This window comes from Acinetobacter sp. 1566109 (assembly GCF_000582255.1).
Lineage (GTDB): Bacteria > Pseudomonadota > Gammaproteobacteria > Pseudomonadales > Moraxellaceae > Acinetobacter > Acinetobacter nosocomialis.
The window spans coordinates 57672-115342 of sequence record NZ_JEYB01000003.1; the positions used below are offsets into that span (position 1 = coordinate 57672).

Here is a 57671-nt window from a genome sequence, read left to right on the forward strand (position 1 = left end):
ATATTCACTAAAACAAAGATGAATAATAAAATCAATAAAAAATCGGACACCAATGCCCGATTTTTATTAAATGATTTTCAATTTATTGCTTATTTTCTAAGTACATCACCAATACTTGGGTCTTTATCAAAAACCGATTTAGCATATGGGCAAAGCGGAATTACTTTTACGTCTTTTTCACGAACAAAAGCTACCAAAGCATCAAGTAATTGGCGACCTACACCTTGTCCACGATAATTTTCGTTTACATCTGTGGCATCAATAATTAGCATGCTTTCGCCTGCCCATGTATAAGTCATTTCACCTGCAACGGTTTCACCATCAAGTAAGCTAAAGCTGCCGTGTTTTGTATCATCTTTTTGTTGAATATTCACAATGAATTCCTCGTATTATGACTCATATTTATTTAGAAATGACTTTGTATAATCTTTATCTATAAGAACAAATTTAACTGTAAAAAAATAGCCTATTTTTAGCAGTGAGTCTGTATGCTTTTTAAATACAATCTTCAATTTACTTAATGAAACTCTTGTACCAAGCTATTAATATGCGCCACCGCAGCAGTTCGGTTTTCAACACAAAGTTTTTCAAAAACATGCTCTAAATGTTTGTTCACCGTCCGTGGACTCAGCTCCAAAATTTCTGCAATATCTTTATTGGTTTTCCCCAGCAACAACCAGTGCATGACTTCTGCCTCACGTTGAGTCAACTGTGGGCAATATTTCAAAATATCAGCCATTTCCAAAGCTGGTGTAGAAGTTTTTATCTGGATAAGATAATTTTTAGCCACACTTGGCTCGGTCTCCCACGGCGTGAGCAATAAAAGCTGTAATTGCTGAGATGGTGTCGAATAAGAACAGCTGGTTAATTTTTTGGGATCTTTTTCTTGCTCTAAGTCTGAAAACCAAGCTTTTAAGCCTGCCTCAAAACCCTCTAATTCAGGTAAATATTGATTCAGTAAATCGCTGGCTTTTTGAGTTTTCCAAACAATTTTACCGTGAACATCTAGCGCGAGAATGGCTGTTTCCGTTGCATCAATCACCTGTTTTTGTTGTTGCAATAGTTTGGCATGTGCCAAATGTGTTTTTACCCTTGCTAATACTTCTTCAATATTTAGAGGCTTGGTTACATAGTCCACCCCACCGACCTGAAAACCACGCACAATATGTTCTGTTTCCGACAAACCTGTCATAAAAATAACTGGAATAAACTGCGTAATTGGACTTGCTTTAAGCTGTATGCAACTTTCAAAACCGTCCATATGTGGCATATTGCCATCGAGCAAAATCATATCTGGTAAGCATCGATGAGCTATTTCAATTGCACTTAACCCATCAGTTGTGACAAGCACGCGATAACCTGCCTGATCCAGACTTTCATGTAGCAAGCCTAAATTTTCCGGCACATCATCCACAATCAGAATAACAGCCTGCTCGTTTGGCGAAGCTTGCTGAAAAGAAACATGTTGCGTACTCATTGCTTATCCTGAATCAATCGTTGCGCGTGTTTTAAATCAAACTTTTGAATAGCCTGTTCAAGCTGTTCCCATAATTCGTTATGATCTGGAAAATTTTGACGGCATTGCATTAAAGTCTGTTGAATTCCTCGAATATAGCCCTGCCCAATTAAATCATTTAATTGTTGCAAGCTTTGCGGTAAATCAAGCAGATCATTATTTTCCGGTTGTGTAATTAATGTATGAACAGTGGCTTGCTCCTGCTTAAACACCTTTACATCAAGTGCTTGAACTTCATCATTTTCAAGGTTTGCATCTGATTTAGAATCAATCCACACCAAGCCTAACTTGTCTCCAATTTTACTCAGCAACAAATTAAGATCGATTGGTTTTAGCATAAAGTCTTCACTTAAGACCGCATCTTGTGGATTGACTTCGCGCTCGCCTGCATTGGCGGAAATAATTAAGATCGGCACATTGGTAATATTATTCTGACGTAATAATCGTGCTGTTTCCCACCCGCCCATCAAAGGCATATTTAAATCCATCAAAATCAGATTAGGTTGGAAAATAGGTACTCGTCTTAAACAGTCAATGCCTGACTCGGCTTCTTCAATTATAAACCCTAATGGTTTTAGAAAATTAGCAACCAAACCTCGGTCCACCGCTTCATTATCGACAACTAAAATTCGTTTTCGCTCGCCTTGATAGCCTGTAATCTGGTTGGAGTAAACATTAGAAATTGGATGAACCACTTCTTTTGAAGGTAAATAAAACTTAATCTTAAACTGAGAACCCTGATTGAGCTGACTAGCCACCGATAACTGCCCGCCGAGTAAATCAACTAATAATTTTACAATTGGTAGTCCGAGTCCTGTTCCGGTAAATCCGCCTTGCACGACATTGCTGCCCCGTTCAAACGGGTTAAAAATTCGTTCTAAATCTGCCTCGGCAATGCCGCAGCCCGTATCTCTAATTTCAAAATAAGCTGTTTGGAAACGGTACTCAACTTTCAAAGTAATTGTGCCGCTCGTCGTAAATTTTAAAGCATTGCCCAGCAAATTGATGAGCACTTGTTCTAAGCGTTTTTTATCGGTACGGACATAGTGCGGTAGGTTCTCTCCAATTTCATAAACAAACTGCAAATTCTTCTGTTCAAACTGTGGCTGAAACATTTGAATAATCTGTTCTATAAAATTAGGGAAATGAACATCCACCACATTTAAAGAAATTTTGCCTGTTTCAATGCGTGCTAAATCTAGTAAACCGTCAATCAGTGAAGTTAAATGCTGCCCACTACGGCTAATCACCCCGAGCGCCATTTTGCCTTGTTCTGAAAGCTGCTCTTGTTTTTGAAGTAATTGGCTATAGCCTAAAATACTATTTAGGGGTGTCCTTAGTTCGTGGCTAATACCAATGACATAACGGCTTTTGGCATCATTGGCCCGTTCTGCTGCTATTCTGGCATCTTGTAAGTCTTTTGAAGTGACTTCATGGGCAGCAATTTCATCAATCAATAATGCTGTTTGTTGATGCGTTTCGATTTCGGCATTACGGCGGCTTTCATCGTTTAACACGAGCCACCATGCAGCAACGCTCATCAATAAAAATAAAATCGTGTAAATTTTGACAAATAGCGTAAATAACTGTGGAACGGCTGCCGCATTAATGGTTTCTAAATAAGTTTTTTCTTGGATATAAACCAGACTTAAACTTACTGCCAGAACAATAGATAACCCCAGAGTCAGTAGTAAATACAAACTGACCCTGCTATTTAAACGGCTAGCCCAACGTTCTGGTAAATAGTGCCAAATGGCTTTTTTGAGTTGTACCGACCAACGTGCATCGGGTTTACATAAATCGTGACAGCGTGCTTCAAGTGAACAGCATAGAGAGCAAATCGTACCGTTATAGGCTGGGCCCCCCGCCATATCGGCAAGCTCATAGTCCCTTTCACATACCACGCAGTTAGCAACCGAAGTTGCCTGAATTTTTTCAGGCTGACGTGCAATGTAATATTTGCCTTTGGTTAGGTAAGCAATAACAGGAACGCATAGCACCGCACTCCCCAAAGCAATAAAACTCGCCAAGCCTTTCGCCATGTGTCCGAAAAAGCCCACGTAACTCAACATCGATAACACTGAAGCGATGAGTAACGCGCCTACACCTACGGGGTTGATGTCATATAAATAAGCACGGCGAAATTCAATTCCTTTCGGGCTTAGACCTAAAGGCTTACAGATAATTAAATCGGCGACAACGGCACCAATCCATGCCAAAGCGATATTGCTATATAGTCCCAAAATGCGTTCAACCGCATGGCTAATGCCCATTTCCATCAAAACAATGGCAATAAACACGTTAAAAAGAAGCCAGACAATTCGTCCCGGATGACTATGAGTTAAACGGGCAAAAAAGTTAGACCATGCCAATGAACCAGCGTAGGCATTGGTCATATTAATTTTAATTTGCGCCAAGCAAACCAGTGCTAGAGTCAATATTAACGCTAGCTGAGGATTTGGAATAAATTGTTGATAGGCAACCCAATACAGATAAGTCGGATTGTCTAGTTCAGATACAGGAATAAATAGCTGAAAAGCTAAAACCATCAGCAGCATGCCCATCAATACTTTTAGAAATCCAAAAATAATCCAAGATGGGCCACCTAAAAAAACGGCAAAACGCCATGCGGTTCTGTTCTTTTCTTTCTGCGGTAAGAAACGTAAATAGTCGGCCTGCTCACCAATTTGGATCACAAATGAAAAAATAAGAGTGCACGCCGCACCAAAGTAATACAGGTTAAAATCGGTTGAGTTTGAAACCGCCCCAACAAAATGCAAGCTGCTACTTAAAATTTGTGGCTGCTTCCAAAGTACAAAAAGCCACGGTAATAACAGCAATAAGAGCCAGATTGGCTGAGTGACTGCCTGAACTTTATTAATAAAACCAATGCCTTTAACCACTAAAGGCAAAATCACTAAGGCAGAAATTAAGTAACCAATAACTTGTGGGATACCTAAAGCAAGCTCAAGTGCCATCGCCATAATGGCGGCTTCAAACGCAAGTAAAATAAAGGTAAAGCTGGCATAAATGAGAGATGTAATGGTCGAGCCAATGTAGCCAAAACCTGCACCACGAGTAAGCAAATCGACGTCTACATTATATTTTGCAGCGTAGTAACTAATCGGCCAACTGGTTAAGAATATGATGGTACATACGACAATTGCTGCCCATAACGCATTGCTAAAGCCATATTGCCAAAGCATGGTCGCCCCAATGGCTTCCATCGCTAAAAAGCTAACGGTCGAGATTGCGGTATTGGTAACAGTCCAAGGTGACCATTTTCTTACTGAGGTAGGTGCATAGCGGAGCGCATAATCTTCGATACTTTCATCTGCTACCCAAATATTATATTCACGGCGTGTTTTGATCACACGTTGTGGCGCTTGTTGGGGGCGTGAAGAATCTGGCATAACACTCATGTTTGGCATATGGCTGCATTAAACCCAGCAATCCTTATGCCAAAAGTCATTTATCATGGCGATTTTTTCTAATACGCACATATACGCAAAATAACGTATTTTCAATTTTTCCCAAAAATCACACACTCAAAACCATCAAAAAGCAATGATCAATATTTGTGTTGATTGACCGAAAATGATTGGGAGATTGATGTTATGAGTGTATCTGAACATCCAAATCTGGACACTGTGCAAGGTACAGATTCACAAAAAGCAGTGAATGAAACCTTAGAAGATTATACTTTACGTTATGCTCCACACAGCTTTCGGCGCTGGAGTCCCAAAGTTGTCGCTATTACTGCACTTGGTGGTATTGCCTATCTTGCTGACTTTTCTATTGGCGCCAGTATTGGTATGTCTTATGGAACAACCAATGCTGTTTTCTCCATTTTATTTGCAGCGATTATTATCTTCTTAACCGGCATTCCTTTAGCCTACTACGCAGCGCGCTATAACATCGACCTTGACTTGATTACCCGCGGTGCAGGTTTTGGTTATATCGGTTCGGTCCTGACCAGTATCATTTTCGCCAGTTTCACCTTTATTTTCTTTGCCCTTGAAGGTTCAATCATGGCGCAAGGGTTATTGCTCGGTTTAGGCATTCCGCTTTGGGCAGGTTATCTCATCTCAACTGTTATGGTCATTCCACTCGTCATTTACGGCATGAAAGCTTTAAGTAAATTACAAGTCTGGACTACCCCACTTTGGCTCGTTCTAATGATTGGTCCTGTGGCCTATCTGATTTACCAAGAACCTACCTTAGTTAGCCAGTTTGCAACGTTTACAGGTCATGAAGGTTTTGCACCTGTAGATATGGCAGCGATCATGCTTGGTGCGGGTATATGCTTATCCCTAATCATGCAAATCGGTGAGCAAATTGACTACCTACGCTTCATGCCTGCAAAAACAAAAGAAAATAGTAAAGCATGGTGGGCTGCAGTTATTTCAGCAGGTCCGGGCTGGGTGATTTTAGGGGCGATTAAACAAATTATTGGGGCATTTTTAGGTTTCTATTTACTCACTAAAATACCGGGCGTAAACAGCACTGAACCTGTTCAACAGTTTAATGCGGCGTTTCATGACATGCTTCCGGGCTGGGCGGCTTTAACACTTGCGGTTATTTTGGTGGTTATTTCTCAAATTAAAATTAATGTGACCAATGCTTACTCTGGTTCCCTTGCATGGACAAGTGCCTATACTCGTATTAGCAAACATTATCCGGGACGTATTGTCTTTGTGATCGTAAACTTGGCAATTGCACTTGCCTTAATGGAAGGCAACATGTTTGCGGTACTAGGTAAAATCTTAGGGTTCTATTCAAACTTTGCGATTGCCTGGGTTGTGGTGGTTGCAACAGATATTTCGATCAACAAATATGTTTTAAAACTTTCACCAAAAGAACCGGAATACCGCCGTGACATGCTCTACAACGTAAATCCTGTTGGTATGGTTGCGTTCCTTGTATCAGCAGGCTTATCAATTGCAGCATTCTTCGGCTTACTGGGTAGTTTCCTAGCGCCTTACTCTCCAATTATTGCGCTTTTACTTGCCTTTGTATTAACACCAATCATGGGCCTACTAACCAAAGGAAAATACTACATCAAGTCACACGATGACGGCGTTAAAGAACCACGTTACGATGCTGAAGGTACACCAGTAGCAACTGTTTATCACTGCCGCGTATGTGAGCAAGGCTATGAGCGTCCAGATATTATGTTCTCTCACAAACATAACGGTACAATTTGTTCTTTGTGTAAAACACTCGATGCTTAACTCCCTTACCAATTAAAAAAAGAAGCTTTAAAGCTTCTTTTTTTATATCTGATGATTCTTAGCCAATCGGAAATAAACGTTCAGGCACTACATCTTTCATCACAATGGTTGAGATGAGCCTTTGCACACTTGGAATAGCAGATAATTTTTCATCGTACAAACGCTGAAAAGCCGGCAAATCTTTAGCGACCACATGTAGCAAATAATCTGGTTCACCAAATAAGCGTTGGGCCTGAATAATTTGCGGGATATCAATTACGGCATTTTCAAACTTCTCTACTGCCTGTTTATCACCTTCTTTAAGCGTAATAAAAACAATCGCTGAAAACTCAAAACCGACTAAGTTTGGGTCGAGTTCTGCCCGATAGCCTTTGATAGCTCCCGACTCTTCTAAAGCCTTCACTCGTCTGTGACAAGGTGAAATGCTCAAACCAACTTTTTCTGCCAATTCAGTGATAGATAATCGGCCATTTAATTGCAATTCAGCAAGAATCTTTTTATCTGTGCGATCCATTTAGAAAAATTTACCCCAAATGTATGTGATATGAGCAAACATTTAAAAGCACATTCTAAATACATGAGCATATTATTTTCAACAAGCTCGAATAAATAGGGATTTTTTCTAAACCACGGGCGAAACCTTTGGAAAATAGTTTGCCGAGATAAGTATATGGCTTTTAATATTTTTATTGCATTTTGGAGTGTCTCTATTCTTTTTATTATTACACCAGGGGCAGACTGGGCCTATGCCATTTCGGCAGGTATTAAGGGTAAAGTCGTCGTACCCGCTGTTGCAGGTATGCTATTTGGGCACTTTATTACGATTTTATTGGTAGCGGCTGGTGTTGGTCTGCTTGTAGCAAATAACCCAACTGCTTTGATGATTCTTACTGTGGCGGGTTCTGCTTATTTGTTATGGATGGGAATAAACTTATTACTTACCCCTCCTACTCCAAATCAGTCTGGTTCTGAAAAGGCTCAGTCATGGTTGAGCTGGGCAACTAAAGGTGTTTATGTGAGTGGCTTAAACCCGAAAGTTTTTTTACTCTTTTTAGCCTTGCTTCCTCAATTCATTGACACCACTGCTTCATGGTCAGTGACAACTCAAATTCTTGCCTTTGGTGTTGTCCACATGATTAGCTGCGCCATTATTTACTTAATGGTGGGTTATGGTTCAGAGGCCATTTTGAAAACCAGACCGCAGGCAGCACAGTTAGTCGGCCGTTTTTCAGGTGGTTTGATGGTCGTTATCGCTACATGTTTATTGATTGGGCAAATTTAAAAAGATATTCAGCAAAAAGTTACTGGCCTCCATTTCAGGTCAGTAACATGAATAATAAAATATAAGAAAAATTTATCTCATACGTTTGAGGTTATAAGTCACTACTCCCCAAATCACCAGTTCTTGCCCCTCTTCAATATAAATATTTTGATAATCAGGATTTTCTGCTTTTAGCCACACTTTAGGAGGTTGAAATTGGGTATCAATCATTAAGCGCTTAACAGTGAAATCATTGTCGATAAGTGCAATCACAATATCGCCCGATTTAGCAGGAATACTACGGTCCACAATAAGCGGATCATCAATATCAATTCCGGCATCTAACATGGACAACGAATTGGCTTTGACAATAAAGGTGGCATTTTCATTTCTAATTAAGTACTCATTTAAGTCGAGTGCTTGTTCAATATCATCTTGTGCTGGCGATGGAAAACCCGCAGCCACGCGTTCTGTCGCCAAAGGGATATGGTAAATTTTATCGTTGTTCGGATGCACCTGCTGTATTTTTAGTTTTGAGGTGAAATCTGTCTGGTTATCGGTTTTGACATTATTCAGTAACCAATTTTTGATAAAGTTGACTTGAGACTCAGGAACACGAATCACTTTGGTGGGTTCATTGAACTGTGCTTTACGGCCGGCGTTTTCCCGTGCACCGCCATGCTCGAATTCTTTCTTCTTTGGCATATCGCCTCCATTTCACCGTTCAAATCCTACACAAACAATGTAACTTGAAAAAGTTACATTTTCAAGTTGACGAAATATTTTTTTTGCATAACAATAAATTTCATGATCAGATTTTAATCCATTTTGCTTTTAACAGGGATGTTAAAACAAAAATGGTAATTTGAAGAGAATCAAAACCTATTGTGAAATAGTCCTTATTACTGACTGTTTTGATTTTTATCAATGAAATTCTGAACACTTAAATATGAGTTAGATTCAGTTTTTGGTATGGAGACATGCGAAATGAAAAATCAACGTGATGCAGTTTTAGGTTATGCGAATGAACAACATGCCTACTATATCCGTCTTATTGAAAATGATGCGGTATTAGGCGAAAGCTATGGAATTTTCTGTGAAAATCCGGAAAGTGAAGCAGCCGAAAGTATTATGACGACATTATTTTTAAAGAAATCTTTTTGGATAAACGGCTCAGAATTTACAGATATTGTAAAAGGCCTACACCCTCTTACTCATTCATAAGTTTAAAAATAATAAAAAATAAAGGAGGCCTAATGCCTCCTTTATTCTCAAAAACTGGTTGCTTAAGACGTAAAGCGTCCATAAGCATCGCGTTTTTGATTACGAGAGTTTTGTCCACGGCCATCTGAACGACCACGGCGATCATCGTCGTCATCGTCATCATAACGGCTACGGCCACGACCTCGGCCACCTGAACGGCCACGATCATCATCTTCATCGTCGTCATCACGGCTGCGACCACGGCCTCGGCCACCTGAACGGCCACGATCATCATCTTCGTCATCGTCATAACGGCTGCGACCACGACCTCGGCCACTTGAACGACCGCGATCATCATCTTCGTCATCATCGTCACGACGACTGCGACCACGACCTCGGCCACCTGAACGGCCACGATCATCATCTTCGTCATCGTCATAACGGCTGCGACCACGACCTCGGCCACTTGAACGACCGCGATCATCATCTTCATCATCATCGTCACGACGGCTGCGACCACGACCTCGGCCACCTGAACGGCCACGTTCATCATCTTCATCGTCGTCATCATAACGGCTGCGACCACGACCTCGGCCACTTGAACGACCGCGATCATCATCTTCGTCATCATCGTCACGACGACTGCGACCACGGCCTCGGCCACCTGAACGGCCACGATCATCGTCTTCATCGTCGTCATCATAACGGCTGCGACCACGACCTCGGCCACTTGAACGACCGCGATCATCATCTTCATCGTCATCATCATAACGGCTACGACCACGGCCTCGGCCACTTGAGCGACCGCGATCATCATCTTCGTCATCGTCATCACGACTGCGACCACGGCCTCGGCCACTCGAACGACCGCCGCGATCATCATCTTCGTCGTCATCGTAACGACTGCGGCTACGGCCTCGGCCACCTGAACGACCGCGATCATCATCTTCGTCATCGTCATAACGGCTGCGACCGCGACCATTGCGATCATCATTCTTATGACTTAAAGCACCAGCTTCACGAGCCTCTTCCGAGGTAAATTCATGTGCATTACCACTAGCGTGTGCAGCTCGACCAGCTTCACGAGCTTCTTCTGAAGTAAATTCATGTGCATTACCACTTGCATGCGCAGCACGCCCACCTTTACTGGCTATTTCTCTTACTCTTTCAGGATCCATACTTGCAAATCCACGATTTGAAGTACCTGAACTATTGTTATCGTGATCTTCATATCTAGTATTAGCCATAGTTATATCTTCCTATATTTAAATTATAGTAGCTACCGCTTTTGTTGAACGGATAAATTTAAGATAAGAGATTTAAAATATTTTTATACCTATGCTATGTTTCAACCTTTTTAAATGTATATAAATTAAAATACGTAAAAAACTCTAAGATGATTATTTAAATAAAGATTTTATCAATTAAAATATTTATAAAATATTCTATAGTTTTACTTTTTAAATACTGGCCATACTTATTATTACTCAATCCTACATAATAATATATTTTTACAAATGCCTTTAAAAGATCAATGTGAATAACATAAACTTTCACAATGTACAAATCAATAATAAACAAAAACATCTTAACAATTGAAGAAACAAATAAAAAATACAATTAAAATTATTTAAAAACAACAACATAATCAATTACTTTTTCAGAAAAAATTTACTTGAGTGAGCAAAATCAAGATTTAAAATTAAAATATAATATTTATGAGAGATGAATCATGCAATTACCTCAAACTCAGTCATCGCTACAATACATTCATATTTCTGTACCTGAAATTTTACTTAGTAATATACAAATTAAAAATATTTGGCAAGATTATAACCAAGAATGGAGCTATAGATTAGATCCACCTCATGCAAGCCATCCTTTCCAAAGAGATTTACATATTATTAAATCAAAAAACATTGAGAAAGAAGATATAAAAGAACCATTTGATAATTTAGTAGCTAAAAATAAACCAGAATTAAAATCTATAGTAGAAGCAGAAACCGTAATAAAAGAAATTTTAGATTTATCGGATTATATACCTATAGAAAATTGGTTAGAGGATACAGGTAATCGATCAATTATTGAGAGCATGATTGATAAAAACAAGGTTAAATTATTGGATATTATTTAATAAAAATTTAGATGTTATATTTTTTTACATCCTTATATATAAAATAACAAAGACAACTTTTTAAAAAAGACTATTTACTTATATTCACGTGCATATTAATCACTATAAAGGGACTGAAATTTAAATAGAGGTAGTCTAGACATGGAAAATACAACAAATGAGTATCCAACAGCAGTTCCAGCACAAGTTCAACCTCATCAGCCAGGCGAACAGGAGAAGATGCATCCTGAACCAGAAATCATTAAAGCATCTCATAAAGGTAGTGAGAAACTAAAAGGCAAAGTTGCCGTCATTAGCGGTGGCGATAGCGGTATTGGCCGTTCGGTTGCCGTATTGTTTGCCCGTGAAGGCGCCGATATTGCGGTACTGTATCTTGAAGAGGATCAAGATGCTGAAATCACCAAACAACTTGTTGAAAAGGAAGGACAGCACTGTCTTCTATTAAAAGGTGATATTTCCGATGCAGACCTTGCAAAACAAAATATTGATAAGGTTTTACAGCATTTTGGAAAAATTAATATTTTAGTAAATAATGCTGGAGTTCAATATCAGCAAAAAGAAATTGAAAGTATCAGTAATGAACAATTAGAAAAAACATTTAAAACAAATATTTTTGCCATGTTTTATTTAACCAAAGAAGCGATTCCTTATATGGAAGAAGGTGATAGTATTATAAACACCACCAGCATTACCAGTTATCAAGGTCATGATGAGCTCATCGATTATGCGAGTACTAAAGGTGCGATTACCTCTTTTACTCGTAGCTTGTCGAACAACTTAATGAAACAGAAAAAAGGTATTCGCGTAAATGGTGTGGCACCAGGGCCAATTTGGACTCCTCTCATTCCAAGCAGTTTCGATGCAGAAACGGTTGAGAAATTTGGTAAAGATACCCCAATGGGTCGCATGGGTCAGCCAAGTGAAGTCGCCCCTGCTTACCTTTTTCTTGCCTCAGATGATGCAAGTTATATTACGGGTCAGGTAATTCATGTAAATGGCGGTCAAATTGTTAATGGCTAAGCGCTAACGTCATTTAGAAAAAGCCCTGAAAGCTTCAACTTTCAGGGCTTTTTTATTTAAGCCGGTACGTGTGCGGCTATTTGTTCTCGTGACCAAACACGATGAGCTTTAATCAGATTTTTAAATTTTTCTGCAATATGCTGGAACTCATCCTCAACCAAAGTTCCTTCATCTGCAACTAAACCGAGTGGTTCAAGCAAATCAGATTTATTGCCTAAAAATGCAATTGGTTTTAAATGCTTATAAGCTTCTAGTACATAATGGCGCGCTACACCATCTTGCATCACTGCATTTAAATTATCGCCATCTGGAACAATTACAGCATCATAAGCAATTGAAGGTTCAGCCATTTGCATACCATCAGCTACAATAATATTGTCTTTATGGTCTTTTACTGGAGCCAAGCTCGGCGCTAGTAAATGAACAACTACACCTTCTTTAATTGCCCAATTTTTAATTGCTTCAAGTGTATCTGACTTCACAAGATTATGAATAAGCACAGCGACTTTTCTACCTTGAATGTCTTCAGGAGGGAAAGCTAAAAAAGACAACTTGGCAGATTTTTCAATTGCTGTTTTCTTATAATCTAAGGTTAAATCCGGCACTTCAATACCTAAATTCGCACCGACTTGACGTGCCAGATCGAGGTCGATATTTGCCAAAATTTGTTGAACTTGGCGCTCACGAATATGTTTTCTTTGAACTTTACTTAACTCAAAAGTATAGGCATCGACCACATGTTTTTGCTCATGCGGCGCAAGGCTTTTGTAATAAAGTCGAGGCTGTGAGAAATAATCAGAGAATGTCTCACTTCTTTGACGAAGTTTATGTCCACTAATTTTTTCAGGATAACTTTCAAAACCACCATTTGATGCTGCTGGCGGTGTCTCAACTGGCCAATTTCCATCGATCGAGTTTGGTTGATATGAAGCTTGACCTTTATGAATGGTATGTTGATGAATGCCATCACGTTGATTGTTATGGAATGGACACACAGGTTTATTAATCGGAATTTGGTGGAAGTTTGGTCCACCTAAACGGCTTAACTGGGTATCTGTATATGAAAATAGACGTGCTTGTAAAAGTGGGTCATCTGTAAAATCAATACCAGGCACTACATGACCCGGACAGAAAGCCACCTGCTCTGTTTCAGCAAAGAAGTTATCTACATTTCTGTTTAAAACAAATCGACCAATTGGCGTAACAGGGACTAATTCTTCAGGAATAATTTTTGTTGGATCAAGTAAATCGAAGTCAAAGTTCATTTCATCTTCTTCTTCGACAATCTGCACGCCGAGTTCCCATTCTGGATAAAAGCCTTGCTCAATCGCTTCATAAAGATCACGACGGTGGAAATCTGGGTCTTTACCAGCAAGTTTTTGAGCTTCGTCCCATACGAGCGCACTTAAACCTTGTTTTGGTGTCCAGTGAAATTTCACAAAGTGTGATTTACCTTCGGCATTAATTAGACGGAAGGTATGCACACCAAACCCTTGAATTGAACGTAAATTACGTGGAATCGCACGGTCTGACATTGCCCAAATTACCGCATGTGCAGATTCAGGTACTAAAGACACAAAATCCCAGAAAGTATCATGTGCAGTTGCACCAGTCGGGATTTCTGTATCTGGTTCAGGTTTTACTGCATGGACAAAGTCCGGAAACTTAATACCGTCTTGCACAAAAAAGACTGGGGCGTTATTACCAACTAAGTCGAAATTACCTTCTTGCGTATAAAACTTAATTGCAAAACCGCGAATATCACGGACAGTGTCAGCTGAACCACGCGGACCTTGCACCGTTGAAAAGCGTACAAAAATTGGAGTTTGAATGGTTGGGTCTGTTAAGAACCCAGCTTTGGTCAAACGTTCATTTCCTTCATAAGCCTGAAAATAACCATGCGCCCCTACACCACGAGCATGCACAATACGCTCAGGTATACGCTCATGGTCAAAGTGGGTGATTTTTTCTCTTAAGATAAAATCTTCCAACAAGGTCGAACCACGAATACCCGCTCTTAAGCTATTTTGGTTATCAGCTATTTTAACACCTTGATTTGTGGTTAATGCCTCATTGGTTGCATCATCTCTTACTGTGTCTAACTGTTCAGTTTTCTGGGTAGTATTGGCTTTATTTGCTGCATCGGCGCCAGCCATTTCACTTGTTTTATTAGTTAATTTAGTTTTGTCGTTCATGTCCATTACCTATGTTTTGAAAGTTAAACTTGGGTTGAAGTTGAAAACGTTTATCAAACTAGTTTTTAAACGTCCCTAAATAAGGAAAAAGAAGTTCTACGTATTTACGAGTACTCCAAAGACCAATACTTTTATGATGAGAATCAGGGGCTAGAAACGGAGTAAGTTTGCATATTTTTATTGCAAGATCGCTTGATTGCAGCACGCGCTCTTGCAGTGCATCAAGCTCGCCATCAGAGATATAGCTAAACAGATAATCTTGAATACGCTGGCTATTCTTTAGTTCTCTACTGTATGCCAAGAAGTTAGAAGAATGATCACTACCAGCGATCCAGTCATGAATAATTTGACGCTCTACAGGGTTAAATACCCCAAACATTTTTCCATTTTCTTCATTAATCATCCGCCAGAACACACTCTGTTCAGGGTCGGTATTAAATTTAATCCATTTCTGTTCAGTTAAATGATTGATCAATCCTGCAATATCATCGGGGTTTGATAACCATTGATTAATAGTTTTGCAGCCAAACTGTCTGGTTTCGTTATGAATTAACTGACCGACAAGTGCTTTTCTTTTCAAAATTTTATGAACAAAGTCTTCAAGACTTAAATTCTTTATAATATTTGAAGAAGATTCACCACGGTTATTCAAGGCAAAACCTTGTTTTAACTTGGTAAAGAAGAGCTCTTTATCCCTATATTTATTGTAAATATCTTCAATAACCTTAATCGCTTTATAAGCATGGCCATTGTCAATATTGTCGATAGTAATGTGTAAATTAAAGTATTTAGAATCGATACCTAATTCAGCAAGCTCATAATTTGAAATTAAAAGATGCAGAGGAAGCTGCTCATAACCTAAGTTAAAACCAACAATTTCTGGAATAAACTCAGGCGGTGCATACCCTAGTGAAAGCTGTACTACGGCTTGATGGTAATAATCATCTTCTAAAAGCAGGTCGAAACTGTCGAGTCCAAGACTGCGTAAAAGATCATCATAGATACACACATGATTCGCTTTCGGTTCACCTAATCCAAGCTCTTCCAGATAAGTAATAATAAGTTCATGAAAGACAGGATCATTCCAGTAATGTACAGAGCTATATAGCCAAGCACCATCTACTTTTTTGGTCGGAGAAACCCTTATTAAAAACTCAAACGCCTGAGCAACATTTTGAAAATACTCTCTACCATGACCATCTTGTCTACGATTTAAATATGCCTGAAATTCCTGACAATTTTTTTTATTATCGTTTTCACACCATTCTTTAATCGAATCGATACTTGAAGGAAAATCTATTTCCGTCATCTCTAGTTTATCTATTTCTTTAATAAGAAAATCTCTTGCCTTTTTCTCTTTCTCAAAACTTGAAACATCAGGGTCAAGAAAAAAAACAAACAATTCATAATAATTTTGTTGATTATCTTGTAATAAGTCTAATAATCTTTTTTTCACTACAACAGGCATTTTCATTCTCCGTTTGTGAGATATCAATTACCATACGTCACCCTAACTATAATCAAGTTTCAACTTTGTTATTTTGCGTTATTAAAAATTAAGATCAAACCTGAAAATTAAAATATTTCAACAACATAGTTACTAACGCAAAATTACATTTAAACTTTTAGAATTATTTAAGCTGCTGTTTTTATATAAAATTTGCAAAACTTAATCTAAACTTACATTAGTTTCACTATCAAAATTATAAACATTAAAAAAATAACAAAGCAAATAGTTATATATTTTTATAACATTTTAAAAACAATTTAAGGGAGAATTAAAATGTTTAATTCATGTTGTAAATTATTAGCTAAGGAAAAAATTAAAATTGCTTTTTTTGAAAGTGCTTCTGCCGGCTATCTGGCTTACCGCTTCTCTTTGAACCCTTATTCGGGGGATATATTGATTGGAAGCCTTGTGAGTTATGATCTTCGTGTCAAAGAAAATACTCTACATATTTCAGAAGAACTTATTGAAAAATATACAGCAGAATCAATGCAAGTAACTGTTGAAATGATTAATAAAGGAAAAGAGCTTTTACATGCAGATATGTATGTTGCATGTACGGGTCTACTCAAAAAAGGGGGTTCCGAAACACAAGAAAAACCAGTAGGAACGTTCTTTTATTCAATATATTATCAAAATAATTTTTATAATTTTAGGCGTGTATTAAAAGGACCAGCTTTTTTAAAGCTTAGAAAGTTGACTTACTACATTACTCAAGATATAAAATTTATTATATTAGATAAAAAAACACCTTAACCTATATAAAATATAACAAATATACATTTAGACATATTTATTATCTTTTTTAAATATTGTGTACTGAAATGTAATTTATTAAACATTCATATTAATAATGTTTATTCTAAAAAATTACTTATATTAAAAATCAGCAATTTATTCAAATTTTAAATTTACAGTTAAATATAGCGTAACACCCCTACCCTACACATTTAAAATCTACATGTTTTAATAAACCTATCTGAAGCTCTCAGATAAAACACATCGTCATAATTGATATGAGGTATTAAAAAATGAGCACTACTAATAATCAAGCAAATCAACGTAATAATCAGCAGCAACAACAACAGCAAAATGACAACCGTAATCAACAGCAACACGGTAACCAACAGCAAAACGATCAACAGCAACAAAATAGTCAGCAGCAACAGCAAAATGATAACCGCGGCCAACAACAAGGATCTAACCAAAAAGATTCTGGCCAACAAAACTCAAATAACAACCAACAACGCTAATCGTTTTTAGTTGTTCTTTGATGCGGTCAATCATTTAGGAAGGTGAAAGCACCTTCCTAAATCAAAATATAAACATAAAATTTAATAAAATATGAGGGAATTCTGATGACAGATCAAAATACAGATCATGCTCAACTGGTAGCTGGCGATCATAACTATTCTGACTCTCGCTGGCGTGAAAGCTATCTTACTCGTCCTTATTATCAAGAAGCGCAATTAACTACACCAGATCTAGATTATGATCGTGATTTTTCTGCAGCTTATGAACTTGGTCATCGGGCTCGTTCTGAATCTAAAGAAGGAACTCAGTTTGAAGATATGGAAGGTAGCTTAAAGCAAAAATGGGAAGAGCTAAAAGCCGAGTCCCGCCTTAAATGGGAACACGCTAAACAAGCGATTAAAGATGCATGGGATGATATGTAACATTCTCAAGTGGTCCAAAGCTGTAAGCTTATTTCCTATTGGCCCTGGGAAATAGGCTTTTTTATTGTTTTAAAAATATGGTGGCATATTAAAATTATGATTAAGGTACTGATTTGCTAAATTTGGATCATCAAAAACTTCTTTCTTAAATTGTACGCTCACGGTTGTAGTGAGTACATGGGTCGGCTTAATAGTCACCTCCACTACATATTTATTTTGCTCGTGCTTAGCTTTTACGCCATAAATTTCAGAATCATTAATGCAAGTTCCATCTGTAAAATATACAAACATACGTACTACCTTAAATATCACTAAACATAAAGGTCCTATCAAACATAAAGCCTGACTCAGTTAATCTGGTCAGGCTTTCCTCAAAATCAACTTTGATTTTTTTTAAAATATTCAATTATTTCTTCCCCATTATTTACAGGCTTTTTCTGCGAGGGGTAAGTTTCTTCGTAGGCATAGGCGGGTAAAGTAATTTTAGCTCGAATTGGGGGTAATTTCTCTTGGCCCCCTGTAGTAATTCGCTCAATAAAACCAGCAAGCCAAAGTACAAATTCTTGAGTATTCTTACTTTTAGGAATAAGACTTAAATCCAATTTAATTTTTGACTCTTGCAAGGGCTTAATAAGTATTTCGGCAAAATCAATATAATTATATAAAAGCTTTAACTTTGTCCCCTTTATTTCTTGTCTGAGTTCGATCATCAAGTTGTTAAGATCTTCCATTGGATCATCTGTAAAACCTTTTTTTTCTTTAACATTTTGATATATTTTCTCAGCTATTTTTAAATATTGGGGCATATCCTTACCTTTATAGTTCATTATTACTAAAATGAATTTTGGATGAATATAAGTAAGCTATTGTGTTTGTTTTATTAACTTTTTGAAAAGATATATTCATTTTACAACAATTCAGTAACACTAAAAATTCCAGTCATTTAAACAACATAAATTATTGATTTATATTTTATTTTAAAATATTTGATTACTTGTTAAGTTATATTCTTTAGATAAAATAACGATAAAAAAAGCCCACTTATAAAGTAGGCTTTTTTAGTAAAAACTAATTTATTACGAGTTTTTATTCATATCATGAGAGGTTGCTGGATCACTTGCTCCATGCATGCCATCATTTCTTGAATTACGGTCTTGGCAAGCACTCATGCCCATAGCAATTGCCAGCACCATACTTACTGCACAAAATATTCTTACCATTTAAATCACCTTTATAAATATTAAAATGTAGGTTTATGAATAACATTATCTTATGTTGGCCTACCGCAGTGGTTCTCTTAACTTTTGTAGATTATGCAAGCTTTTGTAAAAACCCAAAAATATGATTAATAAAATTACATTTCTTGCAATTGAAATTTTGGTTATTTTTTGGCATGCAGTGTTTATACTACATCGTCTAGGTTATAAAAATCGAATTATTAAATAGTTTAGCCAAACGATACATCTAATTAACGACATTGACATACTATACAAATAAACAATTAATAAATATTTGATATATAAGATTAAAAAACAACTCCAAAGGTGAAATAAAAAACAGTTATATACACATTATATTTTTTAATTTTTCTATTTTCTAAATAAAAACAGGCAAATATTTATATCAAATTATATAAATCAATCTTTTATTTTTGCAATTGACCCACCCCAATGCTCAGCTTATGATGCTCGCGCTGACCAATTTTGTCAGTCGGTTTTAGCAGACCGTCTACCTAAGTGCACTAAAAAACACGTTTTTTGGTGTGATGCCCCTCGTGCCTTTGATGGAGGAACGAGAGTGGGACACCTTCGGGTGTGCTGGTTTCTTAGGTATCAGTCTGCTAACCCTCTTTCGTTTCGCCACCATAATGATTAGCAATGAGTGGGCATAACTTCTTTTAATCAAGGAGTCACTCATGACTATTATTCTATATTTTTTACGTACTTTTATTGATTTTACTTACATTCGGCATTTTTTATTTGTTCAAGCATTTTTAGAGATCGTTCCCATTTCTCAAAAATAAAAACTTTCTATAGAGTTCAAAAATCGTTTACTTAAATCTTTTTTCTACCCTTTTTATATAAGTTTGGGTTAAAAGTTTTAAGTATTCAAATACCACATAAAGATTAGAACTTCTATCAACATCACTTAACGATAACAACAACCTATGCAGAGTAACAACAATGTTTTTTCTCTATCGTTTTGTTTTGGTGAGCCTTGTTACACTCAGTGTTTTAAATCTGATGGGCTGCAGACCCATGAGTAAAAATGAATTTAATACACGTTGTGTTGGGGCGGGACATAACCTTTCACAGTGTAATTGTATCTATAGCTCGTTAGAGCAGCACTATTCACCACAATTTGTAGAAAGCTTACCAAAAGTGAGCTTGCAGAATATTGATACTAAAATGAATTTTGTAGAAACAATGAATAAAACTATGCAACAGTGCCAATTTAGTGCAAGGAAACAATGAGTTACTGTATAGGAGCATGCTCTACCAAAAAATCTAAAAATGCGCGAACACGATTTGGAACATATTTATCATGACCAATCCAGACAGCATGGAATTCTTCACAAGCATGAATATTCCAGTCTTCAAGAATCTTGATGAGTTGCTTTTGCTGTATTGCTTTTTGAATTTGAAATTCATTCAGCTGAGCAATACCAACGCCTGCCAGTGCTAACTGTAAAATTGCTTCACCCTGATTTACTTTTAAAACTTTAGATGGCGTTAAGTTAATTTCCTGAGTTGCTTTTTTGAATAACCAGGTTTTGTTCTGGCGTTGATAACTTACATCTAAAAGCCGATGTGCATGTAGCTCATCCGGATGTTTGGGACAACCATACTTTTCAATATATGTAGGTGAACATACATAATATTTATGTGTACTCCCGAGTGAGCGAGCTACCAAATTGGAGCTTTTCAAAGGTCCTGTTCGAATCGCCACATCAATTCTTTGTTCAACTAAGTTAATTACTTCATCACTCAAATGAGCTTCTAATTCAATTTCCGGGTAGCGTTGATTAAACAAACTAATGCAAGGCAATAAAAAGTGAGTCCAATATGAAAAGCTGGTATGGATTCTAATTCGCCCTTGCGGTTTATGGTGAGCAGTAACAGATTGTTCAAGTTCATCTAAATTATTGAGTATTTGAAGGCCTTGCTCATAAAACTGACACCCTTCACTGGTAAGCTGAAACTGACGTGTTGAACGGTTCAATAACCTGACACCAAGTCTTTTTTCTAAACGGGAAATTAACTTACTGACCGCAGACGGCGTCATATCACATGCTCGTGCTACGGCTGAAAAACTTCCAAGCTCGACTACACGTATAAAAATTGCCAACTCACCAGATCGATTAATATCAAAATAAGACATAACAAAATTTATTTATGAATTGTATTCACAAATCTTATTCCGCTTAGCCCGCTATAACAAGGCATCAATTTATTTCAAGATAACTTTAATTCGTTTTAAAGAGTTCACGAGATGAAACTTTCTCAAGCTACCCTATTTTCTCTGGTTTTATTTACGAGCGTTGCACAAGCAGAAGTACCAAAGAACCATTGGATTACCACTTGGGCTGCCAGCCCCCAAAAAGTCTGGAATAAAGATTTCGTTTTTCCGACACTCATTCCAGAGCAAATATCCAACCAAACAATTAGGCAGGTAAGCCAAATTAGTTTAGGTGGTGAAGCTGTTCGGCTCGTTTTTACCAATCAATATGGCGAGCAACCGCTTTATATTGATCAAACAACGATTGGTTTAGCGAACGCAGTAACACCAAAATCTAAGAGCGCCTATCCTGTTTATTTTTCTGGTCAACTTAAAGCAAAAATTTTACCTGGCAAACAACTGGTGAGTGATCCAATCAAGTTAGCTGTTCCCGATCATGCTCAATTGGTGGTGAATAGCTTTATTCAAAAGCCTACAACGTTTAAAACATTTCATTGGGATGCCAAACAAACCAGTTGGCTCATTAGTGGAAATCAGACAACAAATTTAAATGCGCCTACGAATGCAAAAACTACAACAGCACGATTATTACTTTCTGCAATCGAGGTAAAACCCAAACAGAAAGCTCAGGTGGTTGCTGTTATTGGAGACTCAATTACCGATGGGGCAACCGCGACTTTAGACGCTAATAGCAGGTGGACCGATTTTTTGGCTAAGCGTTTATCTCCCCATCAAGTAGCGGTAATTAATAGCGGAATTTCAGGAAATCGACTGCTTACCGATGGTATGGGCGATAGTGTTTTAAAACGTTTAAACAATGAAATATTTCAATATACAGATGTTAAAATTTTAATCGTTTTAATTGGTATAAATGATATTTCATGGCCCAGCACAGCGTTTGCTCCTAAACAGCAAATACCTTCTTTTGAAGCCTTAACTAAAGGTTATCAACGTGTTGTAAATGAAGCTCACAAGCAAGGTATTCAGGTAATTGGTGCAACCTTACTTCCGTTTTCTGGTGCTTTACCCAATACCCCTTTAGATAATTATTATCAACCCAACAAAGATCAATTACGTCAGCGCATTAACCACTGGATAAGAACCAGTCATACATTTGATGGTGTACTTGATCTTGATAAAGGCTTAAAAGATCCAAAGCATCCCAATCGATTAAATCCAATTTATGATTCTGGAGATCATTTACATCCTAATGACCGTGGCAATCAACACATGGCGGAATTGGTAGATTTAGATCAAATTACTAAAAATTAATGATTGCCCCATCAGGTGAACCTTTCATCTGATGGGAATAGCTATTTAGAAATCATAACTTGCTATCATGTTGAAGCGGTTATCCACCCCGTTTCGACCATCGAAAGTTTCTCGTTCGCCATATACATATTCAACACCTAAGGTAATTGGCTTGTATGGGTTATACATCGTATTTACCCAGCCCTGCCAAAGCTGTTTGTTTTGAGTCGTACTATTATGCTGTAATTCGGCAAAACGGTTATCGTCTTTAGCTTTCATATAGCCATAAGCTAAAGTCGAGCGAATTTTTGGCGTGAATTGATGAGTTACCCCCAAAGACACCGTATCAAATTCATTGCTATGCATGTTGTTCTGCTCATCTATTGCATAGCCACTATTGCTCCACAATAAGAAACGTCCATCGCCTTTGACATGGTAATAATCGGCTTTAAGTAAAGTATCGGGTGTCATTTGGTATTTACCGCCGAAACCTACGCCCCAAGCCCATTCACTGTCATTATTGGTTCTTTTTTCTGCAACAAAACTACGGCCTGAAAGCATCGAACCATTGGCAAATTTATGATTTAAACGCCCCACTAAAGCAGGTAAACGCATTTTGTTATCTGGATCTGTTGCCGCAGTATATTTCGGGTCTTCAACTGATACTGCAACACTTGTATTTGCCGTTAAATTATCGCTATAACGAACCATTGGCGATCTAAGTAAAGCACTGCCTACAAATGTTCCTGCATCAATCGTTTCTGGGTAATATTCAGGGGCAATGAATGTCGACCATGTTTGACCAATCAACCATTTATCATAAGTTAAATAAGCATGACGTATACGGAACTGATCACGAGTAGCCGCCCCAAAAAAGTCCATTTCTAACTTTCCACCCACATCACCAGCAGTTGTTGGTGTTTTAAAATTCAATCCGAAACGGGTCACATAAACCGTACTGTGCAATTGGTCCCTCTGGGCAGATTCTTCTGGCGTATGTTCAAGTGGAACCCCACTAATATTGTTATACATCGTAGATGCACCCTTAATTTGGTAAGAAGCATCTGCTCGTATATAACCATATAAGTTAAATTCTGTACCCGATTTAGTTAATACTTGTTGTATGGATTGTGGAGCTTGAGTAGCCACAGGAGCAACTTGTTCTACTTTTTCTTGACTTAAAGATTTTTGAGTTTGTGTATCTGCCTGTAGCATTGCCCGTAATTCGTTTACTTCTTGGCGAAGTTGCTCTATTTCAGGGTTTACTTGACCAGCAAAAGCAGAAGACATAAGTAGAGTCACAGAAACTGCCAACAAGTTTTTTTGAACCGTTGTATTTAAAACTTTCATCATGAAATTTTCCTTTAGACCTTTAAGTAGTCTTAAAAGTCTCGACATCCTTTTTGTTATGTACCTATCTAAAATAGATCCTTAAAAATTTGCCTTTCTTTCACAAGAAAGACCTTCCCTCATATTTTTTAGCCGTATCCTCCCTAACGCTGCAAAAGCAACTTTTTAATTTTTCATTTTTTTATATTCTCTTCCACATTGAGAATATTCAGTTTTAACCCCTTATTTATATTCCCCAATAGTATTATTTTTTTGCAATAAACCCCTGATAAGTCAAAATTTGCGTATAAGGCTGTACACTTTCAAAGCCTGTCTTTTCCAAAAGTTTTATATATCCTTCAGTCGTTAAACTAAAAAAGTCTTCCGCCACACGCTCCAACATTTTTTGACATTGTTCTTCTGTTAACCCTTGAGCCAAGCACAAATAACGCAATGCTTGAAGCTGCTGTGGATTTACACAAGTCATGAGGTCATAAGTAAGTAAAGGCGCCTTTTCTTTTAAGCGATCATAAATATCCTTAAAGAAGGTTGGTTTTATGTCATCTGCAATAAAATGCGCCACAAGAATAGACAATGCAGCATCGAAACATGGTTCCAAAGGCAGTGCTGAAGTATCACCATGTACAAAAGTGACTTGGGTAGATTTACCTAAAATCTCCACCTGCTCCTGAGCTTTTTGCAGCATGGTTAAAGATGGATCGACTGCTGTAAATTTCCAGTTTGGATGTCTTTTAAGTAAATATTCGAGTTCATAACCCGTACCACAGCCCACAATTAAGACATGAGCATCTGGTGGCAACACCGACTGTAAAATGGCATCCACCTGTAGATGGATGACTTCATAACCCGGAATTAATTTACGAATATGCGCATCATATCCTTCGACTACTTTAGGGCTATTAAAGTCTTTTGCCATTTTGTTTTATCTCTTTTAAAACTGCTTTTCGGTTTACCATTTTCTGCACTTTGAACGAGCTTTTAACTTATTTAGTCAAAGACATTGCCCGTTAAATTAAGTTCAGCTCGCATAATTTCCTGCAATTTAAACTTTTGCGCTTTGCCAGAAGCAGTCATTGGAAACTCATTAAAAAATCGGACATAGCGCGGCACTTTATTATGAGAAATATGCTCTTTGCAAAATTGGCGAATGCTGTCTTCATCGACTTGGTGATGCTCATGCAAAATAATACATGCACAAAGTTCTTCACCATATTTCGCATCTGGCAAGCCAATCACCTGTACATCGCTTACATCTGGATGGGTATATAAAAAGTCTTCAATCTCTTTTGGAAAAAGGTTTTCTCCTCCGCGAATCACGACATCTTTAATGCGGCCTTTAATTTTAATAAAACCGTCTTGATCCATCTCGGCAATATCACCCGTATGCATCCAACCAGCAGCATCGATCACTTCACGGGTCTTTTCTTCTTCACCCCAATAACCGGCCATCACTGAATAACCACGAACGCATAACTCACCCAATGTGCCTTGCGGAACAATTTGTCCTTCTAAATCGACAATTTTAATTTCAACATGCGGATGAACATGCCCAACTGTGCTTACCCGTTTATCGATTGAATCGTTTACCGAGCTTTGTACACTCACTGGCGAGGTTTCGGTCATACCATAACAAATGGTAATTTCCGACATATGCATTCGGTCTATAACACGCTGCATAATTTCACGTGGACAAGGACTGCCTGCCATAATGCCTGTTCTTAAGCTCGACAGATCAAACTCATTAAACTGTTCATGCTCTAAAGTGGCAATAAACATGGTTGGTACGCCATAAGCTGCCGTACAACGTTCTTGATGAATCGCTTTTAAAGTTTCTAAAGGATTAAATACAGCCGATGGATAGACCATGGTTGCCCCATGCGTTACACACGCTAAATTCCCCATCACCATGCCAAAACAATGGAACAATGGCACAGAAATACAGACTTTATCTTGAGCAGTTAAACGGATGCCTTCACCGACAAAATAACCGTTATTTAAAATATTATGGTGGGTTAACATGGTCCCTTTCGGGTTACCTGTTGTACCTGAGGTAAATTGAATATTAATAGTTTCATCAAACTGGAGCTGTCTGGCTAATTGTTTTAATTGTTCTAGCTGTTCAGAAGTTGGTGTGGTGACTAAATCACTAAAACGATAAATACCCGTATTTTGTTGGTCATCAATTTTAATGACAAATTTTAAATGCGGCAGACGCTCTGAACTGAGCACTTTATCTGGGCTATTAGTTAATTCAGGGGCAATTTTTGTGAGTAATTCTTGGTAATCAGTTGTTTTGAATTGAGAAGCAATAATCAATCCTTTGCACGAGACTTTATTCAACACATATTCAAGTTCATGACTTTTATAAGCTGTATTCAGGTTAACTAAAATAATCCCTGCTTTAAAAGCTGCAAATTGGGTTACCGTCCATTCCACACAGTTAGGTGACCAAATCGCTAATCGGTCTCCTTTTTTTAATCCCAATTTTAATAGGCTACAAGCAAAAGCGTTTACTTCATCTTGTAAAGCTTTATAGGTTAATCGTCTGTTTTGATGAAAACTGACAATCGCTTCCTTTTCAGCATATTGCTGACAGGCCTGATCAAATTGTTCACCAATCGTCATACCCAATAAGGGTTGTGTACTTGGTCCCGAGGCGTAGCTTAACCGTTCTTGTTGCATTGAATCATTCTCCTTGATTCTTCTAATTCTCTTCTTACCTGATCTAATTGTTGTTACTGCAACTACTTTTCCAAACTACTTATTTTGTGTTGTTTTATCCTTTATATGCCCTATTTCTTTTGCACAGCATCCACACAAAAGTCCGCAATCTGTTTTGAAAAATAGTCTTTGTGCGCATGATCAAACTTTGTATTTTGAGCTGGGTCTAGAGGTTCAACCACCACATAGGTCATAGCACCGACTACACAAAGTGCTGCTGTGTTTAAATCATCCAAGACAAACTCACCACTTGCATTTCCATCCGCAAGTATTTTTTTAATACTTTGTTTAATCAATTGCTTCACACGAAAACGCTCATATTCAACCGTTGAATCGACGGGTTCAAACATGAGTGAATACGCAAGCTGAGGACTATTTAGTGCCCGTTTTACAAAAGTTGCCACCGCCTTGTGTAATTTCTGCTTTGCCGATAAGTCACTTTCGGTAATCGAATCGATGACCAATAGCTCTGTATTAATGGCATCAGACAAAACTTCTATTAGCACTTGGCTTTTATTATCGAAGTAGCGATAAACCAGTCCACTAGATACACCTGCTTGCTCTGCAATTGTTTGTATTTGTGCGTCCTTAAATCCTCCTTCTGAAATTATTTTTCTAGCTGAATTCAAAATCGATTTACGATTTTGCTCCATCCGCTCTTGCATTAAAGATGATCGTTTATAGCTCATAATTTATTCTCTAACAAATAAAATGAATTGTAAATCATTTTATGAATCTATATTCACTTTTTCAAAAAATCATTGTATGGTAATTATCAAATACCCACAAAATATTTTATGGACAACAAATATAACCAATAGGATGAAAATATCATGAACCTACGCAGCTTGAATTTCGGTCTAGATGAAACTTTAATTGCGCTTCAAGATTCGGTAGCCGCATTTTGTGCAAAGGAAATTGCACCAATTGCCCAACAAGTTGATCAAGACAACAAATTCCCTGCACATCTCTGGAAAAAATTCGGAGATATGGGCCTTTTAGGCATGACGGTTTCTGAAGAATATGGCGGTGCCAATATGGGTTATTTAGCTCATATTATTGCCATGCAAGAAATTTCTCGTGCTTCGGCAGCTATTGGCTTGTCATATGGTGCTCATTCTAATTTATGTGTAAACCAAATTAACCGTAACGGTAACGGGCAGCAAAAACAAAAGTATTTACCAAAATTAATTTCCGGTGAATATGTTGGTGCCCTTGCCATGTCTGAGCCAAATGCCGGTTCCGATGTCGTCAGCATGAAATTACGCGCCGAGCAAAAAGGTGATCACTTTGTTTTAAACGGTTCAAAAATGTGGATTACCAACGGCGGTGATGCAGATGTACTGGTCGTTTACGCTAAAACTGATCCACAAGCGGGCCCTAAAGGCATGACCGCTTTCTTGATTGAAAAAGGCATGAAAGGCTTTAGTCACGGCAACCACTTAGATAAGCTCGGTATGCGTGGTTCTAATACTTACCCACTGTTCTTTGACAATGTAGAAGTTCCTGCTGAAAACGTACTCGGTGGTGTGGGTAACGGGGTTAAAGTACTCATGAGTGGTTTGGACTATGAACGAGCAGTTTTAAGTGCCGGACCTTTAGGCATTATGGATGCTTGCTTAGATGTGGTGATTCCTTACTTACATCAGCGTGAACAGTTTGGTCAGGCTTTAGGTGAATTTCAGCTTATGCAAGGCAAACTTGCCGATATGTATTCAACATGGCTTGCATGTAAAGCTCTCGTTTATGCTGTTGGTGCTGCCTGTGACAAAGCAGATCATGACCGCAGCCTACGTAAAGATGCCGCAAGTGCCATTTTATATGCTGCTGAAAAAGCAACTTGGATGGCGGGTGAAGCCATTCAGACTTTAGGTGGCAACGGCTATATCAATGAATTCCCTGCTGGCCGTTTATGGCGCGATGCAAAACTTTATGAAATTGGCGCGGGAACTTCTGAAATTCGCCGCATGCTGATTGGCCGCGAACTTTTCAATGAAACCAAATAATAATTATAAATAGGGACGCATCTTATGAACCAATTACAAAGCAAGATTAATGTTCGAAGCGAAGACTTCAAAACAAACCAGCAAGCCATGCAAACATTGGTCACAGATCTCAAACAAGTTGTCCAGCGTATTGCTTTAGGCGGTGGTGAAAATGCCCGTCAGAAACATTTGGCTCGAGGTAAGCTTTTACCCCGTGAACGTATTGATCAACTGATTGACGTCGGTACGGCATTTTTAGAAATTGGTCAATTGGCAGCGTACAACGTTTATGAAGATGATGTTCCTGCTGCGGGTGTAATTGCTGGTATTGGTCAGGTCAACGGCGTAACTTGCATGATCGTTGCCAACGATGCAACGGTTAAAGGCGGAACGTATTACCCACTTACGGTTAAAAAGCATTTACGCGCACAAGAAATTGCTGAACAAAATCACTTGCCTTGTATTTATTTAGTAGATTCAGGCGGTGCTTATTTACCAATGCAAGATGAGGTTTTCCCAGACCGCGATCACTTTGGGCGTATTTTCTATAATCAGGCACGCATGTCGAGCCTAGGTATTGCTCAAATTGCCGTGGTGATGGGGAGCTGTACCGCAGGTGGTGCGTATGTGCCTGCCATGTCTGATGAAACCATTATTGTCCGTAATCAAGGTACGATTTTCTTAGGCGGCCCTCCTCTGGTAAAAGCTGCAACAGGCGAAGTGGTAAGCAGTGAAGATTTAGGCGGGGGCGATGTACACACACGTCTTTCAGGTGTAGCTGACCACTTAGCTGAAAATGATGAACATGCCATTGCGATTGCACGAAACATTGTTGCTAACTTAAATAAAAAGCCAAATGAGTTAAACAAACAAATTGATGAGCCGCTGTTTGATGCATCGGAACTCTATGGCGTGGTGCCAAGTGATGCGCGTAAACCTTTCGATGTGCGTGAAGTCATTGCACGTATTGTAGACGGTTCTCGTTTTGATGAATTCAAAGCACGCTTTGGTTCAACCCTCATTACTGGTTTTGCTTCACTCTATGGTATGCCAGTCGGCATTATTGCAAATAACGGGATTTTATTTTCTGAGTCTGCACAAAAAGGTGCGCACTTTATTGAGCTATGTACACAGCGCAATATTCCATTGTTATTCCTACAAAACATTACGGGCTTTATGGTTGGTCGCCAGTATGAAAATGAAGGGATTGCAAAAAACGGCGCTAAATTAGTGATGGCAGTTGCCACCGCAAATGTACCTAAACTCACCCTGATTATTGGTGGTTCGTTTGGCGCAGGTAACTATGGTATGTGTGGCCGCGCTTATTCACCACGCTTTTTATGGACTTGGCCCAACTCTCGTATTTCAGTAATGGGCGGCGAACAAGCAGCAAGCGTACTTTCGACTTTAAAACGTGACCAGATTGAGCAAAAAGGTGCCCAGTGGTCAGCGCAAGAAGAAGACGAGTTTAAACAACCTATTCGTGAACAATACGAGCGCCAAGGCCATCCGTACTATGCTTCTGCCCGCCTTTGGGATGACGGTGTAATCGACCCAGCTCAAACCCGTCAGGTACTTGGTTTAAGTTTGGCTGCGGCCATGAATGCCCCTATCCAGCCAACCAAATTTGGCGTGTTCCGCATGTAAGAGGTGTATATGAGCTATCAATTTTTACAACTCGAACAACAAGATCAGGTTGCCTATGTTTGGTTGAATCGCCCTGAATTACACAATGCTTTTAATACGACAGTCATTGAAGAATTGCATGCCTGCTTTAAGCAAATCAATACACGTGATGATATACGTGTGGTCGTTTTAGCGGGTCGCGGCAAAAGCTTTTCAGCAGGTGCCGACCTCAACTGGATGAAACAGGCAGGTCAGGCATCTTCAGCAGAAAATGAAGCAGATGCATTAAAACTTGCCCAAATGCTTGATGCACTTGCAACACTTAAACAACCGACTATTGCCCGCGTGCATGGCATTGCCTTTGGTGGCGGCATGGGTTTGGCATCGGCATGTGATATTTGTATTGCCAGCACCGATGCCAAGTTTGCTACGTCTGAAGTTCGTTTAGGACTTGCTCCATCAACCATTAGTCCCTATGTGATTCGTGCGATTGGTGCAAGACAAGCTTCCCGTTATTTCTTAACTGCCGAGCGGATTTCAGCACGTGAAGCCAAACAAATTGGCTTGGCCCACGAAGTAGCAGATGCTGAAGACCTAGATAAAAAAGTTCAAGAAATTATTGATGCTCTATTACTCGGTGGCCCGCACGCTCAAGCAGCCTCCAAACAACTCATTCAAATGGTGAGCAACCAGACCATGAGCAATGACTTGCTGCAACAGACAGCACATCATATTGCTCAAGTTCGTCAAGGCAGTGGGGCAAAAGAAGGCCTGAGTGCCTTTTTAAATAAACAGCAACCTGCTTGGGTTTCTAACTCGAATAACAACAATTAAGGACGATCATCATGTTTGAAAAGATTTTAATTGCGAACCGTGGCGAAATTGCCTGCCGCGTAATTCGTACAGCTAAAAAATTAGGTATTAGAACGGTTGCCGTTTACTCAGATGCAGACACAAATGCACAACACGTCAAAATTGCAGATGAAGCGGTTTATATTGGTCAGTCCCCTGCAACACAAAGTTATTTACAGGTTGATCGTATTATTCAAGCTGCCATTGATACAGGTAGCCAAGCGGTTCACCCAGGCTACGGCTTCCTTTCTGAAAATGACCAGTTTGCACTCGCTTGCCAACAACACAACATTTGCTTTATTGGCCCGCCAGTAGATGCCATTTTAGCGATGGGCTTAAAAGCAACCTCGAAAGCTTTAATGGAAAAAGCAGGCGTTCCTTTAACACCGGGCTATCACGGAACCAACCAAGATGCCGACTTTTTAAAACAACAAGCAGACCGAATTGGCTATCCTGTTTTAATTAAAGCCAGTGCTGGCGGCGGTGGTAAAGGCATGAGTCTGGTTGAACGCAGTGAAGATTTTCTGCATGCCTTAGCCTCTTGTAAACGTGAAGCCAAATCGAGCTTTGGTAATGATGATGTCTTGATTGAGCGTTATGTGATTCAACCGCGTCATATTGAAGTGCAAGTGTTTGGTGATACACATGGCAACTATGTGCATTTGTTTGAACGTGATTGTTCGGTACAACGCCGTCACCAAAAAGTGCTAGAAGAAGCCCCTGCTCCACAAATGCCAAGCGAAAAGCTCGATGCAATGCGCCAAGCTGCAATTGATGCTGCACGCGCGGTAAATTATGTTGGTGCAGGTACGGTCGAGTTTATTGTAGAACAAGACGGTACGGCGTATTTCATGGAAATGAATACCCGTCTGCAAGTCGAACATCCTGTTACTGAAATGATTACAGGTGAAGACTTGGTCGAATGGCAACTTCGTGTGGCTTATGGCGAACCTTTACCTAAACTACAAAACGAATTGCAGATTCACGGACATGCGCTCGAAGCACGTATTTACGCTGAAGAACCTGAAAAAGGCTTTTTACCAGCAATCGGTAAAATTGACTATCTGCACTACCCAACGCAAAACCAATATGTGCGTGTAGATAGCGGTATTGTTGAAGGCGATGAAATCACGACCTATTACGACCCAATGATTGCCAAACTCATTGTATGGGGTAAAAACCGTGAAGCTGCGCTTATTCAAATGCAAAATGCTTTGAGCCAATTCCATGTCGATGGCTTAGGCAACAATATTGCTTTTCTTGAAAAGATTGTACGTAGCGAATCGTTTAAACAAGCTAAGCTTGATACCAACCTGATTCAGCGTGAACAAAACTTCTTGTTTAGCCCTGAAGAGATCAAACCTGAACTGGTGGTAGCAGCGGCATTTATTGAGTTTCTAAGTAAACTTAATAACAACAGCTCAAGCCAAAAACAGCTTTGGCAAGCTCAGCCACTTTGGCGTTTAAATATTGCTTATCAGCACAGCATTAAACTGAATTATTTAAACCAAAGTATCCAAATTAAATTTGCCTCAAATGAAGATGGCTTCACCGCAGAATATAACGGTCAAAGCTACCCGATTTCTGGCCAATTGATTGATGCTCATACTGCCTCTGTTCAAATTGGTGGGACTCAGCAAAAGCTGACTTTTAACCAAAGTCAGCAAGGTATTACCTTGTTCCAAAACGGACAAAGCTATAAGTTTGCTTATATTCGCCAAGACTTTAATCAGGCAGATAGCCAAGCCGATGAAGGTCACTTAAAAGCCCCAATGCCGGGTGTGGTCACACAAGTGCTAGTCAGTGCAAATCATAGCGTGAAGAAAGACGATATTTTAATGACGCTTGAAGCCATGAAAATGGAATACACCATCCGTGCTCCTAAAGACGGCGTGATTGTAGATTCGTACTTCCAAGTTGGTGATCAGGTCAAAGCTGGCGATGAGCTTGTGGAATTTCAACCTGCACAGGAGGAAGTTGCATGAGTGAGTTTGTCAAAATCGTGGAGGTCGGACCCAGAGACGGCCTCCAAAACGAAAAGCAGGCTTTAACTGTCGAACAACGCTTAAATTTCATTAATGACCTAATCAGTGCGGGCTTAAAATCGATTGAAGTCGGTTCATGCGTTTCGGCAAAATGGGTACCGCAAATGGCTCAAAGTGATGAGCTATTTAAGCTATTACCCCAAACGACAGATGTGCAATTTAGCCTGCTCACTCCAAATATTAAAGGTTTTGAAACTGCTCAAGCGGTAGGATGTAAAGAGGTTGCGGTGTTTACCGCAGCTTCTGAAAGTTTTACCCATAAAAATATTAACTGCTCAATCGAGGAAAGCTTTGAAAAATTTAGCGATGTTATGAGCGCGGCAAAAGCCCATAACATCCGTGTGCGAGGTTATGTCTCTTGTATAGTCGATTGCCCTTATGAAGGCGCAATTGCCCCTGAGCAAGTCGTAAAAGTGGTTAAACGACTCTATGACATGGGCTGCTATGAAGTGTCTTTAGGTGAAACCATTGGTACCGCAACACCAGATCGCGTTCAAAAGGTATGGCAAGCCTGCCTTGCTGAACTCGATAGCAAGGTTTTAGCTGGGCATTTCCACAACACCTATGGTATGGCAATTGCCAATATTTATCAGTCTTTACAACAAGGTATTCGCGTTTTTGACTCGTCTCTTGCAGGACTTGGGGGTTGCCCTTATGCCAAAGGCGCCTCAGGTAATGTATCGACCGAAGATTTGTTTTATTTACTATCCCACATGGGTTTTGAAACTGGCATTAATTTAGAAAAACTGATGCAAGCCAGCCAAAATATTAGCAATGTATTAAACCGAAAAAGCTTGTCGAATTATGCAAATGCTTACTGGCAAACCAAGTGTGCCTAGTCATCAATTAAAGTAGCTCAGCATCTGGTATAAAGCTGAATATTAGGTGAAATACCAGATCATCCTATCTCATCTTTATCTCATTCTGTTCAGGAATTGGGACTCAATCCCCCATGCAATTTTTTTAAAATCTATTATTTATCTTTGTATTAAATGCCTCTTTCAAAAGAAGCATTTTCTACCCTATTTTTATTCTAATCCGTATTATTCTTCATCCTTTTTCAATTGTAATCCTTAAAAAATTTATCTCATTATTTATAAAAATAAGATGCATCCATTTCAATTCTTGGAGAAATATATTCTTCTACCCAATCTAACCATGCACGTGTTTTGGCATCAATAAAATGGCGTGAAGGCAATAAGGTATAAACCCCGATATCAGGTGAACGCCACTCTGGCAAGATATGACATAATCTTCCATTCTGAACTGCATCTAAAGCCGAAAACATCGGCAATAATGCGATGCCCATATCCTGCTGCACCACATCTAATAATAACTCAGGGTTATCTGCAATGAGTTGCCCACCAATGTCGATTTGGTAAGACTCACCGCTTGTATTTAATAAGTGCCAATCTGGTGTAATAGACGGATTTACCAAGCGTAAACAGGCATGATTTTTTAAGTCTTCGGGGGACTCAGGTATCCCATGTTTTTCTAGGTAAGCAGGTGATGCACATAAAACAGAAAAAATAGTGCCAATTCTGCGTGCGACAAACCGTGAGTCTGTTAATGATTCAGTCAGATAAAGACTAACATCGACCCCTTTTGCCAACAGGTCCGGAACGTATTGAGAAGTCGTATATTCCACGGTTAATTCGGGGTAATGTTTACAAAACTCAGCCATCACTGGAAAAACATAATGATGCCCAAAGCTTCCCATACTTAACACGCGTAAACGACCTTTGGGTTTAGATGCCGTTCCGGTGACTTCTGACTCCGCCTCATCCACCATTGAAATGACTTGACGACAGCGCTCTGCATAAGTCGCACCAATATCAGTGAGGGCCTGCTGGCGTGTTGAGCGTTGTATTAATTTTGTACCTAAGCGTGTTTCTAGCTCGCTGATAAGACGTGAAACCTGTGCTGTGGTCAGATCCATCTGCTCAGCTGCTGCTGTGAAACTCCCGCTATCAATCACTTTCAGGAATGCATGCATAGCATGCAATAGTCCACCATCGAGATTTTTGCGCATAACGTAAATATGTTTTCCTAAATTACGGATTGTTGCACCAGTTTAGTTCAACCACAATGACTAAATGTACATACATTGGCACCAATTCTTTTTAAGAAGAGGAACCGGTCTTTTTTTATTTCGTATGTCACTTGCTCCAAATATTCAACTGGATGTTGAAAAAAGAAAGTAGTCCGAGCTACTAAAAATTCTAAGGAGATATAAATGAATATAGCTACAAAAGTCACTCCAAATATTATTGCAACAAAGGATGTGTCACTTGAAGATAAATATGTAAGTGATAACGGTACAGCATATATGACCGGCATTCAGGCACTTGTTCGGTTGCCTCTTGCCCAAACTCGCCGTGACGCGATCAATGGTTATCATACTGCTGGTTTTATTTCTGGTTATCGCGGTTCTCCTGTTGGTAACTATGATAGTTTCCTTTGGCAAGTTCAAGGATTACTTAAATCCCATAATGTTGTATTTCAACCTGGCGTAAATGAAGACTTGGCTGCTACCGCAATCTGGGGTACACAACAAGTTAACCTTTCAGGTCAAGGCAAATATGATGGAGTGTCTTCATGGTGGTATGGTAAAGGCCCGGGTGTTGACCGTTCAGGCGATGTACTCCGCCATGCTAACTTAGCTGGTACTTCTGAACGTGGTGGTGTCGTTGCTTTATTTGGTGATGACCACTCTTGTAAATCTTCTACAATTCCCCACCAGTCTGAACATGTCATGATTGGTTGCGGTATTCCAATTTTCTACCCAACATCCGTTCAACAAATTTTAGACTTTGGTGTTCACGCCATTGCTGTTTCACGTTTTTCTGGTCTGTGGACTTCAATGAAGCTGGTCAGTGAAATTGTAGAAACTTCAGCTTCTGTTCATGTCGATTTAGACCGTGTCACTCCTGTTATACCAAAAGATGTCAATTTCCCAGAGGGTGGCGTTAATATTCGTTGGCCAGATCATGGCATTCAACAAGAAGAACGTCTTTATAAATATCGCTTACCTGCTGTTTTGGCTTATGCCCGTGCGAATAAAATCAATACCGTAACATGGCCTTGTGAAAATGCCCGTATTGGTATTGCTGCAAGTGGTAAAGGTTATTTAGATACCATTGAAGCCCTACGTATTTTAGGTATTGAGGATGAAACAGCCCAACAGCTTGGGTTACGTGTTTATCAAGTTGGGCTGATTTGGCCTCTAGAACCACAAGGTCTACGTGAATTTGCCGAAGGTTTAGAAGAGCTAATTGTTGTTGAAGAAAAACGTCCAATTCTTGAGACACAAATTAAAGATGAGTTGTACTCACTTCCTGATGACAAACGTCCTCGTGTTATTGGTAAAGCGATTGATGGCAAAGGTGAATGGAGTACCTCTATTGAAGAAGCACCGCTCATTGGTCACTATGAGTATCAGCCTGAACCGATTGCAAAAATGCTAGCTGCTCGCTTCTTAAAACTAGATATTCCAGAAAGCTTAAAAGCACAAATCCAAAGCAGAATCGACTTACTGCTAAAAGCAGAGCAAGAATCAAAACGTGTGATTGATCTTGCTGAACGTAAACCATATTTCTGTAGTGGTTGCCCACATAACTCATCAACAGTCGTTCCTGAAGGTAGTCGTGCGTTAGGCGGTATCGGTTGTCACTATATTGCTGTTTCGCTTGACCGTGGTACCGAAACGTTCTCACAAATGGGCGGTGAAGGTGTAAGTTGGGTGGGTGCATCACCATTTACCAATGAAAAACACATTTTTGCAAACCTTGGTGATGGAACCTATTTCCACTCTGGTTACTTAGCAATTCGTCAGTCTATTGCTGCAAAAACTAATATTACCTACAAAATCCTCTACAACGATGCGGTCGCTATGACAGGTGGTCAACATGTAGATGGTCATTTGAGCGTTGCACAGTTAACTCGCCAGCTCGCTGCCGAAGGTATTAAAAAACAAGTGATTGTCACTGATGAAGTTAAATTATTAAATGAAGAAGACGGTATTGCAGCGGGTGTAGAAATTCGCCACCGTAATGAGCTTGATGCAGTTCAACGTGAGCTACGTGAAGTTTCAGGTGTAACCGCTTTAATTTATGTACAAACCTGTGCCAGTGAAAAACGCCGTCGCCGTAAACGTGATGCCTACCCTGACCCAGCTGAGCGTTTATACATTAACAGTGATATTTGCGAAGGTTGTGGCGACTGTTCTAAAAAATCAAACTGTTTATCTATTGAGCCAGTAGAGACTGCTTTAGGGACTAAACGTCAAATTAACCAAAGTAGCTGTAATAAAGACTTCACTTGTGCCGAAGGGTTTTGCCCAAGCTTTGTGACTGTTCATACACGTGATATGAAACGTCCTGCTAAATTTGAAGGTATTGGTGCAGGCTGGCCAACATCACCCGTTATTCCTCAGTTATATGACGTTCCAAGTCGTATTATGGTCGGTGGTATTGGTGGTACAGGTGTTGTGACTATTGGTGCACTGCTTGGTATGGCGGCTCACCTCGAAGGTAAAGCAACACGTGTTATGGACATGGCCGGCCTTGCCCAAAAAGGTGGTACGGTTTATTCATATGTACAACTTGCAGCAAGTGATGAACAAATTTCTTCTACCAAAATTCCAGCGGGCCAATGTGAATTACTGATTGGTGCCGATGCGGTAGTCGCTGGTGGTAGCGCTGCTCTATCTCGTTTAAAAGATGATGCTTTAGTTATTGTGAATGAAGACAGTACCCCTACTTCTGAGTTTATTAAATCTCGTGACTGGTATGCGCCTATTACCGATTTAATTGACCGTCTCCGTGGTCGTGTTCGTCAAGGTCAGCTGGTTTCTCTGCCAGCGGCTCGTATTGCAACTCAGCTCTTAGGTGATTCAATTTATACCAACCAGTTATTGCTCGGTATGGCATGGCAATCTGGTCGCATTCCGCTATTACGTGAAAGTATTGAAAAAGCAATTCGCCTAAATGGTACGGCTGTTGAAAAGAACCTTGAAGCTTTCCGTGTAGGTTGTCATCTTGCAAGTGACCCAACTTTAGCTGCTCGTTTACTTGCAGCAATGCCAAAAACCAAAACTCCGCAAACTTTAGCTGAACTTGTTGAAGACCGTTCTGCTCGTCTAACAGACTACTGGAATGAAGCTTATGCAGCTAAATACCGCACTCTTGTAGAATTGGCAGCTAAAAAGTTACCAGAAGAGTTAACAGGTACGATTGCAACTCAGCTTTACAGAGTTATGGCTTATAAAGATGAATATGAAGTTGCACGTCTACTAACAGGTAAAAGCTTCAAAGAATCAATTGAAACCCAATTCGGTAAAGGCTTACGTTTAACCTATCATCTTGCTCCACCAGCGTTACTTGGTGGTCTGAAAAATGTCCGTAAACGTGCGTTTGGTTACTGGATGCGTTTCCCGATGATGATGCTCGCTCGCTTACAATGGCTTCGTGAAACTTTCCTTGACCCATTTGCGCGTCAAGAAGAACGTCAACACGAACAAGCTTGGCGTGACCGTTACATCGCATTTGTTGAAGCACTTGTTGAGGCACCAGACAATCATAACTTGGCAGTTGCTGAACAAATTGCAAAATTACCGGCAGAAGTCCGTGGTTATGGGCATATCAAAATGAAAGCAATGGACGCTGCAAAACAACGTTGGGATGAGCTTACGCCAACATTGCTAAAAATCCGTAACTAACAATTAAATCTCAATAAAAAAAAGTCATCCTTAGGGATGACTTTTTTATTGGCTAAAAATTTATTTAGTCATTTTACGTAAAGTCAAAATCTGCTCGCTTCGTCCAAATGGACCATACACATCATGTAAAACTGCACTGGTTAAACCAATGCCATCCGAACCATATTGCTGGACGGTTTCCAGGCCTAACCATTTACCTTGCGGATAACGGTGCATGTGAATTTGTAAATCAAGATTTGGAAAGCCCCAAGTAAATTCTCCTTCTTGTCTTGGGACAATGCCATTTGCGGTATCTACCATACCAATCAAATGGGCAAAATCTGTGGTCGGCTGCCCTTCAACCATGTCTTTATCATTGTTTAGCCAAACAATGCCTTTGCCCGCACGATGCTGATCATCAGTTTTAGTGACTAATGTCTGGATAAAGCCACCCGGCCATCTTTTCATGCCTGTCCATTCGGTAAAAGTATCGGGATGATGAATTGGTTGATCTTCAAGCCCAGCAATATCTGAACTGTCTTGAGTGCACATGCGCCATGCTCTAGCCACAATACAAGTTTTACCTTGTGCTTGTAGTTCTGCTTCAATCAATTCAATCGTTTTACCGGCACGAATGACATGTGTTTTAATCGTAAATTCACCAAATGCAATCAATCCAAAAATATCAAAACTAATTCGACCAATTCGCATATCTTGTCGCGGTGAAAACTGTTCTAACTCTACTGCGATGACACCACTTGCAGGCGCCATATGCTGTTCATGAGGGTTCCATGCCCCTTGTGCATGAACAGTTGAGCAATAATGAGCAATCACTTCACCTTGAGGACCAATTGTTCTATTCAGTAATTGATAATAAGCATTCATGATTTTCTTTCCTTAGTCCTTGTCCAATATCAATATTTGATGAAAATTCACGTTTTAATGCTTATGTTAACCCTCTATTTCTTTGTCTCAACTGGTTTTTCCTACCAAAAACTGATGAGTCTAAATTTACAAATTTAATCACTAGGTAAAATTTCGCATGTCAATTTTACCCAGTGATTCTAAAACTTACCATTCACTAAAATGCAAAAGCATCTTGATCGAGCTCCATCACAGTATCAGCTCCAGACTCAATAGAAGCGGCATAACTCTGTATACGATGCAAAAGCTTTTGATAGAAAAACTTAGCTGTCGTTAATTTTGCTTTATAAAAAGCTTCTTCTTGTGTACCCGATGCTAATTTTTCATGGGCAACTTGTGCCATTCGAGCCCACAAATAAGCGAACACGACGTAACTAGAAAAATAAAGATAATCTACTGAAGCAGCCCCTATTTCTTCAGGATTGTGTTTGGCTTTCTCTGCAATAGATTTGGTCAATGACAGCCATTGTTGCTTAAGCTCAGCTAATTTTTCTAAATAAGGTTTCAAGACTTCATTTGATTGGTGCTGACTAATAAACTGATCAATTAAATCGGTCATGTTCTTTAGAAGTTTGCCTTCCGACTTGAGGACTTTACGTGCCAGCAGATCTAAAGACTGAATCTCAGTTGTACCTTCATACAATGTCGAGATACGTGCATCACGTACAATTTGCTCCATGCCATGCTCAACAATAAAGCCATGTCCACCAAATACTTGAACACCATGCTTTGCAGACTCATTACCCGACTCTGTTAAAAAGACCTTAGCAATGGGTGTTAAAAAAGCCAGTAATTCATCGGAGTGTTTTTGCTGTTCCTGATCGTTTGAGCTTTCCACAATATCGACATGCTGAGCCAGAAAATAAGCCAGTGCACGACCACCTTCAGAAAAAGCTTTTTGTGTCATTAACATTGAACGCACAGCGGGATGTACAATAATTGGATCGGCATTTTTCTCAGGATATTTAGGACCTGATAACGAACGCATGGCGAGGCGCTCTTTGGCATAACTTAATGCACCTTGAAATGAAATTTCAGAAGCAGCAAGCCCCTGTACTGCCGTTCCAATACGTGCGGTATTCATAAAGGTAAACATACAATTGAGCCCGCGATTTTCAGGTCCAATCAAATAACCTTTCGCGCCATCAAAATTCAGTACACAGGTGGCATTGCCATGAATCCCCATTTTATGTTCAATCGCGCTACAAAAGACTTTATTACGGTCCAACACCTGACCGTCATCACTCACATTAAATTTAGGCACAATAAATAAAGAAATACCTTTAGTCCCTGCAGGCGCCTGAGGCAAACGGGCTAAAACAATATGAATAATATTTTCAGAAAGATCATGTTCTCCTGCTGAAATAAAAATCTTTTCGCCTGTAATGGAGTAACTACCGTCCGGATTTGGTTCTGCTTTAGTTCTAATTAATCCAAGGTCTGAACCCGCATGTGACTCGGTTAAACACATGGTTCCGGTCCAGACACCACTAATAAGTTTAGTCAAAAACTTCTGTTTTTGTTGCTCGGTACCATGATGCTCAATTGTTCTCATTGCACCATGAGACAACCCCGGATACATTGCCCAAGCCCAATTGGAACCACATAACATTTCAGAAATCGCAATCCGCAGCAATGTCGGTAAGCCTTGCCCACCATATTCCGGATCGGCGGTTAATGAAGTAAACCCAAGCTCGGCATATTTTTGGTAGGCTTCTTTAAAACCTTTAGGGGTTGTCACCACACCTTGATTTAAATGACAGCCTTCTTGATCGCCATTTTGATTTATGGGCGCCAATTCATTTTCACAAAAATCTGCTGCTGCCTCTAAGTATTGATCAATTAATTCTCGATTTACGCTTTCCTGATATTTGCTTAAACCTTGATAGTTCTGTTCTGTTTGAAGCATTTCATGCAGTACAAATTGCATATCGCGTAATGGAGCTTTGTATAAAGGCATAGTTTTTTCCTTTCACCTCTCTGCCTGTGTCATGGGCAGATAACGTTTTTCCTTAAAATGGACTTTTATTGTTTCAATCTCATCAAAATATCAAAAAATTTCTTATAGCAAAATATATTTTCACTAATTTAATAAAATTATCGTAACTTAGCCATAGGAATAAAATATAGATATATGTTTTAAATACAAATATAAGATAAAAAGTTATTAGTCTCGTTTTAAGTAGAATAAATTTATATTTTGTATTGCAAAATTTTATTCCGTAAAAATTCAATTTATAGTATGGTGATTAGACTGCTTAATCATGCAAGGATGATTTATGGAAAGCCCGAAATACACAGGTCTTGAGTTTTTAACCGCTTTAAAAAATGGTGAAGTTTCACCATCACCTATGGCTCACACCATACCGATGGAGCTCGTTGAAGTTTCCGAAGGTAAAGCAACTTATAAAGTTACCCCTCGCAAAGAACATAGAAATATACAAGGCGGTGTACACGGCGGCTTTTGTGCCACAGCTTTAGATACGGCGACAGGCAGCGCAGCTCATACCCTACTTGAACATGGTGTTGCTTATGGAACTATTGATTTAAATGTAAAAATGATTCGTCCTATGCAAGTTGATACGTCCTACTATGCGACAGCCGAGTTAATTAATGCGGGCCGTAATATTATTAGTACTCAAGGTAAAATCGTAGATGAAAACGGCAAGGTGTATGCTTTTGCTTCGGCAACCTTAATGATTATTCGCAAATAATAAAATTTTAAAGCTCCTGTTTATGGAGCTTTTTCTTGGTTAGTAATCTTACCCATTTCATAAAAATCTAAGCGATCAATCACGAAACTTGTTATTGCCATTGCTAAACCTAAAGCAGCACATGCTTCCCATCCCCAGTGTTTCCAAGCATACACCGCAATAAAAGAACCTAAGGCGGCTCCACCAAAATATAAAGTCATATAAATTGAATTAATACGGGAACGTGCCTCGGCCGAAATCCGGTAAACCAGATTTTGGTTGAGCACATGAAATGCTGACAAACCAAAATACGCCATAATCACGCCAACAGCGTAGGCAACCAAAGACTGCTGTGCAAAAAATAGTGGTATCCATGCACTCATTAATAGTGCCATACAAACCAATGCAATCCTATTTTCAAGGCCTGCTGCAATTTTCTTGCCTGCCCATGGGGTCGCAAACACACCAGCCAAGCCCACAATTCCAAATAAACCAATCTGGAAATCGTTAAAGTGATAAGGCTCATTCGCCAAAATAAAAGTCATGGTGGTAAAAATAAGAGCCAAAATACCAAAGCCAATTCCCCCTGCCAAACCACGGCGTAGTAAATGAGGCTGATGAACAGCTAATGAAAATAGCGAACCATAAATCTGTAGAATATTGAGTTGATGGGATTTTCGCGCCACTGGTAACTTTACCCACATTACCCAAGCAAACACCAAAATGACAATTCCGCTAATTAAATAAACCGCATGCCAAGACCAAACTGTAGAAAGTAAGCCTGCAATAGAACGTGCCAATAATATTCCCAAGAACAAACCACTCATGAGAGTCCCTACAACTTGAGGGCTTTTTTTCGGGCTGGCTAAACCCGCGGCAAAAGGAACTAAAACTTGAGTCGCAATCGAAAAGAATGTAGCTAAAAAGGTAAAGCCATATAAAGCTGGCAAGGTTTGACTTAAGGATAGCCCTACTTGTGCAAGCCCCGTACAACACATGAGCAGGCAAATATAACTACGCTTTTCAAAAAAGTCGCCTAAGGGAACTAATATAAAAAGGCCAACTGCATATGACAGCTGGCTAATCACAATAGTTAAAGCGACCTGATCGGCATTGACTTTTAATGCTTCTGCAATGGAATAAATCAAGGGCTGATTATAATAGTTTGAACCCGCACAAATTCCACATGTCATTGCCATGATAAAAATAAAGCTTTTTGACAGTATATTTTCTGCATTGGGCTCAACTATTTTTTCCATTTTTAATTACGCCCTATTTTAGAATTTATACATTGATACAAAGTTTATGCGTGACACATCAGCGGTTCGGCCATCGAACACTTCACGTTTGCCTTGGTGATATTCCATCCCAATATCCATTTGCTCAATTGGAGAATAAAAGACGTTAGCAGCATAGTCCGTTAAGCGTTTATTAGCATCTGGGTTAAGTTTGGCATAAGCCGTGTCGTCATCATAATCAAACATTGAAGCCGATAAGTTCGCACGCCATTGCTCATTAAATTTATATGAATAGCCAATATTGACGCTATTCAACTTATTCATCACCAAATCTGTTTTGTCTTCGTTTAAAGAAAAATCACCCGCAGCATTTAAACTTGTTGAATTTGCCAGTCCACTCTGAGTGGTGTACGGCATAAATTTTTGATCACCGACTATATATTGATAATTTGCTTGTAGCGATTGTTGTGGCGTGAGTTGATATTTTAAGCCACCTCCTGCACCCCAGCTTACTTTCTTCACTGTGGCAGTGGCGACATCTGCGGATTTTTCATTGATAAAACCTTGCGCAAGAGCAGTTAAAGGCCCTTGTTTAAAAGTATAGCGCCCCGTTAAAGATGGCAATGCCGAGACTCTCGAACCTGTATATTCCAAAGCTACTTTTAAATCATTATTCGCATCGATTTTCCAGTCATAGCGAATTTGAGGAGTACGCGTATAGGAAGTTCCCACAAATTGGGTGTAATCAACAGCTTCTGTACGGGTTTCCATGTTAGACATGAGTGACCATGTTTGACCAAAGGTCCAGTCTTTATAAGTGAAAAAAGCATGACGGATACGGAATTTACCATCCCCCGTTCCCATGTTAGAACTATCAAAGAAATCGGCTTCAATATTTCCCGTCACAGCTTTATTTGGGCTATTAAAATAAACACCGAGTCGGCTTGCATTAATCATGGCATCAGAGCGCGCATGATTCGAACGTTTTTCATTTTCAAAAGGTGTTCGGTACAGACTGCTGGTCGTTCTACCGCCCGAGTCAGGTGATGATTTAAAATCAACCGCTGCATCAATACGGGCAATACCGTAAACCTTAACGTTATCCGTCCAAGTAACCCATGAAGGAGCAACAGGCTTTTCTGTTACCGTTGCTTTAGTTTTTTCAATGTTCTCTTCGATCTTAACCTGTTTGACCTGTAAATTATTTTGAGTTTGTTTCTGAGCAGCAAGTTCTGCTTTTAATTTTTGCAGCTCGGTTTCTAGTAAATTAATTCTTTGTTCTGTCGTATCTGAAGAATTTGCAAAAATAGTCCCTGAAGCCGCAGCGCAAGCTGCAGCTAAAATTAATTTTTTCATCTTTTAATCCTTAAAGAAGCGTTTTTTCCGTGTGTATTTAGGCTACACGTGCATCAATTAGTTCACAGTCAGTAACTGCCTGTAATTCATCAAAAGTTAAGCCGTCTACCATTTCCTTGACGTAAGCTTTTTGGTCCTTGAGTTCAATAATGCATAAATCGGTGTAAATACGGTTTACACACTGCTCACCCGTTATTGGATAACTCAGTTCTTTTACAATTTTGGGCTCACCTTTTTTAGTGACATGCTCCATATAGACATAAATCGTTTTTGCACCCACTGCCAAATCCATAGCACCGCCGACTGCTGGTACATCATCTGCTTTACCGGTATGCCAGTTTGCCAAGTCTCCATTGACCGCAACTTGGAATGCACCAATCACGCAAATGTCCAAATGACCGCCACGCATAATGTCAAACGAGTCACCATGATGCATAAAGCATCCACCATCTAACAAAGTGACAAGTTCTTTTCCGGCATTTACCAGATCTTCATCTTCCTCACCCGGTTGTGGTGGAGGCCCAAAAGCCAAAACACCATTTTCCGAATGTAAAAAGATTTCTTTGTCTTTTGGCAAGAATTTAGCAACGTTGGTCGGTAAGCCAATGCCTAAATTGACATAAGAACCTTCCGGAATGTCGTTAGCAATGAGTTTGGCAATATCTTCACGAGAACGCTTTTGAACTGACATTAGATATCTCCTACTTTTACAACGTGCTGAACAAAAATTCCCGGTGTAATAATGCACTCTGGGTCAAGCGTTCCTAGCTCTACGGTGTCATTCACTTGAACAATCGTGGTCTTGGCGGCTTTTGCCATAATTGGACCAAAATTGCGGGCCGCTTTGCGATAAGTTAAATTGCCCCAGCGGTCGGCTTTATCGGCATAAATCAGTGCAAAATCAGCTTCAAGTGGATATTCAAGCACATAGTTTTTACCGTTGATGGTTCGGGTTTCTTTGCCTTCGGCAATTTTAGTGCCATAACCAGTCGGAGTAAAAATAGCACCCAAACCTGCCCCTGCGGCTTGAATACGACATGCCAAATTACCTTGCGGAACCAGTTCCAACTCAATTTTTCCCGCTCTATATAAGTCTTGAAAAACGGTTGATCCTGCAGATTTCGGAAATGAGCTAATCATTTTTTTGACACAACCAGCAATAATCAGCTTGGTTAGACCACGGTCACCCGAAGCTGCATTATTGTTTACAATGGTGAGTTCTTTTTTTCCTAAATCGATTAAGGCTTCAATTAATTCAGCAGGTTGCCCCGTCACACCAAACCCGCCTGTCATGATGGTTGCACCATCAGGAATAGCTTTTAAAATCGGTTCAATGTCACTGGTGATTTTATTTATCATCTCACTTGTCCCTTTTCATCCTTAATTTAAGGTGACAGATTGATCTGTCACTCTGCCTTTTGCGGGTTAAATAGTCGGTCTTTAATAAATAACAATGGAATTACCCCGCAGATAAAATAGGCCGCAGCCATCACCAAAAGTCCTAAGCCAATAGAACCGTTTTGCGATAGAAAACCAATTGTTAATGGAGAAAAAATTGAAAGTACTTTGCCAATGTTATAAGCACCGCCCACTGCCGAACCTCGAATTGAAGTCGGGAAGCTTTCTGTCATATAGGTGGCATTAATTGCATATGGAATACCGTAAAGGAAACCGAAGAACAGCATCATCCATAAAATGTTAGTTGGTGTATTTAAGTAAACAATGACTGGAATAAATAAGGCTGTACCAATGGTTCCAAAAGCGAATACAGCGCGGCGTCCTAATTTGTCGGCAACGATCCCTGCAATTACTTTGGCGAACATCATAATCAGGAAAGTACCGACCATATACATGGCCATTTCTTTAAACTTGATGCCTAGATCAGACTCTAAATAAGCCGGTAACCAGTTACTTACGCCGTAATAACCAAACTGTAGTGCACCAGTACTAATAATCCAAAGTACAAACATGGTGCCATGCTTTTTATCTCTTAAAATCTCAAGATATGGATTTTGACGTTTTTTAGGTTGGCTACTTTGAGCTATTTCTAACGCTTTTAATTGACGCGCTTTTTTCCATGACTCAGGTTCAGGTACACATATGTGCATCAAAATTGATAACACTACAGGCGCAATTGCAATCCAATACAGAAAACGCCAGCCGTGTTCAGGAATAATGTGTCCTGCTAGTAATGTCGCGAGTAAAGAACCTAAGGTATAACCTGTCATCAGCGTTGCTAAAACCGTAGAACGATGTTTGGTCGGAACCATTTCTGACATTAAAATATTACAGGCAATATAAAGTGCACCTAAACCCATCGCTCCAAAAGTTCTTAAAACTGCAAATTGCATATAAGAGTGTGTAAAGCCTAGCGCACAGGTTAGAACTGAAGAATAAGCAATAAAGAACACAATAATGCGAACCCGACCAAAACGGTCACATGCCCAACCACCAATGAGACCGCCCACGGCCGAGCCAAATAGAGTCAGGCTTCCTAATGTTCCAGCTTGCACACCAGTTAAATGAAATTCTGTTTTAAGACTGGTGAGGCTTAATGCCAAAAAACCTAAATCTGCCCCATCACATAAAAGTGTAAAAAAAGCGAATATAAATGCAGTAATCCAAATCTTTTTGGGCGTTTGAATAGCTTCAGTGCTACTCATATTTTCTGTCACAGTATTTGTTGTCATGTCCATATCCTCAGAAGGAACATGAGGCATCCCATGCCTCATGGCATTTGATTTTTTATTAGGCTGTAGCTTCCCTAATCATGTTTTTGGCAATAATAAGTTGTTGAACTTGCGTCGTTCCTTCATATAAACGGAACAAACGTACATCACGATAAAAACGTTCAATGGCATATTCACTGATATAGCCTGCACCACCATGAATCTGTACACAGCGGTCAGCAACGCGGCCACACATTTCGGTCGCAAACATTTTTGCGCAAGAGGCTTCCGTACTAATGTTTTCTCCATTATCACGGCGGCGGGCTGCATCTAAAACCATACATTTAGCCGCATAAATCTCGGCTTTTGAGTCTGCAAGCATGGCTTGAATAAGCTGGAAGTTCGCAATAGGTTGACCAAACTGCTTACGCTCAATCGCATAATGTAATGCGTCGTTTAGCATGCGTTCAGCAACCCCAACGCTATAAGCACCAATGTGCAAACGTCCTTTATCCAGCACTTTCATGGCCGTTTTAAAACCGACACCTTCTACCCCACCAATCAGTGCAGAAGCAGGTACACGGCAGTTATCAAAAATTACATCACAGGTGTGTGAACCCTTTTGACCCATTTTTTGGTCAATTTTGCCCAAGGTAATACCTGGCGTATTCGCCTCAACTAAAAAAGCTGAAATCCCTCCCGACCCTTTAATTTCAGGATTCGTTCGAGCCATTACAGTAAAAGTCGCAGCATGGGGTGCATTAGTAATAAAACGCTTGGTACCGTTTAACACATAAAAGTCACCATCTTTTACCGCACTGGTTTTTAAAGAGGCAGCATCAGAACCAGACTCAGGCTCGGTTAAACAAAATGAACCAATAATTTCGCCACTTGCGTAACGTGGTAAATATTTCTGCTTTTGTTCTTCTGTACCATCAATCAAAATTGCACTTGAGCCAATACCGTTATTGGTTCCAATTAAAGAACGGAAAGCCGGTGAAGTTTGTCCAAGTTCAAATGCAACTCTGACTTCTTCTTCCATGGTGATGCCTAGGCCACCATATTCTTCGGGAATTGTGAGGCCGAACAAACCTAGCTCACGCATTTGCTGCACAATGTCATCTGGAATTTTGTCTTTCTCTACCACTTCGTTTTCACGAGGGATCAATTCATTTTTTACAAAATCTCGAATTGTTGAAAGTAACTGCTCCAACATCCCTTCATCACGGATCATCTGTGATCTCCCTTTTTATATATTTCCATCGTATCCATCAGCCATTTCCAGCTGGTCTGGATACCATGCTTTTAAATCTTGTTTACTGCGGATGTGTTTCATAGTACGAGAACAAAAATACAAATTTCAAGCTTTTTTGAAAATTAATTTCGTTAAACGAAATTTAAATTTAGACCATTACCTAATATCAATAACTTATCTATTTTAAAAGATGATACCTACGCTATTAAGAGAAATAAGACTTGAAATAAATTCCAAAATAAGCATCATAAAAGGAATATAGTTTTGATATGCGAAACAAGGAATTCAAAAATGAGTGTGTCAACAGGGAATAATTTCGTAGAAGTCGACTTTTCTATTCAAAAAATAGCAGTTGTTAAAATTAACCGCCCAGAAGCAAAAAATGCTTTAAACAGTGAAGTTCGCAAACAACTAGCACAAGCTTTTACCGAGTTAAGTTTTAACGATGAGATCAATGCGGTTGTGCTCACAGGTGGTGAAGAAGTCTTTGCCGCAGGTGCAGATTTAAAAGAAATGGCAACCGCAACTTCCACAGAAATGTTATTGCGTCATAACGAACGTTATTGGAATGCAATTGCCCAATGCCCTAAACCCGTGATTGCTGCTGTAAATGGTTATGCATTAGGTGGTGGCTGCGAACTTGCAATGCATGCTGACATTATTATTGCAAGTAAAGGCGCAACCTTTGGCCAGCCGGAAATTAAAGTCGGTCTAATGCCAGGTGCTGGTGGTACACAACGATTATTCCGTGCAGTGGGTAAATACCATGCCATGCGCATGATTATGACAGGCGCCATGGTCAACGCCGAAGAAGCTTATTTGATTGGTCTTGTTTCACAAGTCACAGAAGATGACCAAACTATTCCAACTGCGATTCAAATGGCACAAAGCCTCGCCAAAATGCCTCCTATTGCCCTGCAACAAATTAAAGAAGTTGCACTAATGAGCGAAGATGTTCCATTAAATGCAGGCTTAACTCTAGAACGAAAAGCATTCCAGTTGTTATTTTCTACCGAAGATAAAAATGAAGGCGTTCAAGCTTTTATCGAAAAGCGTAAGCCGTCGTATCAAGGTAAATAATTTAAAACCATAATAACAAAGGAATGAAAATGGCCAGAAAAGTATTAATTAGTGCAGGTGGTTCAGGGATAGGACGATGCATTACCGAGGCATTTTTAAACAATCAGGATGAAGTTTTTGTTTGTGATATCAATGCTAAAAGCTTAGAACAATTTCAACAAGATTATCCAAAGCTACACATATATACCTGTGATTTAGCCGACCATGAACAAATTAAACTCATGTTTAGTCAAGCCATTCATAAACTTGGCGGTATTGATATTTTAGTCAATAACACAGGCATCTCAGGCCCGACCGTTGCAGCAGATGAGCTAAGTTTTGAAGATTGGAACACGGTGATTAATTTAAACCTGAATAGCACTTTTTTAATTACCCAGTTAGCCATTCCCTATTTAAAGCAAGCACAGGCAGGCGTGATTATTAATATGTCGTCTATTGCAGGCCGCTTAGGCTATCCATACCGATTAGCCTACTCCACTTCAAAATGGGGACTGATCGGTTTTACCAAAACGCTTTCTATGGAACTCGGTGCAGACAATATTCGAGTTAACGCTATTCTTCCGGGGGCAGTCGATGGTGATCGGGTTCAGCGCGTATTACAAGCCCGTGCCGATGTAGCGCATACCTCACTTGAAGAAGTGACTCAAAATGCACTGAAAAATCAGTCGCTCAAATATTTTGTCAATCCAAAGCATATTGCAGATTTATGCCTATTTTTAGCGTCAGATAGTGGTCGCTCAATTTCAGGGCAAATCTTACCTATTGATGGTGATAAACAATGCTTAAGCTAAATCACCCAACCTTATTTTTCCGTTTAATTTCAAATATAGATTAATCATCAGGATGATCGACATGACTTATGATATTAAAAGCATGGCTGTGATTGGTGTAGGTGTCATGGGCAGTGGTATTGCTCAAATTGCTGCGCAGTCAGGTCATACCACTTATTTATATGATGCCAAAGCAGGTGCTGCAGAACAGGCCAAAGAAAAACTAGCTACTACATTTCAAAAGTTAGTCGACAAAAATAAGATTACGCCTGAGCAAGCAACAGCGGCAAATAACCATTTAATTGTTGCCCATCAAATTGAAGATTTAAAAAATTGTGATCTGATTGTAGAAGCAATTATTGAACGTCTCGATATTAAACAAAGCTTGATGCAACAGCTTGAAGACATTGTTTCGGATACTACTATTTTAGCCTCAAACACTTCTTCTCTCTCTATTACAGCCATTGCGGCAAACTGCAAAAAGCCTGAGCGTGTTGTGGGTTATCACTTTTTTAACCCAGTTCCACTCATGAAAGTGGTCGAAGTCATTCGTGGTTTAAAAACAGATCCACTTATTATTGATGCTTTAAACGATTTGTCTCGTGCATTTGGTCATCGTCCTGTTGTGGCAAAGGACACCCCTGGATTTATTATTAACCATGCGGGCCGTGCTTATGGAACTGAAGCGCTCAAAATTTTAAACGAGAACGTTTGTGACATCAGTGAAATTGACCGAATTTTACGTGACGGCGTTGGTTTTAGAATGGGGCCATTTGAATTAATGGATTTAACTGGTCTTGATGTTTCGCATCCTGTGATGGAGTCGATTTATCACCAGTACTATGAAGAAGCCCGCTACAAACCAAGCCCGCTGACCAAGCAAATGCTAGATGCCAAGCAACTTGGACGTAAGGTTAATCAAGGTTTTTATAACTATGAAACCGGTTCAAAAACAGGTGAACAACCTGCTCAGTTTATAGAGCGTTTAGCACAATATCCAAAAGTTTGGATCGCTGCCGATTTCTTGGACGATAAAAAACAACTCGAAGATTATTTAACTCAGCAAAATATTGCCCTAGACACCAATTCTGAACCGCAAACAGATAGCTTATGTTTACTCGCTTGTTATGGTGAAGATACAACTCAAGCAGCTACTCGGCTAGGAGTTAATCCAAAGCATACTGTTGCGATAGACATGCTTTATGGCATTGCAAAACATCGCACCTTAATGCCATCACTTGTTACCAAACCTGAATATCGTCAAGCAGCTCACTCTATTTTCAATTTAGATGGAAATATGGTCAGTATGATTAATGAAAGTATTGGCTTTGTTGCGCAGCGTGTTTTAGCCATGGTCATTAATTTAGGCTGCGATATTGCCCAGCAAAATATTGCCACAGTAGATGATATTAATGCTGCAGTACGTCTTGGCTTAGGCTATCCATTTGGGCCAATTGAATGGGGCGATCAAGCCGGTAGCGAAAAAGTCTTACTTATTCTGAACCGTATAACAGCACTTAGCCATGACCCGCGTTACCGCCCTAGCCCGTGGTTACAGCGTCGTGTCGCACTTCATTTACCTCTTACTTTTACTCACGAGTCTTGAAAAGGAATTTCTCAATGTTAAATGCATATATCTATGATGGTTTACGTAGTCCATTTGGCCGTCATGCGGGTGAACTTGCCTCAATTCGCCCTGATGATTTAGCAGCAACCGTTATTCAAAAATTACTTGAAAAAACTGGTGTACCGGGCGCGGATATTGAAGATGTGATTTTAGGCGACACCAATCAAGCGGGTGAAGATAGTCGTAATGTGGCACGAAATGCATTATTACTTGCAGGTTTACCAGTCACTGTACCGGGCCAGACGGTAAACCGCCTATGTGCTAGTGGTTTAGGTGCCGTGATTGACTCAGCACGTGCTATTACTTGTGGTGAAGGCGAGCTCTATATTGCTGGTGGTGTAGAAAGTATGTCACGTGCACCCTTCGTGATGGGTAAAGCAGAAAGTGCTTATAGCCGTGATGCAAAAATTTATGACACCACCATTGGCTCTCGCTTTCCAAATAAAAAAATTATTGCGCAGTACGGCGGTCATTCAATGCCTGAAACGGGCGATAACGTTGCAGCCGAGTTTGGTATTAGCCGTGAACAAGCTGACTTATTTGCGGCCCAATCACAAGCCAAATATCAAAAAGCCAAAGAAGAAGGTTTCTTTGCCGATGAAATTACGCCAATTGAGGTTTTCCAAGGCAAAAAATTGCCCCCTAAACTCGTTTCAGAAGATGAACACCCTCGCCCAAGCTCAACTGTTGAAGCACTCACAAAGTTAAAACCGCTCTTTGAAGGTGGCGTGGTTACTGCGGGTAATGCCTCAGGTATTAATGATGGTGCAGCAGCACTTTTGATTGGTTCAGAAGCAGCAGGTCAAAAATATGGCCTAAAACCAATGGCAAAAATCTTGTCCGCTGCGGCAGCGGGTATTGAGCCACGCATTATGGGTGCAGGCCCGATCGAAGCCATTAAAAAAGCAGTTGCGCGTGCAGGCCTTACTTTAGATGACATGGATATTATTGAAATTAATGAAGCTTTTGCTTCACAGGTTTTATCTTGTTTAAAAGGTTTAAATGTTGATTTTAATGACCCACGTGTGAACCCGAACGGTGGTGCGATTGCAGTTGGTCATCCACTTGGTGCATCTGGCGCTCGTCTTAGCTTAACAGTAGCGCGCGAGTTAATTCGCCGTAAAAAGAAATATGCTGTGGTGAGCCTATGTATTGGTGTAGGTCAAGGTCTTGCGATGGTGATTGAAAACGTTTCATAACCATTGAACCCAATATCCATTCATCACAACAGCGCAGTGATGAATGGATTTATTTTGCAGAGCGAAATATAATGGCAAAATTATTGCTTTAATTATATTTGAGGATCGAATGTCTCAAAACACGGAAACTGAAAAACCAATAAATTTTGATGAGATACGTTTAGATCCTATTTCGCATATACATCGGGAAAATAACCCGCAATTTATTGCTTCTTTAGCACGCGGTTTAGAACTTTTAAGATGCTTTTCTGCAAATAATCAGGTTCTTGGCAACCAAGAATTAGCAAAAATGACAGGTTTACCTAAACCGACCATTGCACGTATTACCAATACCCTTGTGTCATTAGGTTATTTAAAACAATTGCCTAACTCGACCAAATATACATTAGATATTGGTGTCTTATCTTTAGGATATGCAGCTTTATCTAACATCTCGATTCGTAATATTGCTCATCAATATATGGAAGAGATGAGCCAGTATGTTCAAGCGCCTGTAGCGATGGCAACGCGTGATCGCTTAAATATGGTGTATATCGATGTTGTGCAAATTGAAACTGCATTAAACATGCGCCGTCCAATTGGTTCAACTTTACCACTGCATAGCAGTTCAATGGGCCGAGCATGCTTAGCTGCGACCCCTGAACGTGAACGCAACTTTCTACTTGATGCACTAAAACAAAAGAACCCCGAAAACTGGCCAGCCATAAAACGCTCTTTAGAACGAGCTTTCCGTGATTATCAAGATTATGGATATTGTTTGTCGTTAGGTGAGTGGCATAAAGAAGTGAACTCGGTGGCTGTACCTTTGGTTAGTTCTAAACACGGTCTTTATGTTTTTAACTGTGGTGCGCCAAGTTTTCATTTAAATCCGGAAAAACTTGAAGGTGAAATTGGACCACGTTTAATCCACATGGTGCACAATATTCAAGATGCTTTGAATGAAACACATTAATGATGTATAAATTTATTTTATCGTCTTTATTGTATAAACTTCTATAGTTTACTTTCCATTAGCTATCTAAAGTTATAGTTATATGATGAAGCATAACCCAACTCAATTTATTAATTTTAGTTGGGTTTTTTATAAAACCAAATAAAACTACGCTCTTTCCAAAAGTAAAGCAGATTGAGTAATTATAAGAATTAATAAAATCTTATTTAAACGATTTACCCCCTATAGAAAAATTTTTTAAGTTTTTTCAAAAATACAACAGCACAAAATACTACTTAATTGTTTAATTTTATTAATAACACCTATAAAGAAAATTAATATATTAGAACTTTTATTATTAAAAACAATCTACCCACAAGGTAAAATTAATAAAATTTAAAAAAATCACAAAATGAAAAATATATTTAAATTCAACTTAATATTTAATATAAATTAAAAAATAAATTCAATATTTTAATTTTATATAAAATATAAATATTTTATATAAAAAACTTGAAAAATTAAAAAAAACACAGTATTTTCAGTAATCAAAAATTAACCTATATCATTACTAAAAAATTCATTCCCCAAGGAGGCAGAATAAATCCTTTTACATTACAAAGTGAAAATTTTAATAATCATTTCTTCATGTATTGGTTTAAAACATGGGGATTCTTAACAAATAAAGCTACTACATTGAGTATCTATAATGGTTAAACTTTATCAGGAAAAAATTAATAATACAGAACCTACATTTCTTCCTATTCCGAATACTATATTAAAAGATATACATCTTAAGGATCGTCAATGGTTCACTAAGTTAGTTCATCTTGAGGAAGTTTATCCATATCTAGAAATTATTTGGAAAAATCTAGATTTTTTATTTTCAAAAGAGATTAGAACTACGCATAACAATCTATTATGTGCTATTTCTGAAAATCAGTTTACTAATGATAAAGATTTACTAAGAAAACCAAGTGAATATATAAATTTATTAAAAAATAAAGCTTATTATCAATTTTTTTATACTCAATTTAGCCCTTTATTTAAGACAATTGGTAGTTGGCTTACAGGTATCTCCTCAATCAATTATGCATGGAAAGAAGAAGGTGGAGTATTGCTTAAAATTCATGCAGATATGGTTGGGAGTGGAAATATTTCTCATGGTTTGTCTCATCAATTTGAGTTAGATGCCAGTACGGTAGACTTAATTTTCCCTGATGTATTTAATAATACTTTTACACAAAATCTTAACATTCAGGAGTATGCATTTAATCTACCAGTATTCCTACTCAGTATTGCTCAATTTCCTGAAAAATTATATCCAGAGTCTTTAGGCGTTAATTTAGCAATGGCCCAATATTTAGATAAATTAAGCTTAATTAACCAATATGAAAAAAGTATTTTTAGCAATTTAAAACATAGAAATTTTACTAAAATTTCCATTTTAGCAATTAATCAATATATTAAATATAATAACACATTAGACAAGATTAATAATGGCTATAATACAACCATTAATATTATTAGAAAATTTGAATATTCTCTATTTTCAGATTTAGTAGATTCTAAAAAATTTAGCAATAATACAGCCATGTTATCTTTAATACAGAAGCTAGGAAAATATGGTCATGGATACCATAAGCGTGGCAAGATATCTGACAAACCAATTGACGATTGGCTTATTTCAGATAACTTTTCTCCAAACCAACTTCTTAATGCTTTAGCTTCTTCCAGATATATATCACCTGGACAACCTGATAAAAGTACTTTTGTAAAACTTATCAAAAATCCTAAAGGTGCAATGTTTGGTGTATTTTCAGAACAAGATATTGAGATAGTAGAAACATGGATTAAAGATTTAGCTAATCAAGATATTACACAAACTAATTTTCTTGTTAGTAATAGTAATAACAAGATTAATTCGGTACCTATTAAAGATTTGGATGAAAAAATAATAGCTCCAACAATGGAAACTATTATTAGCTGCTCATGGAGCATCTCTAACATTTATTCTCCAGCCCTTATCACATTGGTGTAGAGAGTTTCTTACCCAAGAAGAAGATGCTGTATTCCATGCTATAGAAAGTTGTCCAAATAATTTCTATCGATTATTCAGTGGAGTATTAGGGAAAGAAGTTCATATCCCATTCTTTAATCATATCCAAAATAGAGCTAATGGCATCCCTTGTTTTGACATGAATGAACTTTTAAAAGATTCTCCAGCATTTAAAGACACAATTTTTGTTGACCGAGTACATTTTAATGACCTCGGTAATGACCAATTAGCACAAATTATTTCAACAAAAATATATAAATGACTTACAAAGGAGATAAAGATGAGAATCATCAAAAATATTTTGAGTCTATTTAAACGCAAGAAAAAGAAAAAAGGAGGTTCTATCTATCCATTACGTTAAAATAAATTCTATAAAATGAAAAAATTCTTTAATAGAATTCGTAAAATAATGCCCATTTAATTTATAAGATGGGCATTTTAACAATCATATGTAAAATAAATAAAAATCCTATAAAAGCCCTGATAAACGTCCGCAAATAATATCTTCTGCTTCTTTGACAATCCGGCTAACCAGTTCATCGCATGTCGGAATATCATGGATTAAGCTTGCCACTAAACCGCATGACCATGCACCTGCATTAACATCGCCCTCAATCATGACTTTTGGATAGACTCCCGCAACTTCTTCAATAATATCTTCAAACTTAATGTTATCGCCTAGCGCTTTTTCTTTTGCCACAATTTTTTCAACAGCAGCATTATTCATGACACGTTCTGTATTTCGCAAAGCACGCATAATTAAACGCGTATCTCTTTCAGTTGCATTCAAAATTGCTTGTTTTACATTTGCATGTACGGGAGCTTCCTGAGTGGCAATAAAACGGGTGCCCATATTAATTCCATCAGCTCCCATCGCTAAAGCAGCCGCGAGTGAGCGTCCATCTGCCATACCACCTGAGGCAACAAATGGGATGTCTAACGCATCAGCTGCTAAAGGCAATAAAATCATATTTGGTACGTCATCTTCACCCGGATGCCCACCACACTCGAAACCATCTACAGAAACTGCATCACATCCAATTTGCTGCGCTTTTAAGCTATGTCGAACCGAAGTACATTTGTGAATTACTTTAATACCAGCAGCCTTTAAATACGGCATGACCTGTTCAGGATTAC

General features: G+C 39.0%; 49 protein-coding genes (1 of these 49 only partly in view). 23 read left to right on the forward strand and 26 right to left on the reverse strand.

The window, feature by feature from the left end:
• Positions 1-89 precede the first annotated feature (89 nt).
• From J582_RS07140 to J582_RS07150, 3 genes are all read right to left on the reverse strand, one after another.
• A complete protein-coding gene (locus tag J582_RS07140) occupies positions 90-374 on the reverse strand; it encodes a GNAT family N-acetyltransferase (RefSeq protein ID WP_001025680.1) in 285 nt (94 codons plus the stop codon).
• Between the two features lie 143 nt (positions 375-517).
• On the reverse strand, positions 518-1477 hold the full coding sequence (locus J582_RS07145; protein ID WP_017392948.1) for a response regulator transcription factor: 960 nt from the start codon (positions 1475-1477) through the stop codon (positions 518-520).
• Positions 1474-4938 (reverse strand): ATP-binding protein, encoded by a 3465-nt coding sequence (locus tag J582_RS07150; protein ID WP_032047611.1) that lies wholly within the window; start codon positions 4936-4938, stop codon positions 1474-1476. Before J582_RS07150 ends, J582_RS07145 begins: the two co-directional genes overlap by 4 nt.
• A gap of 195 nt (positions 4939-5133) precedes the next feature.
• On the opposite strand from J582_RS07150, the gene J582_RS07155 reads away from it, so the two are divergent.
• Positions 5134-6750 (forward strand): purine-cytosine permease family protein, encoded by a 1617-nt coding sequence (locus J582_RS07155; RefSeq protein ID WP_032047612.1) that lies wholly within the window; start codon positions 5134-5136, stop codon positions 6748-6750.
• Between the two features lie 58 nt (positions 6751-6808).
• Here J582_RS07155 and J582_RS07160 read toward each other — a convergent pair whose 3' ends face one another.
• Positions 6809-7264: an Lrp/AsnC family transcriptional regulator gene (locus J582_RS07160; RefSeq protein WP_000376211.1), complete on the reverse strand. Its 456-nt coding sequence runs from the start codon at positions 7262-7264 to the stop codon at positions 6809-6811.
• Positions 7265-7420: 156 nt separating this feature from the next.
• On the opposite strand from J582_RS07160, the gene J582_RS07165 reads away from it, so the two are divergent.
• On the forward strand, positions 7421-8032 hold the full coding sequence (locus J582_RS07165) for a LysE family translocator (RefSeq protein WP_002048382.1): 612 nt from the start codon (positions 7421-7423) through the stop codon (positions 8030-8032).
• Positions 8033-8104: 72 nt separating this feature from the next.
• Here J582_RS07165 and J582_RS07170 read toward each other — a convergent pair whose 3' ends face one another.
• Entirely contained in the window at positions 8105-8716 is a 612-nt protein-coding gene (locus J582_RS07170) for a LexA family protein (protein ID WP_001124839.1), read from the reverse strand.
• Between the two features lie 282 nt (positions 8717-8998).
• Between J582_RS07170 and J582_RS07175 the strand changes: the two genes are divergently transcribed.
• Positions 8999-9235: a hypothetical protein gene (locus J582_RS07175; protein WP_004709372.1), complete on the forward strand. Its 237-nt coding sequence runs from the start codon at positions 8999-9001 to the stop codon at positions 9233-9235.
• A 62-nt stretch (positions 9236-9297) separates the two neighbouring features.
• Here the strand turns inward: J582_RS07175 and J582_RS07180 are convergent, their stop codons facing one another.
• On the reverse strand, positions 9298-10461 hold the full coding sequence (locus J582_RS07180) for a KGG domain-containing protein (protein ID WP_032047613.1): 1164 nt from the start codon (positions 10459-10461) through the stop codon (positions 9298-9300).
• Positions 10462-10946: 485 nt separating this feature from the next.
• Between J582_RS07180 and J582_RS07185 the strand changes: the two genes are divergently transcribed.
• Together J582_RS07185 and J582_RS07190 are read left to right on the forward strand one after the other, a co-directional pair.
• Positions 10947-11348 carry a DUF6367 family protein gene (locus J582_RS07185; RefSeq protein WP_004887676.1) on the forward strand — a complete coding sequence of 134 codons (402 nt, stop codon included), beginning with the start codon at positions 10947-10949 and terminating at the stop codon, positions 11346-11348.
• A gap of 141 nt (positions 11349-11489) precedes the next feature.
• The gene (locus J582_RS07190; RefSeq protein ID WP_032047614.1) at positions 11490-12368 is read left to right on the forward strand and encodes an SDR family oxidoreductase; all 879 of its coding nucleotides are present in this window, start codon (positions 11490-11492) and stop codon (positions 12366-12368) included.
• Between the two features lie 56 nt (positions 12369-12424).
• Here the strand turns inward: J582_RS07190 and katE are convergent, their stop codons facing one another.
• Both katE and J582_RS07200 read right to left on the reverse strand, forming a co-directional pair.
• Positions 12425-14569 carry a catalase HPII gene (katE, locus tag J582_RS07195; RefSeq protein WP_009501073.1) on the reverse strand — a complete coding sequence of 715 codons (2145 nt, stop codon included), beginning with the start codon at positions 14567-14569 and terminating at the stop codon, positions 12425-12427.
• A 52-nt stretch (positions 14570-14621) separates the two neighbouring features.
• Positions 14622-16031: an iron-containing redox enzyme family protein gene (locus tag J582_RS07200; protein ID WP_032047615.1), complete on the reverse strand. Its 1410-nt coding sequence runs from the start codon at positions 16029-16031 to the stop codon at positions 14622-14624.
• Between the two features lie 315 nt (positions 16032-16346).
• Here J582_RS07200 and J582_RS07205 point away from each other — a divergent pair, with 315 nt between their 5' ends.
• The 3 genes from J582_RS07205 (at position 16347) to surA1 (ending at position 17746) form a co-directional block, all read left to right on the forward strand.
• Positions 16347-16826: a CinA family protein gene (locus J582_RS07205; protein WP_032047617.1), complete on the forward strand. Its 480-nt coding sequence runs from the start codon at positions 16347-16349 to the stop codon at positions 16824-16826.
• Between the two features lie 275 nt (positions 16827-17101).
• Entirely contained in the window at positions 17102-17323 is a 222-nt protein-coding gene (locus J582_RS07210) for a hypothetical protein (protein WP_032047618.1), read from the forward strand.
• A 105-nt stretch (positions 17324-17428) separates the two neighbouring features.
• Positions 17429-17746: a surface antigen protein 1 gene (gene surA1 / locus J582_RS07215; RefSeq protein WP_002048358.1), complete on the forward strand. Its 318-nt coding sequence runs from the start codon at positions 17429-17431 to the stop codon at positions 17744-17746.
• 69 nt (positions 17747-17815) lie between these two features.
• Here surA1 and J582_RS07220 read toward each other — a convergent pair whose 3' ends face one another.
• From J582_RS07220 to J582_RS26945, 3 genes are all read right to left on the reverse strand, one after another.
• Positions 17816-18037, reverse strand: a complete 222-nt coding sequence (locus J582_RS07220) for a hypothetical protein (protein ID WP_002048363.1) — start codon at positions 18035-18037, stop codon at positions 17816-17818.
• A gap of 86 nt (positions 18038-18123) precedes the next feature.
• Positions 18124-18552, reverse strand: coding sequence for a hypothetical protein (locus J582_RS07225; RefSeq protein ID WP_001136759.1), 429 nt, complete (start codon positions 18550-18552; stop codon positions 18124-18126).
• Positions 18553-18822: 270 nt separating this feature from the next.
• Positions 18823-18966, reverse strand: a complete 144-nt coding sequence (locus J582_RS26945; RefSeq protein ID WP_004887681.1) for a hypothetical protein — start codon at positions 18964-18966, stop codon at positions 18823-18825.
• 963 nt (positions 18967-19929) lie between these two features.
• Here J582_RS26945 and J582_RS07235 point away from each other — a divergent pair.
• Positions 19930-20220: a hypothetical protein gene (locus J582_RS07235; protein WP_022574901.1), complete on the forward strand. Its 291-nt coding sequence runs from the start codon at positions 19930-19932 to the stop codon at positions 20218-20220.
• A 1-nt stretch (position 20221) separates the two neighbouring features.
• On the opposite strand, the gene J582_RS07240 is transcribed toward J582_RS07235, so the two are convergent.
• A complete protein-coding gene (locus J582_RS07240) occupies positions 20222-21127 on the reverse strand; it encodes a LysR family transcriptional regulator (RefSeq protein WP_002048352.1) in 906 nt (301 codons plus the stop codon).
• Between the two features lie 111 nt (positions 21128-21238).
• Between J582_RS07240 and J582_RS07245 the strand changes: the two genes are divergently transcribed.
• Complete coding sequence (locus J582_RS07245; protein ID WP_032047620.1) at positions 21239-22477, forward strand: SGNH/GDSL hydrolase family protein; 1239 nt, start codon at positions 21239-21241, stop codon at positions 22475-22477.
• 45 nt (positions 22478-22522) lie between these two features.
• On the opposite strand, the gene J582_RS07250 is transcribed toward J582_RS07245, so the two are convergent.
• The 4 genes from J582_RS07250 to J582_RS07265 all read right to left on the reverse strand — a co-directional run bounded on the left by J582_RS07250 (position 22523) and on the right by J582_RS07265 (position 27216).
• Positions 22523-23806: a DcaP family trimeric outer membrane transporter gene (locus J582_RS07250; RefSeq protein ID WP_080961408.1), complete on the reverse strand. Its 1284-nt coding sequence runs from the start codon at positions 23804-23806 to the stop codon at positions 22523-22525.
• 244 nt (positions 23807-24050) lie between these two features.
• On the reverse strand, positions 24051-24722 hold the full coding sequence (locus J582_RS07255) for a class I SAM-dependent methyltransferase (protein ID WP_032047623.1): 672 nt from the start codon (positions 24720-24722) through the stop codon (positions 24051-24053).
• Positions 24723-24793: 71 nt separating this feature from the next.
• Positions 24794-26488: an AMP-binding protein gene (locus J582_RS07260; RefSeq protein ID WP_032047624.1), complete on the reverse strand. Its 1695-nt coding sequence runs from the start codon at positions 26486-26488 to the stop codon at positions 24794-24796.
• Between the two features lie 110 nt (positions 26489-26598).
• On the reverse strand, positions 26599-27216 hold the full coding sequence (locus tag J582_RS07265; protein ID WP_032047626.1) for a TetR/AcrR family transcriptional regulator: 618 nt from the start codon (positions 27214-27216) through the stop codon (positions 26599-26601).
• A 144-nt stretch (positions 27217-27360) separates the two neighbouring features.
• On the opposite strand from J582_RS07265, the gene J582_RS07270 reads away from it, so the two are divergent.
• The 5 genes from J582_RS07270 to J582_RS07290 are packed head-to-tail and all read left to right on the forward strand — an operon-like array spanning position 27361 to position 33874.
• Entirely contained in the window at positions 27361-28533 is a 1173-nt protein-coding gene (locus J582_RS07270) for an isovaleryl-CoA dehydrogenase (protein WP_004887693.1), read from the forward strand.
• A 24-nt stretch (positions 28534-28557) separates the two neighbouring features.
• A complete protein-coding gene (locus J582_RS07275) occupies positions 28558-30159 on the forward strand; it encodes a carboxyl transferase domain-containing protein (protein WP_032047627.1) in 1602 nt (533 codons plus the stop codon).
• A gap of 9 nt (positions 30160-30168) precedes the next feature.
• Positions 30169-30972, forward strand: coding sequence for an enoyl-CoA hydratase/isomerase family protein (locus tag J582_RS07280; RefSeq protein ID WP_032047628.1), 804 nt, complete (start codon positions 30169-30171; stop codon positions 30970-30972).
• Positions 30973-30983: 11 nt separating this feature from the next.
• The gene (locus tag J582_RS07285; protein ID WP_032047630.1) at positions 30984-32975 is read left to right on the forward strand and encodes an acetyl/propionyl/methylcrotonyl-CoA carboxylase subunit alpha; all 1992 of its coding nucleotides are present in this window, start codon (positions 30984-30986) and stop codon (positions 32973-32975) included.
• Positions 32972-33874, forward strand: coding sequence for a hydroxymethylglutaryl-CoA lyase (locus J582_RS07290; protein ID WP_032047631.1), 903 nt, complete (start codon positions 32972-32974; stop codon positions 33872-33874). Before J582_RS07285 ends, J582_RS07290 begins: the two co-directional genes overlap by 4 nt.
• Before the next feature lie 251 nt (positions 33875-34125).
• Here J582_RS07290 and J582_RS07295 read toward each other — a convergent pair whose 3' ends face one another.
• The gene (locus tag J582_RS07295) at positions 34126-35067 is read right to left on the reverse strand and encodes a LysR family transcriptional regulator (RefSeq protein WP_032011831.1); all 942 of its coding nucleotides are present in this window, start codon (positions 35065-35067) and stop codon (positions 34126-34128) included.
• A gap of 204 nt (positions 35068-35271) precedes the next feature.
• Between J582_RS07295 and J582_RS07300 the strand changes: the two genes are divergently transcribed.
• Complete coding sequence (locus J582_RS07300; protein ID WP_032047633.1) at positions 35272-38754, forward strand: indolepyruvate ferredoxin oxidoreductase family protein; 3483 nt, start codon at positions 35272-35274, stop codon at positions 38752-38754.
• A gap of 60 nt (positions 38755-38814) precedes the next feature.
• On the opposite strand, the gene J582_RS07305 is transcribed toward J582_RS07300, so the two are convergent.
• Both J582_RS07305 and J582_RS07310 read right to left on the reverse strand, forming a co-directional pair.
• On the reverse strand, positions 38815-39618 hold the full coding sequence (locus J582_RS07305; protein ID WP_032047635.1) for a thioesterase family protein: 804 nt from the start codon (positions 39616-39618) through the stop codon (positions 38815-38817).
• Positions 39619-39814: 196 nt separating this feature from the next.
• The gene (locus tag J582_RS07310) at positions 39815-41617 is read right to left on the reverse strand and encodes an acyl-CoA dehydrogenase C-terminal domain-containing protein (RefSeq protein WP_032047636.1); all 1803 of its coding nucleotides are present in this window, start codon (positions 41615-41617) and stop codon (positions 39815-39817) included.
• A gap of 319 nt (positions 41618-41936) precedes the next feature.
• On the opposite strand from J582_RS07310, the gene J582_RS07315 reads away from it, so the two are divergent.
• Positions 41937-42371: a PaaI family thioesterase gene (locus J582_RS07315; RefSeq protein WP_032047637.1), complete on the forward strand. Its 435-nt coding sequence runs from the start codon at positions 41937-41939 to the stop codon at positions 42369-42371.
• A gap of 20 nt (positions 42372-42391) precedes the next feature.
• Here J582_RS07315 and J582_RS07320 read toward each other — a convergent pair whose 3' ends face one another.
• From J582_RS07320 to J582_RS07345, 6 genes are read right to left on the reverse strand one after another with little or no spacing between them, the layout of a single operon-like run.
• Complete coding sequence (locus tag J582_RS07320; RefSeq protein ID WP_032047638.1) at positions 42392-43609, reverse strand: MFS transporter; 1218 nt, start codon at positions 43607-43609, stop codon at positions 42392-42394.
• A gap of 18 nt (positions 43610-43627) precedes the next feature.
• Entirely contained in the window at positions 43628-44944 is a 1317-nt protein-coding gene (gene dcaP / locus J582_RS07325) for an outer membrane trimeric porin-like protein DcaP (protein WP_032028466.1), read from the reverse strand.
• Positions 44945-44981: 37 nt separating this feature from the next.
• Complete coding sequence (locus J582_RS07330; RefSeq protein ID WP_000116037.1) at positions 44982-45635, reverse strand: 3-oxoacid CoA-transferase subunit B; 654 nt, start codon at positions 45633-45635, stop codon at positions 44982-44984.
• Positions 45635-46303 (reverse strand): 3-oxoacid CoA-transferase subunit A, encoded by a 669-nt coding sequence (locus J582_RS07335; protein WP_002048307.1) that lies wholly within the window; start codon positions 46301-46303, stop codon positions 45635-45637. Before J582_RS07335 ends, J582_RS07330 begins: the two co-directional genes overlap by 1 nt.
• A gap of 47 nt (positions 46304-46350) precedes the next feature.
• The gene (locus J582_RS07340; RefSeq protein ID WP_200003947.1) at positions 46351-47634 is read right to left on the reverse strand and encodes an MFS transporter; all 1284 of its coding nucleotides are present in this window, start codon (positions 47632-47634) and stop codon (positions 46351-46353) included.
• 58 nt (positions 47635-47692) lie between these two features.
• On the reverse strand, positions 47693-48847 hold the full coding sequence (locus J582_RS07345) for an acyl-CoA dehydrogenase family protein (protein WP_002157175.1): 1155 nt from the start codon (positions 48845-48847) through the stop codon (positions 47693-47695).
• Between the two features lie 312 nt (positions 48848-49159).
• Between J582_RS07345 and J582_RS07350 the strand changes: the two genes are divergently transcribed.
• The 6 genes from J582_RS07350 (at position 49160) to J582_RS07375 (ending at position 56516) form a co-directional block, all read left to right on the forward strand.
• Positions 49160-49948: an enoyl-CoA hydratase gene (locus tag J582_RS07350; protein WP_032047639.1), complete on the forward strand. Its 789-nt coding sequence runs from the start codon at positions 49160-49162 to the stop codon at positions 49946-49948.
• A 29-nt stretch (positions 49949-49977) separates the two neighbouring features.
• A complete protein-coding gene (locus J582_RS07355) occupies positions 49978-50739 on the forward strand; it encodes an SDR family oxidoreductase (RefSeq protein ID WP_032047640.1) in 762 nt (253 codons plus the stop codon).
• A gap of 61 nt (positions 50740-50800) precedes the next feature.
• The gene (locus J582_RS07360; protein ID WP_032047641.1) at positions 50801-52324 is read left to right on the forward strand and encodes a 3-hydroxyacyl-CoA dehydrogenase; all 1524 of its coding nucleotides are present in this window, start codon (positions 50801-50803) and stop codon (positions 52322-52324) included.
• Between the two features lie 14 nt (positions 52325-52338).
• On the forward strand, positions 52339-53544 hold the full coding sequence (locus tag J582_RS07365; protein WP_000930802.1) for a 3-oxoadipyl-CoA thiolase: 1206 nt from the start codon (positions 52339-52341) through the stop codon (positions 53542-53544).
• A 109-nt stretch (positions 53545-53653) separates the two neighbouring features.
• The gene (locus tag J582_RS07370; protein ID WP_000081482.1) at positions 53654-54496 is read left to right on the forward strand and encodes an IclR family transcriptional regulator; all 843 of its coding nucleotides are present in this window, start codon (positions 53654-53656) and stop codon (positions 54494-54496) included.
• Positions 54497-55184: 688 nt separating this feature from the next.
• Positions 55185-56516, forward strand: a complete 1332-nt coding sequence (locus tag J582_RS07375) for a hypothetical protein (RefSeq protein ID WP_227556622.1) — start codon at positions 55185-55187, stop codon at positions 56514-56516.
• A 487-nt stretch (positions 56517-57003) separates the two neighbouring features.
• On the opposite strand, the gene J582_RS07380 is transcribed toward J582_RS07375, so the two are convergent.
• Positions 57004-57671, reverse strand: the 3' portion of a protein-coding gene (locus tag J582_RS07380; protein ID WP_017392975.1) for an NAD(P)H-dependent flavin oxidoreductase. 304 nt of this gene lie beyond the right edge of the window; 668 of the gene's 972 nt are visible here — the last part of the coding sequence; the start codon falls outside the window, past its right edge; its stop codon occupies positions 57004-57006.

Excerpts from the sequence above, each read along its gene's own strand:
- J582_RS07330 (WP_000116037.1), bottom strand. The coding sequence starts at position 45,635 with ATGTCAGTTCAAAAGCGTTCTCGTGAAGATATTGCCAAACTCATTGCT.
- J582_RS07355 (WP_032047640.1), top strand. The coding sequence starts at position 49,978 with ATGGCCAGAAAAGTATTAATTAGTGCAGGTGGTTCAGGGATAGGACGA.
- J582_RS07185 (WP_004887676.1), top strand. The coding sequence starts at position 10,947 with ATGCAATTACCTCAAACTCAGTCATCGCTACAATACATTCATATTTCT.
- J582_RS07370 (WP_000081482.1), top strand. The coding sequence starts at position 53,654 with ATGTCTCAAAACACGGAAACTGAAAAACCAATAAATTTTGATGAGATA.
- J582_RS07235 (WP_022574901.1), top strand. The coding sequence starts at position 19,930 with ATGTTTTTTCTCTATCGTTTTGTTTTGGTGAGCCTTGTTACACTCAGT.
- J582_RS07365 (WP_000930802.1), top strand. The coding sequence starts at position 52,339 with ATGTTAAATGCATATATCTATGATGGTTTACGTAGTCCATTTGGCCGT.
- J582_RS07260 (WP_032047624.1), bottom strand. The coding sequence starts at position 26,488 with ATGCAACAAGAACGGTTAAGCTACGCCTCGGGACCAAGTACACAACCC.
- J582_RS07210 (WP_032047618.1), top strand. The coding sequence starts at position 17,102 with ATGAGCACTACTAATAATCAAGCAAATCAACGTAATAATCAGCAGCAA.
- J582_RS07350 (WP_032047639.1), top strand. The coding sequence starts at position 49,160 with ATGAGTGTGTCAACAGGGAATAATTTCGTAGAAGTCGACTTTTCTATT.
- J582_RS07240 (WP_002048352.1), bottom strand. The coding sequence starts at position 21,127 with ATGTCTTATTTTGATATTAATCGATCTGGTGAGTTGGCAATTTTTATA.
- J582_RS07375 (WP_227556622.1), top strand. The coding sequence starts at position 55,185 with ATGGTTAAACTTTATCAGGAAAAAATTAATAATACAGAACCTACATTT.
- J582_RS07320 (WP_032047638.1), bottom strand. The coding sequence starts at position 43,609 with ATGGAAAAAATAGTTGAGCCCAATGCAGAAAATATACTGTCAAAAAGC.
- J582_RS07245 (WP_032047620.1), top strand. The coding sequence starts at position 21,239 with ATGAAACTTTCTCAAGCTACCCTATTTTCTCTGGTTTTATTTACGAGC.
- J582_RS07225 (WP_001136759.1), bottom strand. The coding sequence starts at position 18,552 with ATGCCCCAATATTTAAAAATAGCTGAGAAAATATATCAAAATGTTAAA.
- J582_RS07170 (WP_001124839.1), bottom strand. The coding sequence starts at position 8,716 with ATGCCAAAGAAGAAAGAATTCGAGCATGGCGGTGCACGGGAAAACGCC.
- surA1 (WP_002048358.1), top strand. The coding sequence starts at position 17,429 with ATGACAGATCAAAATACAGATCATGCTCAACTGGTAGCTGGCGATCAT.
- J582_RS07360 (WP_032047641.1), top strand. The coding sequence starts at position 50,801 with ATGACTTATGATATTAAAAGCATGGCTGTGATTGGTGTAGGTGTCATG.
- J582_RS07250 (WP_080961408.1), bottom strand. The coding sequence starts at position 23,806 with ATGAAAGTTTTAAATACAACGGTTCAAAAAAACTTGTTGGCAGTTTCT.
- J582_RS07340 (WP_200003947.1), bottom strand. The coding sequence starts at position 47,634 with ATGACAACAAATACTGTGACAGAAAATATGAGTAGCACTGAAGCTATT.
- J582_RS07150 (WP_032047611.1), bottom strand. The coding sequence starts at position 4,938 with ATGAGTGTTATGCCAGATTCTTCACGCCCCCAACAAGCGCCACAACGT.
- katE (WP_009501073.1), bottom strand. The coding sequence starts at position 14,569 with ATGGACATGAACGACAAAACTAAATTAACTAATAAAACAAGTGAAATG.
- J582_RS07265 (WP_032047626.1), bottom strand. The coding sequence starts at position 27,216 with ATGAGCTATAAACGATCATCTTTAATGCAAGAGCGGATGGAGCAAAAT.
- J582_RS07305 (WP_032047635.1), bottom strand. The coding sequence starts at position 39,618 with ATGAATGCTTATTATCAATTACTGAATAGAACAATTGGTCCTCAAGGT.
- J582_RS07285 (WP_032047630.1), top strand. The coding sequence starts at position 30,984 with ATGTTTGAAAAGATTTTAATTGCGAACCGTGGCGAAATTGCCTGCCGC.
- J582_RS07295 (WP_032011831.1), bottom strand. The coding sequence starts at position 35,067 with ATGCGCAAAAATCTCGATGGTGGACTATTGCATGCTATGCATGCATTC.
- J582_RS07160 (WP_000376211.1), bottom strand. The coding sequence starts at position 7,264 with ATGGATCGCACAGATAAAAAGATTCTTGCTGAATTGCAATTAAATGGC.
- J582_RS07280 (WP_032047628.1), top strand. The coding sequence starts at position 30,169 with ATGAGCTATCAATTTTTACAACTCGAACAACAAGATCAGGTTGCCTAT.
- J582_RS07175 (WP_004709372.1), top strand. The coding sequence starts at position 8,999 with ATGAAAAATCAACGTGATGCAGTTTTAGGTTATGCGAATGAACAACAT.
- J582_RS07180 (WP_032047613.1), bottom strand. The coding sequence starts at position 10,461 with ATGGCTAATACTAGATATGAAGATCACGATAACAATAGTTCAGGTACT.
- J582_RS07270 (WP_004887693.1), top strand. The coding sequence starts at position 27,361 with ATGAACCTACGCAGCTTGAATTTCGGTCTAGATGAAACTTTAATTGCG.
- J582_RS07335 (WP_002048307.1), bottom strand. The coding sequence starts at position 46,303 with ATGATAAATAAAATCACCAGTGACATTGAACCGATTTTAAAAGCTATT.
- J582_RS07300 (WP_032047633.1), top strand. The coding sequence starts at position 35,272 with ATGAATATAGCTACAAAAGTCACTCCAAATATTATTGCAACAAAGGAT.
- dcaP (WP_032028466.1), bottom strand. The coding sequence starts at position 44,944 with ATGAAAAAATTAATTTTAGCTGCAGCTTGCGCTGCGGCTTCAGGGACT.
- J582_RS07315 (WP_032047637.1), top strand. The coding sequence starts at position 41,937 with ATGGAAAGCCCGAAATACACAGGTCTTGAGTTTTTAACCGCTTTAAAA.
- J582_RS07345 (WP_002157175.1), bottom strand. The coding sequence starts at position 48,847 with ATGATCCGTGATGAAGGGATGTTGGAGCAGTTACTTTCAACAATTCGA.
- J582_RS07155 (WP_032047612.1), top strand. The coding sequence starts at position 5,134 with ATGAGTGTATCTGAACATCCAAATCTGGACACTGTGCAAGGTACAGAT.
- J582_RS07200 (WP_032047615.1), bottom strand. The coding sequence starts at position 16,031 with ATGCCTGTTGTAGTGAAAAAAAGATTATTAGACTTATTACAAGATAAT.
- J582_RS07220 (WP_002048363.1), bottom strand. The coding sequence starts at position 18,037 with ATGTTTGTATATTTTACAGATGGAACTTGCATTAATGATTCTGAAATT.
- J582_RS07205 (WP_032047617.1), top strand. The coding sequence starts at position 16,347 with ATGTTTAATTCATGTTGTAAATTATTAGCTAAGGAAAAAATTAAAATT.
- J582_RS07290 (WP_032047631.1), top strand. The coding sequence starts at position 32,972 with ATGAGTGAGTTTGTCAAAATCGTGGAGGTCGGACCCAGAGACGGCCTC.
- J582_RS07165 (WP_002048382.1), top strand. The coding sequence starts at position 7,421 with ATGGCTTTTAATATTTTTATTGCATTTTGGAGTGTCTCTATTCTTTTT.
- J582_RS07310 (WP_032047636.1), bottom strand. The coding sequence starts at position 41,617 with ATGCCTTTATACAAAGCTCCATTACGCGATATGCAATTTGTACTGCAT.
- J582_RS07275 (WP_032047627.1), top strand. The coding sequence starts at position 28,558 with ATGAACCAATTACAAAGCAAGATTAATGTTCGAAGCGAAGACTTCAAA.
- J582_RS07190 (WP_032047614.1), top strand. The coding sequence starts at position 11,490 with ATGGAAAATACAACAAATGAGTATCCAACAGCAGTTCCAGCACAAGTT.
- J582_RS07255 (WP_032047623.1), bottom strand. The coding sequence starts at position 24,722 with ATGGCAAAAGACTTTAATAGCCCTAAAGTAGTCGAAGGATATGATGCG.
- J582_RS26945 (WP_004887681.1), bottom strand. The coding sequence starts at position 18,966 with ATGGTAAGAATATTTTGTGCAGTAAGTATGGTGCTGGCAATTGCTATG.
- J582_RS07145 (WP_017392948.1), bottom strand. The coding sequence starts at position 1,477 with ATGAGTACGCAACATGTTTCTTTTCAGCAAGCTTCGCCAAACGAGCAG.